Origin of the sequence: Veillonella sp. CHU594, assembly GCF_003992265.1 — a bacterium.
Taxonomy (GTDB): domain Bacteria; phylum Bacillota; class Negativicutes; order Veillonellales; family Veillonellaceae; genus F0422.
In genome coordinates this window covers 57,672-115,342 of sequence record NZ_RQVB01000007.1, presented here as the reverse complement: position 1 = coordinate 115,342, position 57,671 = coordinate 57,672, and the positions used below count along the sequence as shown (strand labels likewise).

General features: G+C 39.9%; 55 protein-coding genes and 1 tRNA gene (1 of these 56 only partly in view). 49 read left to right on the top strand and 7 right to left on the bottom strand.

Annotated features, from left to right (window positions below):
- The first annotated feature begins 249 nt into the window (after nt 1-249).
- From nikB to EO111_RS05895, 6 genes are all read left to right on the top strand, one after another.
- Nucleotides 250-1,182 (top strand): nickel ABC transporter permease, encoded by a 933-nt coding sequence (gene nikB / locus EO111_RS05920; RefSeq protein WP_127010991.1) that lies wholly within the window; start codon nt 250-252, stop codon nt 1,180-1,182.
- A 1-nt stretch (nt 1,183) separates the two neighbouring features.
- A complete protein-coding gene (gene nikC / locus EO111_RS05915; protein WP_127010990.1) occupies nt 1,184-2,011 on the top strand; it encodes a nickel transporter permease in 828 nt (275 codons plus the stop codon).
- A gap of 36 nt (nt 2,012-2,047) precedes the next feature.
- Nucleotides 2,048-3,631 carry an ABC transporter substrate-binding protein gene (locus EO111_RS05910; RefSeq protein WP_206168568.1) on the top strand — a complete coding sequence of 528 codons (1,584 nt, stop codon included), beginning with the start codon at nt 2,048-2,050 and terminating at the stop codon, nt 3,629-3,631.
- 105 nt (nt 3,632-3,736) lie between these two features.
- Nucleotides 3,737-4,528, top strand: coding sequence for an ABC transporter ATP-binding protein (locus EO111_RS05905; protein WP_127010989.1), 792 nt, complete (start codon nt 3,737-3,739; stop codon nt 4,526-4,528).
- Nucleotides 4,521-5,294 (top strand): ABC transporter ATP-binding protein, encoded by a 774-nt coding sequence (locus EO111_RS05900; protein WP_127010988.1) that lies wholly within the window; start codon nt 4,521-4,523, stop codon nt 5,292-5,294. The genes EO111_RS05905 and EO111_RS05900 overlap by 8 nt, the downstream gene beginning before the upstream one ends.
- 182 nt (nt 5,295-5,476) lie before the next feature.
- The gene (locus EO111_RS05895) at nt 5,477-6,799 is read left to right on the top strand and encodes an MATE family efflux transporter (protein ID WP_127010987.1); all 1,323 of its coding nucleotides are present in this window, start codon (nt 5,477-5,479) and stop codon (nt 6,797-6,799) included.
- Between the two features lie 203 nt (nt 6,800-7,002).
- Here EO111_RS05895 and EO111_RS05890 read toward each other — a convergent pair whose 3' ends face one another.
- Nucleotides 7,003-7,581, bottom strand: coding sequence for a TetR/AcrR family transcriptional regulator (locus tag EO111_RS05890; RefSeq protein ID WP_127010986.1), 579 nt, complete (start codon nt 7,579-7,581; stop codon nt 7,003-7,005).
- Between the two features lie 280 nt (nt 7,582-7,861).
- Between EO111_RS05890 and EO111_RS08320 the strand changes: the two genes are divergently transcribed.
- The 10 genes from EO111_RS08320 to EO111_RS05845 all read left to right on the top strand — a co-directional run bounded on the left by EO111_RS08320 (nt 7,862) and on the right by EO111_RS05845 (nt 20,331).
- Nucleotides 7,862-8,017, top strand: a complete 156-nt coding sequence (locus EO111_RS08320) for a hypothetical protein (RefSeq protein WP_164723951.1) — start codon at nt 7,862-7,864, stop codon at nt 8,015-8,017.
- A gap of 86 nt (nt 8,018-8,103) precedes the next feature.
- Entirely contained in the window at nt 8,104-8,382 is a 279-nt protein-coding gene (locus tag EO111_RS05885) for a hypothetical protein (RefSeq protein ID WP_009353288.1), read from the top strand.
- Between the two features lie 108 nt (nt 8,383-8,490).
- Nucleotides 8,491-9,111, top strand: coding sequence for a 3'-5' exonuclease (locus EO111_RS05880; RefSeq protein WP_126940502.1), 621 nt, complete (start codon nt 8,491-8,493; stop codon nt 9,109-9,111).
- Nucleotides 9,112-9,599: 488 nt separating this feature from the next.
- The gene (gene galT / locus EO111_RS05875; protein WP_009353392.1) at nt 9,600-10,586 is read left to right on the top strand and encodes a galactose-1-phosphate uridylyltransferase; all 987 of its coding nucleotides are present in this window, start codon (nt 9,600-9,602) and stop codon (nt 10,584-10,586) included.
- Nucleotides 10,579-11,733 (top strand): galactokinase, encoded by a 1,155-nt coding sequence (locus tag EO111_RS05870; protein ID WP_127010985.1) that lies wholly within the window; start codon nt 10,579-10,581, stop codon nt 11,731-11,733. The genes galT and EO111_RS05870 overlap by 8 nt, the downstream gene beginning before the upstream one ends.
- Before the next feature lie 13 nt (nt 11,734-11,746).
- Nucleotides 11,747-12,910 carry an ROK family transcriptional regulator gene (locus tag EO111_RS05865; protein WP_126940499.1) on the top strand — a complete coding sequence of 388 codons (1,164 nt, stop codon included), beginning with the start codon at nt 11,747-11,749 and terminating at the stop codon, nt 12,908-12,910.
- A 62-nt stretch (nt 12,911-12,972) separates the two neighbouring features.
- Nucleotides 12,973-14,007, top strand: a complete 1,035-nt coding sequence (locus tag EO111_RS05860) for a galactose ABC transporter substrate-binding protein (protein WP_009353273.1) — start codon at nt 12,973-12,975, stop codon at nt 14,005-14,007.
- A gap of 60 nt (nt 14,008-14,067) precedes the next feature.
- Nucleotides 14,068-15,579, top strand: coding sequence for a sugar ABC transporter ATP-binding protein (locus EO111_RS05855; protein ID WP_127010984.1), 1,512 nt, complete (start codon nt 14,068-14,070; stop codon nt 15,577-15,579).
- A gap of 10 nt (nt 15,580-15,589) precedes the next feature.
- Complete coding sequence (mglC, locus tag EO111_RS05850) at nt 15,590-16,597, top strand: galactose/methyl galactoside ABC transporter permease MglC (protein WP_009353422.1); 1,008 nt, start codon at nt 15,590-15,592, stop codon at nt 16,595-16,597.
- A 215-nt stretch (nt 16,598-16,812) separates the two neighbouring features.
- The gene (locus tag EO111_RS05845) at nt 16,813-20,331 is read left to right on the top strand and encodes a YadA-like family protein (RefSeq protein WP_127010983.1); all 3,519 of its coding nucleotides are present in this window, start codon (nt 16,813-16,815) and stop codon (nt 20,329-20,331) included.
- Between the two features lie 202 nt (nt 20,332-20,533).
- Here EO111_RS05845 and EO111_RS05840 read toward each other — a convergent pair whose 3' ends face one another.
- A complete protein-coding gene (locus EO111_RS05840) occupies nt 20,534-21,355 on the bottom strand; it encodes a MetQ/NlpA family ABC transporter substrate-binding protein (protein WP_009353368.1) in 822 nt (273 codons plus the stop codon).
- Nucleotides 21,356-21,531: 176 nt separating this feature from the next.
- Nucleotides 21,532-22,437, bottom strand: a complete 906-nt coding sequence (menA, locus tag EO111_RS05835) for a 1,4-dihydroxy-2-naphthoate octaprenyltransferase (protein WP_127010982.1) — start codon at nt 22,435-22,437, stop codon at nt 21,532-21,534.
- 316 nt (nt 22,438-22,753) lie between these two features.
- Here menA and EO111_RS05830 point away from each other — a divergent pair, with 316 nt between their 5' ends.
- Complete coding sequence (locus tag EO111_RS05830; protein WP_127010981.1) at nt 22,754-24,211, top strand: nicotinate phosphoribosyltransferase; 1,458 nt, start codon at nt 22,754-22,756, stop codon at nt 24,209-24,211.
- 38 nt (nt 24,212-24,249) lie between these two features.
- Here the strand turns inward: EO111_RS05830 and EO111_RS05825 are convergent, their stop codons facing one another.
- The gene (locus EO111_RS05825; RefSeq protein ID WP_126940440.1) at nt 24,250-24,753 is read right to left on the bottom strand and encodes a methylated-DNA--[protein]-cysteine S-methyltransferase; all 504 of its coding nucleotides are present in this window, start codon (nt 24,751-24,753) and stop codon (nt 24,250-24,252) included.
- Nucleotides 24,754-24,883: 130 nt separating this feature from the next.
- On the opposite strand from EO111_RS05825, the gene EO111_RS05820 reads away from it, so the two are divergent.
- From EO111_RS05820 to atpC, 15 genes are all read left to right on the top strand, one after another.
- Entirely contained in the window at nt 24,884-25,258 is a 375-nt protein-coding gene (locus EO111_RS05820; protein WP_009353332.1) for a RidA family protein, read from the top strand.
- Between the two features lie 126 nt (nt 25,259-25,384).
- A complete protein-coding gene (locus tag EO111_RS05815) occupies nt 25,385-26,377 on the top strand; it encodes a YitT family protein (protein WP_009353335.1) in 993 nt (330 codons plus the stop codon).
- Between the two features lies 1 nt (nt 26,378).
- Nucleotides 26,379-28,103, top strand: coding sequence for a phosphoglucomutase (locus EO111_RS05810; RefSeq protein WP_164727611.1), 1,725 nt, complete (start codon nt 26,379-26,381; stop codon nt 28,101-28,103).
- Nucleotides 28,104-28,295: 192 nt separating this feature from the next.
- On the top strand, nt 28,296-29,318 hold the full coding sequence (locus EO111_RS05805) for a glycosyltransferase family 4 protein (RefSeq protein WP_062401490.1): 1,023 nt from the start codon (nt 28,296-28,298) through the stop codon (nt 29,316-29,318).
- A gap of 601 nt (nt 29,319-29,919) precedes the next feature.
- Nucleotides 29,920-31,065 (top strand): non-hydrolyzing UDP-N-acetylglucosamine 2-epimerase, encoded by a 1,146-nt coding sequence (gene wecB / locus EO111_RS05800; RefSeq protein ID WP_127010980.1) that lies wholly within the window; start codon nt 29,920-29,922, stop codon nt 31,063-31,065.
- A 188-nt stretch (nt 31,066-31,253) separates the two neighbouring features.
- Nucleotides 31,254-31,457 (top strand): AtpZ/AtpI family protein, encoded by a 204-nt coding sequence (locus EO111_RS05795; protein WP_164723754.1) that lies wholly within the window; start codon nt 31,254-31,256, stop codon nt 31,455-31,457.
- Nucleotides 31,458-31,466: 9 nt separating this feature from the next.
- Nucleotides 31,467-31,853, top strand: coding sequence for an ATP synthase subunit I (locus EO111_RS05790; RefSeq protein ID WP_127010979.1), 387 nt, complete (start codon nt 31,467-31,469; stop codon nt 31,851-31,853).
- A gap of 14 nt (nt 31,854-31,867) precedes the next feature.
- Nucleotides 31,868-32,539, top strand: coding sequence for a F0F1 ATP synthase subunit A (gene atpB / locus EO111_RS05785; protein WP_009353413.1), 672 nt, complete (start codon nt 31,868-31,870; stop codon nt 32,537-32,539).
- Nucleotides 32,540-32,559: 20 nt separating this feature from the next.
- On the top strand, nt 32,560-32,832 hold the full coding sequence (atpE, locus tag EO111_RS05780; protein WP_009353316.1) for a F0F1 ATP synthase subunit C: 273 nt from the start codon (nt 32,560-32,562) through the stop codon (nt 32,830-32,832).
- Nucleotides 32,833-32,861: 29 nt separating this feature from the next.
- Nucleotides 32,862-33,356, top strand: a complete 495-nt coding sequence (gene atpF / locus EO111_RS05775) for a F0F1 ATP synthase subunit B (RefSeq protein ID WP_127010978.1) — start codon at nt 32,862-32,864, stop codon at nt 33,354-33,356.
- A 4-nt stretch (nt 33,357-33,360) separates the two neighbouring features.
- Entirely contained in the window at nt 33,361-33,927 is a 567-nt protein-coding gene (gene atpH, locus EO111_RS05770; protein ID WP_127010977.1) for an ATP synthase F1 subunit delta, read from the top strand.
- A 2-nt stretch (nt 33,928-33,929) separates the two neighbouring features.
- The gene (gene atpA / locus EO111_RS05765) at nt 33,930-35,465 is read left to right on the top strand and encodes a F0F1 ATP synthase subunit alpha (RefSeq protein WP_127010976.1); all 1,536 of its coding nucleotides are present in this window, start codon (nt 33,930-33,932) and stop codon (nt 35,463-35,465) included.
- A 3-nt stretch (nt 35,466-35,468) separates the two neighbouring features.
- Nucleotides 35,469-36,323 (top strand): ATP synthase F1 subunit gamma, encoded by an 855-nt coding sequence (gene atpG, locus EO111_RS05760; RefSeq protein ID WP_127010975.1) that lies wholly within the window; start codon nt 35,469-35,471, stop codon nt 36,321-36,323.
- 22 nt (nt 36,324-36,345) lie between these two features.
- Nucleotides 36,346-37,767, top strand: a complete 1,422-nt coding sequence (atpD, locus tag EO111_RS05755; protein WP_127010974.1) for a F0F1 ATP synthase subunit beta — start codon at nt 36,346-36,348, stop codon at nt 37,765-37,767.
- 3 nt (nt 37,768-37,770) lie between these two features.
- A complete protein-coding gene (gene atpC, locus EO111_RS05750) occupies nt 37,771-38,028 on the top strand; it encodes an ATP synthase F1 subunit epsilon (RefSeq protein WP_127010973.1) in 258 nt (85 codons plus the stop codon).
- Between the two features lie 71 nt (nt 38,029-38,099).
- On the opposite strand, the gene EO111_RS05745 is transcribed toward atpC, so the two are convergent.
- A complete protein-coding gene (locus tag EO111_RS05745) occupies nt 38,100-39,266 on the bottom strand; it encodes a pyridoxal phosphate-dependent aminotransferase (protein WP_127010972.1) in 1,167 nt (388 codons plus the stop codon).
- A gap of 381 nt (nt 39,267-39,647) precedes the next feature.
- On the opposite strand from EO111_RS05745, the gene EO111_RS05740 reads away from it, so the two are divergent.
- The 13 genes from EO111_RS05740 to EO111_RS05680 all read left to right on the top strand — a co-directional run bounded on the left by EO111_RS05740 (nt 39,648) and on the right by EO111_RS05680 (nt 52,430).
- Nucleotides 39,648-40,760: a RuBisCO large subunit C-terminal-like domain-containing protein gene (locus EO111_RS05740; RefSeq protein WP_127010971.1), complete on the top strand. Its 1,113-nt coding sequence runs from the start codon at nt 39,648-39,650 to the stop codon at nt 40,758-40,760.
- A 5-nt stretch (nt 40,761-40,765) separates the two neighbouring features.
- Nucleotides 40,766-41,578 carry an MBL fold metallo-hydrolase gene (locus EO111_RS05735; RefSeq protein ID WP_127010970.1) on the top strand — a complete coding sequence of 271 codons (813 nt, stop codon included), beginning with the start codon at nt 40,766-40,768 and terminating at the stop codon, nt 41,576-41,578.
- A gap of 47 nt (nt 41,579-41,625) precedes the next feature.
- Entirely contained in the window at nt 41,626-42,105 is a 480-nt protein-coding gene (rlmH, locus tag EO111_RS05730) for a 23S rRNA (pseudouridine(1915)-N(3))-methyltransferase RlmH (protein WP_127010969.1), read from the top strand.
- A 14-nt stretch (nt 42,106-42,119) separates the two neighbouring features.
- Complete coding sequence (locus tag EO111_RS05725) at nt 42,120-43,019, top strand: hypothetical protein (RefSeq protein WP_127010968.1); 900 nt, start codon at nt 42,120-42,122, stop codon at nt 43,017-43,019.
- A gap of 12 nt (nt 43,020-43,031) precedes the next feature.
- Entirely contained in the window at nt 43,032-43,493 is a 462-nt protein-coding gene (locus tag EO111_RS05720; RefSeq protein ID WP_009353341.1) for a CBS domain-containing protein, read from the top strand.
- 99 nt (nt 43,494-43,592) lie between these two features.
- Nucleotides 43,593-44,921, top strand: coding sequence for a trigger factor (gene tig / locus EO111_RS05715; protein ID WP_009353430.1), 1,329 nt, complete (start codon nt 43,593-43,595; stop codon nt 44,919-44,921).
- A 40-nt stretch (nt 44,922-44,961) separates the two neighbouring features.
- Nucleotides 44,962-45,555 carry an ATP-dependent Clp endopeptidase proteolytic subunit ClpP gene (gene clpP / locus EO111_RS05710; RefSeq protein ID WP_197413483.1) on the top strand — a complete coding sequence of 198 codons (594 nt, stop codon included), beginning with the start codon at nt 44,962-44,964 and terminating at the stop codon, nt 45,553-45,555.
- A 12-nt stretch (nt 45,556-45,567) separates the two neighbouring features.
- A complete protein-coding gene (gene clpX / locus EO111_RS05705; RefSeq protein WP_009353388.1) occupies nt 45,568-46,791 on the top strand; it encodes an ATP-dependent Clp protease ATP-binding subunit ClpX in 1,224 nt (407 codons plus the stop codon).
- Nucleotides 46,792-46,882: 91 nt separating this feature from the next.
- Nucleotides 46,883-49,192 (top strand): endopeptidase La, encoded by a 2,310-nt coding sequence (lon, locus tag EO111_RS05700; RefSeq protein ID WP_127010967.1) that lies wholly within the window; start codon nt 46,883-46,885, stop codon nt 49,190-49,192.
- Entirely contained in the window at nt 49,189-49,881 is a 693-nt protein-coding gene (gene yihA, locus EO111_RS05695; RefSeq protein WP_009353280.1) for a ribosome biogenesis GTP-binding protein YihA/YsxC, read from the top strand. The genes lon and yihA overlap by 4 nt, the downstream gene beginning before the upstream one ends.
- Nucleotides 49,878-50,849, top strand: a complete 972-nt coding sequence (locus tag EO111_RS05690; RefSeq protein WP_127010966.1) for a polyprenyl synthetase family protein — start codon at nt 49,878-49,880, stop codon at nt 50,847-50,849. Before yihA ends, EO111_RS05690 begins: the two co-directional genes overlap by 4 nt.
- A gap of 1 nt (nt 50,850) precedes the next feature.
- Nucleotides 50,851-51,705 (top strand): twin-arginine translocase subunit TatC, encoded by an 855-nt coding sequence (gene tatC, locus EO111_RS05685; RefSeq protein ID WP_062401520.1) that lies wholly within the window; start codon nt 50,851-50,853, stop codon nt 51,703-51,705.
- Between the two features lie 77 nt (nt 51,706-51,782).
- Nucleotides 51,783-52,430 carry a PepSY domain-containing protein gene (locus tag EO111_RS05680; protein ID WP_127010965.1) on the top strand — a complete coding sequence of 216 codons (648 nt, stop codon included), beginning with the start codon at nt 51,783-51,785 and terminating at the stop codon, nt 52,428-52,430.
- 45 nt (nt 52,431-52,475) lie between these two features.
- Here EO111_RS05680 and queC read toward each other — a convergent pair whose 3' ends face one another.
- A complete protein-coding gene (queC, locus tag EO111_RS05675; protein ID WP_127010964.1) occupies nt 52,476-53,159 on the bottom strand; it encodes a 7-cyano-7-deazaguanine synthase QueC in 684 nt (227 codons plus the stop codon).
- 102 nt (nt 53,160-53,261) lie between these two features.
- Here queC and trmB point away from each other — a divergent pair, with 102 nt between their 5' ends.
- The 3 genes from trmB to uraA are packed head-to-tail and all read left to right on the top strand — an operon-like array spanning nt 53,262 to nt 56,640.
- A complete protein-coding gene (gene trmB / locus EO111_RS05670) occupies nt 53,262-53,936 on the top strand; it encodes a tRNA (guanosine(46)-N7)-methyltransferase TrmB (protein ID WP_127010963.1) in 675 nt (224 codons plus the stop codon).
- Nucleotides 53,923-55,326, top strand: a complete 1,404-nt coding sequence (locus EO111_RS05665) for an FtsW/RodA/SpoVE family cell cycle protein (RefSeq protein ID WP_009353268.1) — start codon at nt 53,923-53,925, stop codon at nt 55,324-55,326. Before trmB ends, EO111_RS05665 begins: the two co-directional genes overlap by 14 nt.
- A gap of 36 nt (nt 55,327-55,362) precedes the next feature.
- Complete coding sequence (gene uraA / locus EO111_RS05660; protein WP_127010962.1) at nt 55,363-56,640, top strand: uracil permease; 1,278 nt, start codon at nt 55,363-55,365, stop codon at nt 56,638-56,640.
- Nucleotides 56,641-57,077: 437 nt separating this feature from the next.
- Here uraA and EO111_RS05655 read toward each other — a convergent pair.
- A tRNA-Ser gene (locus EO111_RS05655) sits at nt 57,078-57,166 on the bottom strand.
- Between the two features lie 289 nt (nt 57,167-57,455).
- Between EO111_RS05655 and EO111_RS05650 the strand changes: the two genes are divergently transcribed.
- Nucleotides 57,456-57,671: the 5' portion of an MFS transporter gene (locus EO111_RS05650; RefSeq protein ID WP_062401530.1), read on the top strand. 993 nt of this gene lie beyond the right edge of the window; 216 of the gene's 1,209 nt are visible here — the first part of the coding sequence; it begins with the start codon at nt 57,456-57,458; the stop codon falls past the right edge of the window.

The window sequence follows — 57,671 nt, the reverse complement described above, 5'->3', positions numbered from 1 at the left end:
ATTTATGTAATATCTATAATATAGGTGGGCGTAGATATTGACTATGAATACCTTAAATAAGGGAAGAATATTTTGGGGGAGATATTGCTAAAAGTTGTATAGGGTTATGGGCAAGATGGAGCAAGATTGTCTAAACTATAGCCCTTGATAACTTAATGTAGATCCACCCAAAGGGTGGCTTTTCTTTTTTTGGTATGTATTAATTACATCAATGTATGCTCACTAACATTAAGGGAAGGATGTGGATGATTGAAAACTATACTAAGTAAGGTGTCACAATTGCTAGTCACCTTAATAGGGGTTACATTTCTGACATTTTGCTTGACCTACATTGCTCCTGGGGATCCAGCTTTGATGGTGTTGGAAGCAGGGGACACTATTGTGTCGCAGGAAATGATTGATGCTACACGAAAAGAGATGGGCTTAGATCGGCCTTTTATGGAACAGTATGTACACTGGGTAGCAGGTGCCGCACAAGGTGACTTGGGAATTTCCTATTCAGGGAAAAAACCAGTGACCGACAAATTATTAGAAGGCTTGGGTGGTACGGCTTTATTAGCAGTGTCAGCCTTTGCACTAAATGTGCTCATTTCCATACCAATGGGGATTTATTCGGCTGTGAAAGCAAATAAACTACCAGATTTTATTATTCGATTTTTTGCCTTTGTGAATGTATCCATGCCAAGTTTCTGGTTAGGTATGATTCTGCTGTACATCTTCGGTTTGAAATTGCACTGGGTACCGATTGCCACATCAGTGATTAGTTTTAAAGCCTTGATTTTACCAGCTATTACATTGGCTTCTGTTATGTCTGCAAAGTTTACGCGCCAAGTACGGACTGTGATTATCGAGGAGTTGCATCAAGATTATGTGATGGGGGCTCGTGCTCGAGGCATGAGTGAATCGCAAATTTTGTGGAAACATGTATTGCCAAATGCTTTATTACCATTGATTACGATCATGGGTATGGGTATCGGTTGGCTCTTGGCAGGGGCTGCGGTTATCGAAATCGTATTCTCTTGGCCAGGTATGGGTAAAATGGCAGTCTATGCCATTGCCATGCGCGACTATCCATTCATTGAAGGCTTTGTATTGTGGGTGGCTCTTATTTATACAGCTATCAACTTCTTAGTAGACATATCCTACTCTATATTAGATCCACGATTGAAAGGGAGGGGATAAGATGAAAGAATTTATTTTGCAACACAAACGCTTTTCTTTCTACTCCCTCTTAGTGGCTATCGTAGTAGGAATTGCTATATTTGCTCCTTATATCACACCGCATGATGCGTTCAATGCAGATATGTCAAAAGCTTTCTTAAAGCCCTCTGCAGATCATCTGATGGGTACTGATAAATTGGGGCGTGACACGTTCTCCCGTATTATTTACGGCACACAAACTTCCTTATTTATGACAATTATTCTAGTGATTCTAACAGCCATTGTTGGTACAGTAGTGGGAATTTTGTCTGGATTCTTTGGAGGCAAAGTAGAACTTGTATTGATGCGCTTTACAGATATTATGTTATCCTTCCCAGGGGTGGTATTGGCCATTGCCATTGCCGGCATTATGGGGGGTAGCGCCATCAATGCGATCTTGGCTCTCGTGGTGGTGAGCTGGGCGAAATACGCACGAATGATCCGTTCTGCAGTGATTAAACTTCGCCATAACGATTTCATTGCGGCAGCTAGAGTGAATGGAACAAAACAAATGACCATTTTATGGCGCCATATTTTACCAAATGTTCTGCCTTTAATTGTTATCACAGGGGCCATGGATATCGGGACTATGATGATGGAAGTTGCGGGACTTTCCTTCTTGGGCTTTGGGGCACAGCCTCCGACGCCAGAATGGGGCTTAATGCTCAATGAGAACCGTCAATATATGTTATCGTCACCAGAATTGATGTTATATCCAGGGTTAGCCATTTTCATTGTGGTTACCATCTTCAATTTATGGGGCGATTCGCTGCGGGATATCTTGGATCCACGTAGTACAGATTCACATTAATGTGTTAGTAGTAAGTTTTATAGAAAGGAACTGAAGATGAAACAAAGTTGGAAAAAATGGCTTCGTAATGCTACATTTGGCGTTATGGCAGTAGCAGCATTAGGTGTGATTGCAGGTTGTGGTAGCGACAATGCGGCACCAGCCGACAAAAGTGTATTAAAAATTGGGGTTACAAACTTCGCAGACACATTGGAGCCAACACAAAACTACTTTGGTTGGGTTGTTATGCGTTACGGTATTGGCGAAACATTAGCTAAATTTGATGATAAAATGAATACACAACCTTGGTTGGCGGAAAGCTGGTCTGTATCTGACGATAAATTGACTTGGACTTTTAAAATCAACGACAAAGCTAAATTCTCCAATGGTAATAAAGTAACGGCAGAAGCGGTAAAAGAATCCATTGAGCGTGCTTTCGAGAAAAATAAACGTGCTGCTACATTCTTCAAATACACAGATATCAAAGCAGAAGGTCAAAACTTGATCATCACCACAGATAAAGCGTATCCAAATGTACCTGGTTTCTTGGCTGACCCATTATTTATCATCGTAGATGTGTCCGCTGAAAAAGCTGGCCGTGACTTCGCGAAAGAAGGTCCTATCGGTACTGGCCCGTACAAAGTGAAATCTTTCACTAAAGAAAAAGCAGTGGTAGAAGCTAACGAAAATTACTGGGATGGGGAAGTTCCTTTCAAAACAGTAGAAATTCCATCTATCGATGACCCTACAACTCGTGCATTAGCATTGCAAAATGGCGACGTAGATATGGCAGTTAATATCGGCGCTGGCGACATTGAAACTATGCGTAATGACAGCAAATTCAAAGTAGATGAAATCGCATCCTTGCGTACGGTATTAGCTCGTATTAACCAAAAAGGTGTATTAGGTGACGAAAAAGTTCGTGCTGCCTTCATCAGCGGTACTGACCGTAAATCCTACAACGAAGTATTGTTGAAAGGTACGTTCATTCCTGGTAAAGCACCAATTCCACCAAGCTTGGATTATGGTTTCGATGGTTTGAAAGACCCTAATGCATACAATCCTGAACGTTCTAAACAATTATTGGCAGAAGCAGGTTGGAAAGATACAAATGGTGATGGATTTGTAGATAAAGATGGTAAGAACTTAGAAGTGCGTTTCGTAGTATACAACAGTCGTCAAGAACTTCCAATCTATGCAGAAGCAGTTCAATCCGATATGAAAAAAATCGGTATTAAAGTAAACATCGAAACTGTGGACTATAACTTAATTGATAAAATGGGTATCGATGGCGACTATGACTTGTTGATCTCCAACATCGTAACAGCGAACACTGGTGACCCAGAAATCTTCTTAAAATGGTACTGGAAAACTAACGTGAATGGTGAAAACCCTCAAAATGGTTCTGGTTACAGCAACCCTAAATATGATGCCATCATGGATCAATTGGCAGTTGAATTCGACAAATCTAAACGTCAAAGCTTAATTATCGAAGCACAACAAATCTTATTGAATGATGGGGCAGCATTGTTCTTAGGTTACCCTAAAACAAATCTTGTCAATAACACTTGGTTAACAAATGTAGTGATGTATCCAACAGACTACTACTGGTTAACGAAAGATATTAAACCAGCAAAATAATCCTTTGTAGATGTCCGCAACAATCGGGAGGCACAGTGCCTCCCCTTGTTGCATGTAGCAGTAACTTTCAGTACCATACTCACGAAATAGTCAGAAAGGATCTATATGTTACTTAGTATTAAAAATTTAGCCGTTACCTACGGAAATAATCCAAATCCTACGATTGCAGGAGTTAACTTAGACCTAGCTGAAGGGGAGATAGTTTCCATTGTAGGGGAGTCCGGCAGTGGTAAGACTACGGTCATCCGTGCCCTATTAGGGGTATTGCCCAATACAGGTCGTGTGTCTGAAGGCAGCATTACCTTTGACGGTCAAGATTTACTATCTTTTTCCACAAAAGACTGGTTAGACTTACGGGGCAATCATATTGCTATGATTTTCCAAGATAGTGGCAATATGATGAATCCTATCCAAACTATCGGGAAGCAATTTGTAGAGTTTATTCAATTGCATAGTACGATGTCTAAACAAGAGGCAGAGGCAAAAGCTATCGAAATGTTGGCTCTTACCAATTTGCCACATCCTGAGGCCATCATGAAGGCCTATCCATTTGAGCTCAGTGGCGGTATGCGCCAACGTGTAGGGATTGCCATGGCCATCACATTCTCTCCTAAGTTATTATTGGGGGATGAACCTACATCGGCCCTAGATGTAACAACACAAGCGCAAATTGTAGAAGAATTATTGCGCATTAACCGTGAAAATAAAACGTCTATGATCATTGTAACTCATAATATTGGTGTAGCAGCTCATATGTCTGATAAAATCATGGTGATGAAACAAGGGGCTGTGGTGGAATATGGGCCAGCTGAGGAAATCATTCGCAACCCACAAGCGGAGTATACGAAGCAATTGCTCAGTGCAGTGCCAGAAATTGGAGGAAAACGCTATGTCTGATATTATTATGCAAATTCAAGATATTGTGAAAGAATTTCCTCTCGCTGACGGTTCTACGTTGCGTGCATGTAATGGCATTTCCATCGATGTAGAGCGAGGCGAAACCTTAGCTATCGTAGGGGAGTCTGGCTGTGGTAAGTCCACCTTGGTGAAAACGATCATGAACATGCATGAGCCTACCTCGGGGTCAGTGATGTTCCGAGGCAAGGATATTACGAAATTGAAAGGCGAAGAAAAACGCCAAAATTATCGTCATATTCAAATGGTATTCCAAGATCCAACAGCCGCTTTCAATCCGAAGATGAAAGTGCGTGATATCATTTGTGAACCATTGCGCAATTTTGGGTTAATTAACAAAGCTGATGTAGATGCAAAGGCTCGTGAACTGTTAAAAATGGTAGATCTACCAGAGGATTTTGCAGGGCGCTATCCAAACAATATGAGTGGCGGTCAACGTCAACGTGTGGCCATCGCTAGAGCCTTGGCATTGGAACCAGAAATCATCGTCTGCGATGAAGCTACGAGTGCTCTTGACGTGTCTGTACAAGATACCATCATCGAACTATTGGTACGCTTGCAAAAAGAAAAGGGTATTACCTACTTATTTATCTGTCATGATTTGGCATTAGTCCATTTATTCTGCCACAAAGTGGTGGTCATGTATAAAGGGGAAGTAGTGGAACGCCTCAGTGGAGATGCCTTAGCAGATGCGCAGCATCCGTACACAAAACAATTATTGAGCGCTGTCTATAATTTAGATCGCTAATCAGTTGGTGATGGCAATATTCAACAGCTGAATAGATTGTTTTGCAAAGTAGTACACAATCTATGAATAATAGATATTTGTTATATATGAACATCTTTTGATATAATAAATGTATTAAATGGTGTGTGAATAGAATGTTTCAAGAGGAACACCTAGGTGTTCCTCTTTTTTGTGAGGGTAAGATGGAAGAACGATTGACCTATAAAGATTATTTAAAAGTGACAATTCCATTTATGGTTTCTACGGTGACCCAACCTTTATTAGGGGCGGTGAATACTGGGATTATGGGGCATATGGATAATGCCATGTACATCGCAGCAGTGGCGCTAGGCGTAATCTTATTCAACAATATGTATTGGCTCTTTGGCTTTTTGCGAGTAGCCACCACGGTGTTTTCCGCACAGGCTTTGGGGGAACAATCGAGGGAAAGTACATCACTCAGTTTCTTCCGACCTCTCATTATTGCTTTACTGATTAGTGCAGCCTTTATCGTGGGATACCCTTGGATTTTTGATTACTATGCAAGCTTTATGCATCCCGATCCAGAGGTCATTGCGTTGATGGCAGATTACACAGATATTTTAATATGGGGAGCTCCCTTCGTATTGGTGAACTATGTTACCTTAGGCTGGCTTATGGGGCAGATGATGATTCGTGCTACGATGATTATGCAAATTTCAATGAATGTGCTAAATATTTTCTTGTCCTTTCTCTTTGTATTTGGTTTTGACTTTGGAGTAAAAGGGGTCGCTTGGGCCTCTTTGATTTCCCAAATTTATGCGTTCTTAGTAGGGCTTGGCGCCATGTACTTAGTTCGTGATCGCTTAGACCTAACTTCTCGTATGTGGAATACTTTGAAACAGGTGAAACCATTCCTATCCATTATGAAAGTCAACACAGATCTTATGCTACGTACCTTGTGCTTGCTAACCATTAATAATCTATTTGCCCAAGCAGGCAGTGCTATGGGTAGTGATGTCCTAGCTACGAATGCGGTGATCTTAGAGATTATTTTTATCTTGGCATACTTTACAGATGGACAGGCTAATGGGGTCAGCGTATTTACTGGAAAAGCATTTGGAAAACGTGACTTGGTGCTTTGGAAAGATACGTTGAAGATTTCCCTGCAATGCTTAGCGGTATTTGTGGTCATTGTAGAAATCGTGCTGGGATTATTTCGTAATGATGTCATTATGGTTATGACCTCAGTACCAGAGATTTACACGATGGCCTTGGAATATTCCCATTATCTATTGCTCTATCCTATCTGTGCAGCAGTAGGATTATTATTATATGGTATGTACAATGGCATTGGTCAGACTGCATCTATCCGGAATATGATGTTCATTGCAGTGGTCTTCTTTGTAGGCATGCAAGAATTGCTTATCCCTCCATTCGGTAATGACGGCATATGGATGACCTATGTGCTCACGTACCTATTAGAATCTATCATTTTAGTATTGTTCTTGCCGTTGGCAAAAAAACGGTTTTCCTTAGCGGTCTAATATGTTTCTAATGAAAATTGCTGTTTTACAAAATAGCGTAATCAATAGTAGATAGATGTTTTACATTCTAGTTGGCACAACAATATGCCATAAAGAATATCTTAATGATAATTAAAAACATATACAGTTGATATTACTATAAAAAGGCGCTACCGATGAGCGAATTTGCTTAAGGTAGCGCCTTTTTGCGTTTGTTTATGGTATTAATGCTGATGTTCCAAAATCAATGGTTCTGTAATATGGTAAAAGTATCGTGACATGTCCTCAATGGAATACTCTCGACCAGTTTCCAGCCACCAAAGAACCATTTCTACAAAAGATCCTGCAATGTGATTAGAGATAAAATCATGAGGGATATTGTTGTGTGGACAAGTTTGATTGTTTAAGAAATGACTTTGGATGAGTTCTTTCAGACTGCTCTTGAAATGACGTAGGAAGAGTTCGTTACTTTCACAGGAAAGAAGACCCAAAATATTATTATCGTTGTCCTTTAAATGCTGCAAGATGTGGAGGAAGATAGCTTCCTTGATGTGGCTGTTTTTATATAAGCCATGAGCATGGGAGAAGTCTGATGCAGTGTCGATAATATGAGAGAATAATTCGTGACAGAGCGCTTCTAATAGATCTTCTTTTGTTTCAAAGTGTGCGTAAAATGTACTACGGCCAATGAGGGCTTCATCGATAATGTCTTGCACGATGATAGCATTATAATTTTTATGTTCTAAAAGCCTAACAAAGGCGTCGAAAATAGCTTTTCTAGTTTTCATTTGTCGTTTATCCATAATTCCTCCTTACATATATGAATCAAACAAAATGAGATACTTGTTCAATATAGGATATTTTTCTATATATGTTTCGTAAATAACAAAATTAAAAAAGTGATTCTTGTCAAATCTTTTAATTTCACTATACTAATAGTATATCATAAGTGACAAAGTGTTTCATATCTTTGTTATTATGAAAGATAGTTTAGATTTTTAACTGAGAGCATCTACTACAAAGACTGGGTGTAGTGATGACTTTCAGCCATATAAAGTAAGAGATTAGAGAGGATGTGTTCTTATGTTAGAACGAATTGATGCGATTATGAGCAGTACTACTGCCACCGTAATTACAGGAGCCATGTTTTTAGCCGTTGCACTACAGACAAAGGTTGATGTGTCTAGTTGGATTCATACATCTTGGACTGCGATTTTGACATACCACGCTGGCTTATAGTTGTAACATGAATTTTCTTGTGGTATACTAATCTTATAATTGAATAAATTCGATATAATACATCGATTCGATGAAAGGAGTATACTATGAAAGAAATTTTAGGCTTCCATTTACATCATTGTCCATATTGCGCTAACGCATTCCGCGCTATCGAAGAATTGCAAGCAGAAAACCCTGCGTTCAAAGAAATCAAAATTAACTGGGTAGAAGATCAAGATGCTGTAGAATTGTTCAAAACACATCCATACGAATACTATCCAAATTTGTGGTTTGATTTGGACAAACAATATGAGGCACAACCTGGTGAAAGTTACGAACAAACAAAATCTTTAATCAAAGCAGTGTTTGAGAAAGCGATTCAATAATCGATTTTACTTTCATTAAAAATACTATATAATAAAAGCAGATGCTATGATGCATCTGCTTTTTCTTGATGTAATCGCAGATTTCAAAATCTTGCGTGAGGAGGATATATGTTAAATTTTGTGGCCTTAGATTTTGAAACGGCTAATGAAAGTAAGAATAGTGCTATTTCCTTAGCTGTGGTGACTGTGGAAGATGGACGGATCACAAAACGTGGCTATAGTTTAATCAAGCCCCCAGTGATGCAGTTCAACCAAGAGTTCATTGGTATCCATGGTATCCAACCGGAAGAAGTGTTGAATAAGCCTACCTTTGATCAGTTGTGGCCGGCGATTTATAATAACCATTTAAAAGGTAAACTGTTAGTAGCACACAATGCGAAGTTCGACATCGACGTGTTACGTGCCACCTTGGACCACTACAATATTGAATGGCCTGATTTAGAATATACTTGTACTGTCCGCATAACAAGAAAAGTATGGCCTGATTTGGTGAATCATAAATTAAATACATTGGGTGGATTTTTAGGTATCAAATTTAACCATCACAATGCCTTAGATGACTCGGAAGTATGTGCTAAAGTAGCCATTGCAGCAGCGAAAGAAAAAGGTGTAGATTCCATGCGAGGTTTACTACATGTCATTAACATGAAAACAGACTCCTTTATCACCGATGAACGACGGGCCCAAATGGAAGTCAAACAAAGCGGCACACAAGATACCTTCTTCTAGTGAGCCATAGTATCTACTAAGGTTTTTATAGGTAAGGTGGATTTTATGTAGCTATTAATAGATACCAGTGTTTAATAGACCTATACATGGACAAGAGCACTCCATATAGCTATTACATTTAGTCATACTAGCAGATACACTACATTAGCCCCCACTCTCCCTAATAAGGCTCCATATGATTTACTCATAATTTGTGCGTATTACAGGAGTTTCAATATATATTGATATTCCCAAATAAAGAAAAAACAATGCCATATTCCCCTGAACGAACATTCAGAATGCAGTGAGAGAAGGGGGATGTGGCATTGTTTTGTATCATAAGATATCAAAAAAGTGGAAAAACATGAAAAAAGATTAAATTATGAGTAAATCATATAACTTATTATTTAATTAAGTATTGAAAAAAATGTTAAAATATGAAAGAATAGGTATGTATAAAAATTATCTTTCATTTTTTAAAGCATATAACTATAGATTGGAGGTATTCCATGTCGGAATTACGATGGAATCCTTTATTGCGGACTTGGACAATGGTCGCTTCAAACCGTAAAGCACGCCCAACGATGCCAAAGGATTGGTGCCCATTCTGCCCAGGTATTAATAAAAAAGTCCCTGCAGATTATGATGTATTGAAATATGATAACGACTTTCCAGCCTTAACGCAAACGCCAGAGGCTCCTTATGAAGATGGTAATGACTTTTACAAAAGTCAAGAAAACTATGGGAAATGTGAAGTTATCTTATATTCTCCGGAGCATACTGCTAAATTTTACGAATTATCCGAAGATCATATTGTTAAATTACTAAACCTTATTAAAGAGCGTCATAGTGAATTAGCAAAAGATGAAAAAATTAAATATATTTATCCTTTTGAAAATAAAGGGGAAGCTGTAGGTGTGACAATGCCACATCCACATGGTCAATTATATGGCTATTCCTTTGTACCACAGAAGCTACAAGTGGAACTAGATAGTGCGAAAGATCATCATCATGAACATGGTGAATGCTTATTCTGTAAAATGAATCAAGTTGAGAAAGAAAAAGATGCTCGCATTGTGGGAGAAAATGACTCTTTCTTAGCCTATATTCCGTTCTTTACAGATTATCCATATGGTGTATTTGTTGTGCCAAAACGTCACATGAATTACATCACAGATTGTACTGAAAAAGAAACCAAAGATTTGGCGCATATGTTAAAAACATTAACGGAAGCCTTCGATCGTTTATTTAATATGCCATTCCCATACATGATGGTATATCATCAAAATCCTGTAAATAGCCCTGAATATGCAGGACATGAAGAATATTATCACTTTAATATTCAATTCTATCCTCCTTTCAGAGAAGCCAATAAAATTAAATACTATGCATCCTCTGAAATGGGAGCATGGGCAGCAGCGAATACAAGTGCCGTAGAAGAAACAGCACCGGAATTGCGCAAACTATATAGTGAGGTTGAACAAGCAAATGAATAAAGAAAAATTACAACAGCGTTTTCTGTCCTTTTTTGGCGAAGGTTCAGGAGAGGTGTATTGTTATTTTGCTCCAGGTCGCGTGAATGTTATTGGTGAGCACCAAGACTATAATGGTGGTCATGTATTCCCAGCGGCACTTAAAGTAGGTATTTATGGAGCCATCCGTTTACGTGAAGATAGCAAGGTACGTTTACACTCTGATAATATGGAAAAGACTGTAGTGGTTGATGTAAATGAACCTTTCCAATATAATATTGAACACGATTGGGCTAATTATCCATTAGGTGTGATTCAATTCTTAAAAGATAAGGGTCACAAGGTACCAGGTATGGACATTTATTTTAATGGTAATTTGCCAGCTGGTGCAGGTTTATCCTCTTCTGCATGTATGCTAGATTTAACTGGTTATATGTTGCTTTCAGAGTTGGGTCTAACTCCAATTGATCGTACGGAATTGGCAAAAATGGCTATGCATGTAGAATACCATTTCGTAGGTGTAAAAGTGGGCATTATGGATATGTATGCTATCGCACACGGTAAAGAAGGCCATGGTGTCTTGTTAGATTGCACGCATATGGAACGAAAACTAGTTCCTTTGAACTGGCATGGACATACTCTTGTCATCATGAATACAAATAAACAAAGAGGTCTTGTGGACTCCAAATTTAATGAGCGCAAAGGTGAGTGCGATGCAGCTCTTGAAATTATCCGCAAGCATAAAGATATCTCTGGCTTGGCATTGGCTACATTGGATGATTTAGAATCTATTTCTGATGATGTGTTGATGCGTAGAGCTCGTCACGTCATCACTGAAAATTTACGTGTATTAGATTTCATGAAAGCTTTGGAAGCTGCTGATTTAATAGGGATTGCACATTGCTTGAATGAATCTCATAGATCTTTACAAGTTGACTTTGAAGTGACAGGTAAAGAATTGGATACGATTGTTGACTTAGCACGATCTCAAGAAGGCTGTATTGCATCTCGCATGACAGGTGCAGGTTTCGGTGGTTGTGCCATTGCCCTTGTAAAAGATGAGCATATTGAGGCTTTTATGAGAGCTATTCCAGAAGAGTACGAGAAACAAATAGGTGTTACCCCTAGTCTATATATTGCTGAAATTGGTGATGGGGTGTATTCACTGTAAAGGAGATAGAATCATGATAAAGCCACAAATAAGCAATGATGAAATTATTTTGAATTACATCAGGCGTCATGGCCCCGTATCAAAGGCCTTGATTGCAAGACAGACCAAAATAACGCCTCCCACAGTGACTAATATTTGTACGAATTTAATTCGGAAAGGATTGGTCTATGAAGATCGTCAAGAGCGGTCTGCATTGGGACGCCCATCAATGTTGTTAGACTTTAATCATGATATTGAAACCTATTTGATTGTCCATATAAGAACACATACGATTGTCTTTTATGTGGCTACAGTAGGACGTCAAATTTTACAGCAATTAGAAACATCTATTATTGGTTGTAGTGCTGATGAAATCATGCAACATATGTATCGTGGCATACAGGATATTTTCAAAGAAGACTATAAAATTAAAAGTATAGGCCTCGTTTTGCGTGGACCTGTAGATTCAGGAAAAGGGATTTCTATTTACTCCCCTAATGGAAAATGGAATAATATTCCTTTCAAGTATATCTTAGAAGAGCGATTCCATGTGCCGGTATATGTAGAAAATGATGTTCGTTGTTTATCAACGGGTGAATATTACTATGGCAGTGGTAAAGAAATGGATAATCTCATTGTCCTTAAATTTAGTTATGGACTCGGTATATCCTTGATTTATCATGGTGAACTCTACCGCGGTTTTAACGATAGTGCTGGTGAAATTGGATATGGTGTGATTCGATTAGATGAAGAGGGCAATGAAGTGCGCTTGGAAGATATCGCATCGGAAACATCGATTCATTCCTATGTAGTGGAACAAATGGAAAAAGGCCGATATACGTCGGTACAAGATAACCCATTGGTTGTGAGCAAAGCATTTCGTGTAGAGCCTATTTATGAGGCCGCAGTAGAAGGTGATGAAGTGTGTTTAGAGGCTCTTTCAAGAGTAGGGCATTATTTAGGAATTGCTTTAGCCAATATAGCGAACTTATTTAATCCAGAGCGGATTATTTTGAGCAGTGCTATGGGTAATGCAGTAGGAGTAATGGATCCTATTTTGCGAGGTGTATTAGAACGCAATTCATACAAAGCACATACGATTAATCTAGAATATTCCGGCAATGGCTCTTATTATACATTGTTAGGTATGATTGATATTGTCAGTGCAAAACGAGCTGAAGAAGCTTGGTTACGGTAGGTACCACGACTAGATACACTAGTCTTATAGGTATATAGGATATCTAAAAGGAGGATATTATTATGAAACGATCTTGGAAAGCAGCGATGCTTGCATCTGCAGCAGTAGGTGCACTTGTGTTAGGTGGTTGCGGAAGCGATCAAGGAGCAAGCGGTGACAAACCTCAAATTGGGGTTGCTATTTACAAATTTGATGACACTTTCATGAGTGGCGTTCGTGCAGAAATTGATAAAGCTGCCAAAGACAAAGCTAAAGTGGATATCGTAGATAGCCAAAACTCTCAACCAACACAAAACGAAAAGATTGACTTATTCATCAATAAGAAGTACAAAGCAATCGGCGTTAACGTGGTAGACCGCACAGCAGCAGGCGTTATCATTGATAAAGCGAAAGCAGCTAACATTCCATTGGTATTCTTGAACCGTGAACCATTGAAAGAAGATATGGCTAAATGGGATAAAGTATACTATGTAGGTGCGAAAGCTGAACAAAGTGGTGAAATGCAAGGTAAAATCTTAGCAGATTACTTCAAAAAACATCCTGAAGCATACCATAGCAATGATGGTGTTATCCACTATGTTATGATTACTGGTGAACCAGGTCACCAAGACGCAGTACTTCGTACAGAACACTCCGTTAAAGCTCTTAAAGCAGAAGGTATGAAAGTAGAAGAGTTAGCTAGCGATACAGGTATGTGGGACCGCGTTAAAGGTCAAGAAAAAATGGCAGCGTTCTTGAGCCGTTACGGCGATAAAATTGATGCTGTTATCTGTAACAATGACGACATGGCATTAGGTGCTATTGAAGCGTTGAAAGCAGCAGGCTACTTCACAAATGGCAAATACATTCCAGTAGTAGGCGTTGACGCTACAACTCCAGCAGTACAAGCGTTGAAAGACGGCACATTATTGGGTACAGTATTAAACAATGCTAAAAAACAAGGTCAAGCTGTATTTAATCTTTCCTATGTGTTAGCTAAAGGCGAAACACCAAATAAAGACAATACAGGTTTTGATATTGTTGATGGTAAATATATTTGGGTACCTTACGAAATCGTAACAAAAGAAAATGCGGATAAGATTTTAGGTGACAAATAAGAAAATGCAGTAAGGGGGCATTTTGCCCCCTTTATTATCTGATTAGTAGGAGGAAAATGTATGGGCGAGTACATATTAGAAATGCGCCAAATTACGAAGGAATTTCCTGGCGTAAAGGCCTTGGATAATGTCACTTTCAAAGTCCGACCAGGCACCGTACATGCTCTAATGGGAGAGAATGGCGCGGGAAAGTCTACTCTTATGAAATGCCTGTTCGGTATTTATAAGCCTGATCAAGGGGACGTGGTCATTGACGGCGAAGTAGTAGAAATGACAGATTCCCGAAAAGCTCTTGGAATGGGAATTTCCATGATCCACCAAGAGTTATACCCTGTATTACAGCGTAATGTTATGGAAAATCTATGGTTAGGTCGATTCCCAACCAAAAAAATTGGTCCTTTTACATTTGTAGACCATAAAAAAATGAAAGAAGACACACTGGCCTTGTTTAATGAAATCGATGTAGATATCGACCCAGAACAATTAGCTGGTGATTTATCTGTTTCTAAGCTACAAAATATTGAGATTGCAAAAGCAGTTTCCCACCAATCTAGAATTATTGTTATGGATGAACCTACCTCTTCCCTAACGAGTGATGAAGTAGAGCATCTTTTCAAAATCATTAACTCCTTACGTAAAAAAGGAGTTGCAATTATATATATTTCTCATAAAATGGAAGAAATCCTACGCATATCTGATGAAGTAACGATCATGCGTGATGGTCAATATATAGGTACTTGGCATGCTGATGAATTAACGACAGATCTTATCATTCAACGAATGGTAGGTCGTGAAATGACTCAGTTATTCCCTGAAAAAACAAATACTCCAAGTGAAGAAGTATTACGTGTAGAAAAATTAACATCTATTCATCCACATTCTTTTAAAGATGTAAGCTTCTCTCTTCGTAAAGGAGAAGTTCTTGGTGTAGGTGGTCTAGTAGGGGCGCAGCGAACAGAGGTTATCGAAGCCTTATTTGGTCTTCGTGGTATTGAATCTGGAAAGATTTATTTGCACGATAAAGAAGTGCGCATTCGTCACCCTCGAGATGCGAAAAAACTGGGGATGGCATTGCTTACAGAAGAACGCCGTACCACAGGTATTTTTCCAATGCTCACCATTGTAGATAATACAACGATGGCAGCGCTACCGAAATATGAAAATAAGTTCAAACTATTGAATGATGAAAAACGACTAGACGATACAAAAGAAGGTGTGACTTCCTTGCGAGTGAAAACACCATCTACAGAAACGAAAATTCAAAGTCTTTCTGGTGGTAACCAACAAAAGGTACTCATTGCCCGTTGGTTAAATACGAATCCAGAAATCCTACTCTTGGATGAACCGACACGGGGCATCGATGTAGGAGCGAAATATGAAATTTATTCCATTATTAATGAACTAGCTAGTGCTGGTAAAAGTATCATTATGATTTCCTCAGAAATGCCTGAGTTATTGGGTATGAGTGATCGCATTATGGTTATGAGTAATGGATATATGAGTGGCATCTTGGATGCACATGAAGCGACAGAAGAAAAAATAATGGAACTAGCGACAGCTAGTTTAGTCTAGGAGGTATCGTATGAGCCAAGGTAAATTAGGAAAGTTTCTTTCCCAGAATATTATCTATTTGGTACTAGTAGTACTAGTAGCGGCTATTTCTATGTATAGCCCGAACTTTTTATCCGTCACAAGTTTTCGTGATATTTTAATTCAGTCTTCCCCACGTATTATCATTGCATTAGGTTCTGCTATGATCTTGATCACCGCAGGGTGTGACTTATCTGCAGGTCGTGTGGTTGGTTTGACGGCAGTGGTATCTGCATCCTTAACTCAGTTGCCAGATTATCCACGTCCGTTCTTTGAACATTTACCAGAGCTACCATTGATTCTACCAATCGTGATTGCTATCGTGGTGGGTGCTATCATCGGTTTAGTTTCTGGTGTGATCGTAGCGTATTTAAAAATCGTACCATTTATTTCCACACTAGGTACTATGGTTATTACTTACGGTATTTGTTCCTTGTATTTTGATATGGAACCAAATAACTCCCAACCAATCGGTGGTTTGCGTCCAGAGTTTACGCAAATTGGTACAGGTTCTTTAGACCTAGGATTTATGACGATTCCATACATTGTTATTATCGCTGCTGTGATTTCTTTAATCATGTATGTGGTATATAACAAAACAATTCTTGGTAAAAATATGTTTGCTATTGGTGGTAATCCACAAGCAGCTGTCGTATCTGGTATCAACGTAGCAGTAACACTAGTGATTATCTACGTTATTGCTGGCGCTTTGTATGGCGTAGGTGGTATTTTGGAAGCAGCTCGTACTGGTGGTGCTACTAACAACTATGGCAACATGTACGAGTTAGATGCTATCGCAGCATCTGTTGTGGGTGGTGTATCCATCACTGGTGGTATCGGTACTGTACCTGGTATTATCGCTGGTGTGTTGATCTTTACAGTTATTAACTATGGTTTAACATTCGTTGGAATGGGACCATACTGGCAGTTGATTATTAAAGGTTTGATCATTGTCGTAGCAGTTGCTTTCGACGTACGTAAATCTATGGCTCGTAAATAATTTACAGCAGTAAGGTATTAGCCTCTGGCTTTTGCATACTTGTAAAAGTCGGAGGCTTTTTATATGTCAAAAGTCATTGATAATGTTTAAAAAATTCGATTTGAATAGTATACAAAAGTGGTATATAATCAATATTAATAAGAAATGTTTCAACTTAATTCATAACAATTTGTTAGCATGAATTAAGGATTTTATCAAACTATAAGGGGTGTAGTATGAGAAAAAATAATGCCGCAGTATATGCAGCAAGTGTATTAATCTTGGGAGGCCATATAGCGGGCTATGCAGCTAGTACAGAGTATACAGTAACTGGTGGTCAGGTCGATGGCGCGAATGCCATTGCTGTAGGTGCTAGTTCTAATGTGAATGCAGTGGATGGATTAGCCATAGGATATGAGGCAACTACTAGTGCAGCAAGTGGTGTAGCATTAGGCAGTGGTTCTATTGCAGATCGTGTTGGTAAAAGTGATGCTTACATTGGATATAATCCAATGAGTAACACACATTATAAAGTAGGTGAAGCGGGAGCAGATAATCCAGCCCTAGAAGCTTTATATGAAAATATTCGTCAAGCGAACTATAAAGTTTTAATAGCAGAAGAAGAAATTGAACGAGCTGAGAGTAAAAAAGAAAAAAAAGAGAGTGATGCAGATGCTGCAATAGCAGCGGCGAATGCCCAAAAGGCAAAAGCAGATCAAGATTTGGTAGATGCAGAAAAGGCCTATGCAGATGCTATAAAAAAAGCGAATGAAGCTGGTAATGCATCCATTAGTAGCGCTTGGAATGCTACCGATGGAGCTGTATCTGTAGGTGGTACAACAGCTGGAGTACAACATACTCGTCAAATTACCAATGTAGCAGCAGGCTATGAAGATACAGATGCTGCCACAGTGGGACAATTAAAAGTACTTCGCAATCGTGTAGAACGTGAAAAGCCACGGTACATTTCTATAAAAAGTCGAGACCTTGGGGTAGATAGCAATGAGAAAAATAATGGAGCTACCAAAGAGGGGGCTATTGCCATTGGTCCAAGGGCACAATCTAAGAGTGAGAATGCCATTGCGATTGGACGTAATGTACAAATTGGTGAGAATTCAAAAAATACAGTAGCTATTGGTAAAGGAATTAGTGAAACTGGTAGTTATAGTGTCAATATTGGTGAAGGCACAAGAACAGCAGGAGTACATAGTACAGCGGTGGGTACTCGTGCGTGGGCTGCAAACTCCTCCTTGGCTATTGGTGCTTCATCAACGGCAAGTGCAGACAATACAGTCGCTGTAGGTCGTACAACGACTGCAAATGCAGTAGGTGCAACATCGCTAGGTGATTCCGCACATGCAGAGGGAAGTCAGTCTGTAAGCGTGGGATATAGTGCTTATGCAAATGATTTTGCAGCCATTGCAGTAGGTGGCAATACAAAGACCTATGGAAATGGGGCTATTGCTATTGGTCATGGTAGTGAGGTTGGAGAATCAGGAAAAAATAAGGAGGCCTATGCTGGTGTTAGCCTTGGCTTAAGTGCGAAGACATTTGTAAGCCATGGTGTTGCATTAGGTGGAGAGTCCTATGCGGATCGCGGGACGAATGATGCCTCTACTAATGGTTATGATGCAGCTTTACATGGTCCACATTTTTCCAGTGCTGCATTTGCGAGTGCAAATGATCCTACGTGGAAAGCAACTAATTCCGCTGTGTCTGTAGGTGATAGACGTCCAGGCTATCGTAAAACTCGCCAAATTATTAATGTAGCAGCCGGTGGAGAAGATACTGATGCTGTCAATGTAGCGCAATTAAAAGCCTTAGAAAAACGTAATACTATTTTGGCAGGTAATGATGTGCCATTCAATGCAGATGGAACTGTAGCTACTACAACACCTGATACACGTGTGTACACACCAGGTGATAAAGAGATTAAGATCCAAGGCAAGGCAAATACTGTGTATGGAGTTGCTCCACAAGCTGGTGCCAAAGCTCCAGATGGTAAAAGCGAGTATGCGGCACCAACGTTATATAGCTCTGATAATCTAATTACTTATAAAGACCCAACAGACTCTATCTTGCGTATTGGTATGTTGAAAACGCCAACTTTTACTGGAGTACATTTTGATAATCCTTTGATGAATATTTCCTTAGGTAGTAATGATAGAGGACATTTAACGTTAACTACAGGCGGTAAAGATGGTTCTCCATCTACTACAAGCCCTGTATTGACTGTAGATTCCTTGAAAGAAGTATTAAAACCAGGTAAAGGCATCTCTATTGCTACGAACGACGGTGGAGAATATGGTAAAACATATACTTTTAGCTTAGATAAAGATCAACTAAAAGGGGATCCTGATTTCAAAGGTGATAAAGGCGATCCAGGTGCTAAAGGTGACCAAGGTATTCAAGGTGACAAAGGCGAAACTGGAGCTAAAGGTGATACTGGGGCTGATGGAAAATCTGCTTTTGAAGTATGGAAAGAAATGCCAGGTAATGGAAGCAAGACAAAAGATGACTTTATCAAAGCTATTACTGGTCCGCAAGGTGAAGCCGGTGCAGTAGGTCCACAAGGTCCTCAAGGCCCACAAGGGCCACAAGGACCAGGTGGTACTGGTGGTGGTACTGGTGGAGTAGGTCCACAAGGGCCACAAGGTGTTCAAGGTCCTAAAGGTGATAAGGGTGATACAGGTGCAGTAGGGCCTAAAGGTGATCAAGGTATACAAGGTGAAGTAGGTCCTAAAGGAAAATCTGCTTTCGAAGTATGGAAAGACCTACCAGGTAATGGAAGCAAGACAGAAGATGATTTCATCAAAGCCATTACAGGTGCAAAAGGTGAAACTGGTGCAGCAGGCCCACAAGGTGAGAAAGGCGAAAAAGGTGACGCTGGAGTAGCTGGTGTAGCAGGACCTAAAGGTGATGCTGGTACAGCTGGTAAAGATGGAGCTGACGGAAAGTCTGCTTTCGAAGTGTGGAAAGGATTACCAGGTAACGAAAGCAAGACAAAAGACGACTTTATCAAGGCTATTACAGGTGAAAAAGGTAAAGATGGTGCAGTAGGACCTAAAGGCGATAAAGGTGAAACTGGCGTAGTAGGCCCTAAAGGTGACAAAGGTGATGCTGGGAAAGCCGGTAAAGATGGCGCTAAAGGCAAATCTGCTTATGAATACTGGAAAGAAATCAAAGGTAATGAAAATAAAACAGAAGATGATTTCCGTAAATCTTTAGAAGGCGGTTCTAAAGGAGATAATCATAACTATGAAAAATTAGAGCGCCAAATTGGTGAACTTGGTAGTGATTTACAAGAATTACGCAAGGAAAGTCGTAGAGGCGATGCCCTAGGTGCTGCATTATCTGCATTAAAACCAATTCAATATGATCCATTAGAACCAACACAAATTATGGCTGGCGTTGGACATTATAAAAATGTGAACGCCGTAGCATTAGGTGTGGCTCATTATACTAAAGAATCTACTATGTTTCATGCTGGTGTATCTATGGTACGTGGTGGCACTATGGTTAATGGCGGTGCAACTTTTAAATTTGGTAATAGTCCAGAGAAAAAAGCTATACCAGAACGTTATCGTAATGGCCCAATTTCTTCGGTGCTAGTATTGCATGATGAAATGGTAGCTATGAAAGAAGCCTATGGTCGTGAACTTACAGTTCTGACAGCAGAAAATGATAACTTACGTCAAGATATTGTGACATTGCAACAAGAAATGCAAGAATTACGAGCTATGGTTCGTAAATAATCAAAGGGGTCCTTCGGGACCCTTTTTTGTATGCTAGAAATGAGTTTGATGGTTTGTGAGCTTGTATAGAAGAACAAGGGTATATGCAAAAACAACAGAGGCAAGTTGAGCGAATCAACTTGCCTCTATTGTTGTATAGTTAAGTATGTATGATAGTTGTTAGTGTTTTTTTATTTGGAGGAGTCTATTCTAAGCGATTTCATTAGAATGCTGGAAGAATAGCACCTTTGTATTTGTCTTCGATGAATTTTTTGATTTCAGGGCTTTGTAAAGCTTTGATCAATTTTTGAATATCTTCACGTTTTTCATCGCCTTCACGAACGGATACGATGTTTACATATGGAGAATCTTTAGATTCTAAGAACAATGCATCTTTTGTTGGGTTCAAGTTAGCACCTAATGCAAAGTTTGTATTGATTACAGAAATTGTGGAATCATCTAATGTACGAGGTAATTGAGCCGCCTCTAATTCAACGAATTTTAAGTTTTTAGGGTTATCTTTGATATCTTGTACTGTAGCAGAAATGCTGTTAGGATCGTTCAAAGTGATTAAACCAGCTTTGGAAAGCAATAGTAATGCACGACCACCATTTGTCGCATCAGATGGGATTGCTACTTGAGCGCCATCTTGTACTTCTTTCAAATCTTTTACTTTTTTAGAGTAAATGCCCATTGGCTCGATGTGTACGGCACCTGCTGTTGCAATGTGAGTACCTTTTTCTTTGTTGAAGTTTTCTTGGTAAGGAATGTGAGCAAAGAAGTTCGCATCAATTTCTTTGTCATTCAAGGACACGTTTGGTTGTACATAGTCGCTGAACTCGATGATTTCTAATTTAATGCCTTCTTTAGCAAGGATTGGTTTTACTTGCTCTAGGATTTCAGCGTGAGGTACTGGGGAAGCACCAATTTTCAATGTTTTACCTGCATCGGAACCAGTGGAGCTAGTGCCAGTGGAACCACAGCCACCTAACAATAAGGCAGCGCCTAATACAGCCGTAGCGGCTAAACTAAATAATTTCTTCATATTTTATCTCCTTTTCTTTGTGTACTTACATAGTGAATTTCTACTTGCTTAGTATAACAAGAGTTTTGTTATAAGTAAAATATGTTATATATCTAAGGTGTTATAGTTATTGACTATGAATTAGATGGATACTACTGTGAAAGTAATAAAGACTCCCCTCATAAAGAATGCTAGTTTTATATGATTGTATTACATAGGAGTCCTATAGCCCACAAGAAGTGATACAGTGTACAAGATATAGAAGTAAACTTCATAGCTTCGTTTAATCGTATTGGATCTGCATAGGTGTTGAAGATATGGATGACTTTCATAGCAGGCAGTAAGGAAAGTAAAGCTACTAAGGAAGGCCATGGGATAACTCCGCAGATAGTCCATATTAGTATCCATAGAGAGCTAATGAGGAAGAGCCCTTGTAACAGTTGGAGGCCTCTTTCACGGCCAAGAAGAATGACTAAGGTACGACGACCGTGGTTCGCATCGTTTGTAAAGTCACGTAAATTGTTAGTCATCATAATAGCACCGATTAAGATGGTGGACGGTACGGCAGGAATTAGATAGGTCCAGTGCAAGGTGTGAGTCCAAGCAAAGAGGGTAATGCCCACGATGGCAAAACCCATGGCAAGACCAGAGGCGAGTTCACCAAAAGGGGTACGAGAAATGGGTTTAGGTCCACCAGAGTATAAGATGCTAGTCAGTATGCAAAGCGTGCCTACAGGAATATACCACCATGTGACAGCCTTAGCGAGGGCAATGCCTAAGATGAGTGGAAGTATAGTCGTCATATATCCCCAACGTTTGATAATCGCTGGAGAGATGCCATCACGGACAATAGAACCACTATTTCCAGCTGCTTGTGTGAGGTCAAGACCAGATTTAAAATCAAAATATTCATTCCAAATATTGGCTGAGATTTGCGCGCTTAACACACAAATTAGAATGCCTACGGTATACACCAAGGATAGCCAAATAGGTTGTACGGTTTCAAACTGCGTAGCCCCCATAGCAGCGCCTAGTACAACAGGACTGAAAGCTGCAGTCAAGGTGCGTGGACGTATTAATGCAAAGAATTGTGAAAGATTCATAGAGTGTCCTTTCTTTCAAAATGTTATGTGGATCTTTAACAGCTAATGTATGCTCATGTTAGCAAGATGTACTCGCTGTAAATAATATAATTATCATACCACAAGTATAGTGACAAACCAATATGCAGAGGCCTCGTTGCAATAAGGAGGAAATGATAAAGCACCTATGTTGATAAATAAAAAATATAGTGTATAATTTGAAATATAGGGTATAATAAAAAATAATAGAAACACTATAAGTATATAAGTGGTTAACTCGTAATGATCTGGTGATGCAAGAGATAACACTAGTTGCGAGTAGATATAGGAGTTGTTTATGATTACACATGCTCTATTAACAGATATGTATCAATTTACCATGATGCAAGGTTTATTTACGCAAAACAAACATCGTACTCGTTGTGTATTCGATCGCTTTTACCGGATGAATCCATTTCAAGGCGCCTATACTGTGGTCGCTGGATTGGAACAAGTTATCGAGTATGTGAAAGGCTTACGTTTCTCTGAGGATGATATTATCTATTTACGACAAACGGGTGTGTTTACAGAAGAATTCTTGACATATTTAAGCACATTCCGCTTTACTGGAACTATCTATGCGGCCCCAGAAGGATCTGTGGTATTCCCGGGGGAAGTGTTACTTCGAGTAGAATCTGCCAAGGATGAGGCCATTTTATTGGAAACAGCATTATCTATGTTTTTAAATCATGAGTCCTTGATTGCGACCAAAGCACGTCGTATCCGATCTGTCATTGGCAAGGATGGAGTAGCAGAGTTTGGTATGCGAAGAGCCCAAGGGGTGAGCGCAGCTGTACAAGGAGCTAGATCAGCTTTCATAGGAGGCTTTGATAGCACTAGTGATGTGTACAGTGCTGCTTTGTATGGCATGCGACCTGTAGGGACTATGGCACACAGTTGGGTGATGAGTTTTCCTACTGAAATTGATGCATTCCGTGCGTATGCAGACCAATACGAAAATAATTTGGTGTTTTTAGTGGACACCTATAATACACTACATAAAGGTGTGCCTGCGGCCATCCAAGTGTTCCAAGAGATTCGTGAACGCCGTGGGGGCACGATGCCGTCTATTTATGGTATTCGCTTGGATAGTGGAGATTTGGCATATTTATCTATCGAGGCTCGTAAGATGCTAGATGAGGCAGGATTTAAAGAGGCATTAATTTTTGCCACCAATGATCTAGATGAATATAAAATTGCAGACTTGAAACAGCAAGGAGCAGAGATCACAGCGTGGGGTGTAGGTACAAAACTGATTACTGCCGATGAAACACCAGCCTTAGGTGGGGTGTATAAACTAGCCGGTCAATGGGAAGGGGACACCTTTATGCCAGCCATGAAATTTTCAGATAATATTGAAAAGGTAACAAATCCTGGCAAGAAAAAAGTATTGCGCCTCATCAATGTACGAAATCATAAGCTCATTGGTGATTTAATTTGTTTAGACCACGAAACAGTGGACACCACACAGGACTATGTGTTTAAAAATCCATTGTATCCATGGAAACACACTGTGTTGAAGGCAAATAGCTTTAAAATACAAGAACTATTGGTGCCTATTTTTGTAGATGGAGAATTGGTGTACAGTGTACCTTCCTTGGCACAGGTGAAAGCCTATGGAGAAGAGCAAATTCAATTACTATGGCCAGAATTTTTACGACTTCGCCGAGCACCAGAGGTGAAAGTCAACATCAGCGAAGAATTGCATCAATTAAAATCTAAATTATTGCTGGGAAAAGTAGGAAATCCTAGTTAAGTCAAAATGTTATATCAATCACAATATATGAAGTAATCTTACTTGTCTACGAAAGATATATTTTCGATGGATAGTAAGGCTCGCTTAATGGATAGCCCTCCTGTGTAACCAGTGAGGGCGTTTCCTTTGCCTAACACACGATGACAAGGGATGATGAGAGAAATAGGGTTAGCACCAACCGCAGATCCGATGGCTTGGGCTCCTTTAGGAATAGGGGAGTTAAATACACGTTGGCTTAGCTCTCCATAAGTAAGGGATGTGCCGTAGGGAATATGCTGTAACTGAGACCATACTTTTTGTTGGAACGTTGTGCCTTGAGGTGCTAAGGGAATCATCATCGTTGGGACTTGTCCAACGAAGTATTGATCTAGCCATTGGATAGTTTGTTGCAAAATGGGGGAAGAAATAGTCTTGTCTATGACCACTGGTTCTTGAAAATTTACAGATTGAGTTGGAAATGTAAGCCCTACTAAGGCGGAGGCTGTGGCATATAGTGTAAGAGTGCCCAAAGGGCTTTCATAAGTAGTATAAATAATAGACATATAGGTACTCCTTATAGAGGTATGCAAATAAAGTACAATAGAAGTATGAAAAATAGCTACACTTCGATACCATTACATGCTATACTAGTGATATATTATAAATGTCTTATGGTAATGAAAGGGGACAACTATGAAACAAGTGTATACAGAGCAAGCACCAGCAGCATTAGGACCATATTCTCAAGCTTACAAAGCGAATGGTTTTGTGTTCATTTCTGGTCAAGGCGGTATTGATCCAGCACAAGGCGCTCTAGTAGAAGGTGGCGTGGAAGCACAAACATTGCAAGCGATGAAAAACATCGAAGCTATCTTAAAAGAAGCAGGCACTGATTTTTCTAAAGTTGTAAAAACAACATGCTTTTTAGCAGATATGGGTGACTTTGCCAAATTTAATGCTATTTATGCTGAGTATTTTACATCTAAACCAGCTCGTAGTTGTGTGGCAGTCAAAACATTACCAGCTAACTTCTTAGTAGAAGTAGAAGTGATTGCCCTAGCAGAATAGTATATTGTATTATACCATAAGCGGTTTAATAAGTACTAAAAAGCTGTTACATTATGATTGACTCTTAATGTGGCAGCTTTTTGCTTATGGTCAGATGATGGAAGTAGTGATAGAATAGGTGAAATTATGTTAAGTAAACCAAAATATTTAAGTACGGTGAAAGCCATAATACATATTATTATTGGATCGACGGTGTTTGCAGTAGGGGTACAAGGATTTATTGTACCGCATAAACTTTTAAGTGGTGGAATTAGTGGTCTAAGCTTGATTATTTATTATGTGACACAAGGTATATTAAGTTTAGGTTCTATTAACTTTCTTTTGAATATACCTGTGCTGTACGCGGCATGGAGATGGTTAGGACGTTGGCACCTAGGGATTACCATCTTAGGCACTATCATTATGTCTATTTTGATCAACCTATTGTCTCCATTAGAAGCCTTGGAATTAACAAAGAATCCAATTATTGGAGGTATCTTAGGGGGTCTATTCTCTGGATTGGGTCTTGGTATCGTCTACCGTGGTGGCGGTAATACGGGTGGTATGGATCCCATTGCTATGATTATTCGGAATCGTTTTGGATTACAAATAGGCAGTATCTTATTTGGTATTAATATGATGATTCTCATCGTTGGTGCTATTGTTATCAATATTGAGGCGGCGGCTACCACTTTGATTAGTACCTATTTAGCAGCGATGGTAACCAATAAGGTAATTACTGGTTTTAACCAACGCAAGGCAATGTTTATCATTTCCTATAAACCAGTGACGATTTGTAATTTAATCATTGATAAAATCGGTCGTGGTGCTACGATTTTGAATGGAGAAGGCGCCTATACACATCAGCCTAAACAGGTTATTATGGTAGTAGTAAGTTTGTTGCAAGTGGCTCGCTTGAAAGCTGCCGTAGAAGCGGAAGATCCAACAGCATTTATGGTTATCACGGATGCAGCAGAGGTTATCGGCACAGGTTTCTCGGCAAGGTCTACGAATGGTGCTGTAGAACGGGTATTGCAAACCTGTGATCCAGTGAAAGCGGCTGAAGCAGAGCAAATGATTCATGAAGTGCAAATGGCAAGAAATGAAATCCCTTCCCAAGAGCATAAGGAGGAACACTAATATGGTACATCCATTGGCAGGACAACCTGTAAAAAAAGAAGATTTGATTCATGTAGATACAGTTGTGAAAGACTTTTTTCGCATTGTTCCTAATCATGAGACTTTAGAAGAACGAGTAAGCTTTGGTACGTCTGGACATCGAGGGATTGCATCCAAAGGGACCTTTAATGAACTCCATGTGGCAGCCATTGTACAAGCAATTTGTGATGTGCGTCAAGAATTTGGTGCTACAGGACCTTGCTATATTGGACAAGATACACATGCCTTATCACAACCAGCTTTGCAAGTGGCCATTGAAGTCTTGTTGGGAAATCGTGTGAAAACACGTGTGGATGCACATCGTGAATTTGTGCCTACTCCAAGTGTGTCTCGGGCTATTTTGCGACACAATGCAGATACAACGGCAGAGAATGTAGCAGATGGTATTATTATTACGCCTTCTCATAATCCGCCAGAACATGGTGGTATTAAATATAATCCACCTCATGGGGGCCCTGCAGATACAGCAGTGACAAAGCGGATTGAAGCCTTAGCTAATGAATATTTGCAAAAAGGGTTAGATAGCATTCAACGATTTTCCTTTCATCATCTAGTGGGTGCTCATGAAAGCGCTCATTGTGGTTGCTGTCATCATGAAGAAGAGCAACGGGTAACTCCAGCTGCGATTTCTATAGACGAAGCGGGACAATATTTAGAACCATATGACTTTAAAATGGCCTATGTAAAAGAATTGCCTCAGATTATCAATATGAAAGCAATCCAAGAAGCCAATCCAAAGGTGTTAATTAATGCGTTAGGCGGCAGTGGAGGGGCCTATTGGCATGCCATTGCTGAGGAGTATAATCTAAACTTTACTATCATTAATAGTGACTATGATCCAACATTTAGCTTCATGTCCTATGACCATGATGGTGCTATTCGTATGGACTGTTCTTCCCCATATGCTATGGCAGAGGTAGCAAAAAATTTAGGTGCTCATGAACTAGCTATTGGCAATGACCCAGACTATGATCGTCATGGCATAGTCACAGAAGAAGGTTTGTTAGCACCCAATCAATATTTAGTAGTAGCTGCTAAGTATTTGAATGAAACTCGCCCTTGGGAAGGAAAAGGTGTTGGAAAAACAGCTGTTGTCACAAGCTTGATGGATGCCTATTGCAAAGATTCCAATCATCCAGTCTATGAAGTGCCAGTAGGTTTTAAATATTTTGCTCCATTATTATTTGATGGACGCATTGGTCTAGGGGCAGAGGAGAGTGCAGGAGCGTCCTTCTTGCAACAGGATGGAACCGTATGGACTACTGATAAAGATGGCATCATTTTAGGGCTTTTAGCGGTGGAAATGGTAGCCACTACAGGGAAAACTCCGGCACAACACTATGTAGATATGACGGAACAATGGGGAACACCGGTGTTCCAACGTGTGGATATGCCTTGCACAGCGGAAATAAAAAGTGCTTTAAAAGGTATGAAACCTAGTGATGTGACTATGACAAAATTAGGAGGCAGTCCGATTCTAGATATTCGTACGACCTCTTTGTTTGAAGAACAACCTATCGATGGTGTTAAAATTGTGACAGATACAGGTTGGTTTGTAGCACGACCATCAGGTACAGAAAACTTATATAAAATGTATGCAGAGTCCTATTTAGGCGAAGAAGGGCTGGCGCAGCTGATGGAAGATGGTAAATACATTATTGAAGGGTTAGTAACAAAATCTGTTTAGTTGGTAACCGTCTTTAACATGTCCATGAAGAGAAGGGAGTCCATGTACTTACTGAGTCTGTTCTTGTATGTCCTGTGTTTAACTGATATAATTAATAAATATGGTCTATATACAATGAACTAAGTATTCGAATAACAGACTATTGACAATCATTTGTTATAATCATGAAATACCACGTATGGAGGTGGTGGAATGACAGTATATTTATGGGCCTTTGTCATTGCTCTCGTAGTAACGTATATTTGCACACCTTTGGTGAAACAATTTGCTGTTAAGGTAGGTGCTATTGATAAACCAGATGCACGTAAGGTGCATCAAGTGTCAATTCCACGATTAGGTGGATTGGCCATCTATATTGGCTATATGGTATCTTTGCTATATAGTGTGAAAGATGTGTCTTCTGTCAAAGGATTGATTGTAGGTTCAATTATCCTAGTAGCAGTAGGGATTTGGGACGATATTAAACAAATTGGTCCAAAAACAAAATTGATGGGACAAATTTTGGCGGCTCTTATGTTGCCACTGTTTGGCAATGCGGTGCATTTTATTAGCATTGGTGACCATCTATTGTATTTAGAATATTTTGCCATACCGTTGACGGTATTTTGGATTGTAGGGTTTACGAATATTGTGAATCTCATTGATGGATTAGATGGATTGGCAGCAGGGATTTCTCTCATTGCGTGTATTACGATTTGTATCGTGACTTTGCAAATGGGGCAAATCGAATTGGCTTGCATTACTTTGGCATTAGCTGGGGCGGCTTGCGGATTCTTGCGCTACAACTTTAATCCTGCCAAAATATTTATGGGTGATACAGGCAGTATGCTATTGGGTTATACCATGGCAGCTATCTCTGTCATGGGCAGTGTAAAAACGGCAGCGACTGTGGCATTGGTGGTACCTGTGATTGTGTTAGGATTACCAATTTTAGATACTTTATTTGCCATTGTACGTCGACGTATTAATGGACGCCCTGTATTCCAACCAGATAAAGGACATTTGCATCATCGTCTACTGGCGATGGGGCTCACACAAAAACAAGCTGTGTTGCTCATGTATGCCATCACCGCACTTTTAGGCTGTGTGTCTATCGTGGCGGCAAAAGCAAACTTTGTCATAGGAGTCTTGCTAGTGCTTGTTATACTTTGTGCATGCGTGTGGACAGCAACAAAAATTGGGATTATATCCAAAGACAACGACGTTCGTAAATAGCTATGCAAAACGCCAGGAGCTCAGGCTTCATGGCGTTTTTTATTTTTAGGCAAAGGGAAAGCGTGGCACATTCCTTCACAAACGGTATTTCATAATGTTTGTTCAGGAACATGCCACGCTTTCTAGTGTTTGTAGAATTAAGTATATTACGCCATGTTGCTTACGCTTATGGTGTTTTGCCTAGTGTTTGCTCACTTTGTAGGGGAGGAGTGGGAACATACCGCGGTCTTTTTGCATTTTCTTAAGGCAAGTAATGAAATGCCATATGCCTTAGATAATCTACTTTGCGGTTGAAGGCGTTTTGTCTAGTGCTTACTCACTCTGTAGGGGAGGAGGTGCCACGCTTTCTGGCGTTTGCAAAATTAGGCATATTACGCCATGTTGCTTACGCTTATGGCGTTTTGTCTAGTGTTTGCTCACTCTGTGAGGGGAGGGTTGTGACCTTTTATTTTGATGTACTTCTTTACAGTTTCTACTAGTATGGAAGGCTTGTACATGATACAATAGAGATAATTGAAAAAGCTTAATAAAGTGATTTAGGAAAGTTTGTATATGACGGCTTTCATGGTAAAGGAAGTAAACGAAATATGTGGGAGGTACTATGTTAAAAGTCATGACCATATTTGGGACACGTCCTGAGGCAATAAAGATGGCACCAGTTGTTAAGGCTTTGGAAGCAGCGCCTGATATGGAGTCCATCGTTACGGTAACGGCACAGCATAGAGAAATGTTAGATCAGGTGTTGCATTTGTTTTCCATAACACCTAATTATGATTTAAATATTATGAGTCAAGGGCAGACCTTGTATGATGTAACTTGCCGTGCCTTAATGGGACTGCAAGAGGTATTGAAAGAAGCAAAACCTGATGTGGTGCTTGTTCATGGCGATACGACCACTACTTTTGTGGGGGCGCTAGCGGCATTTTATGAAGGGATTCCTGTTGGGCATGTGGAGGCAGGTCTTCGGACGGGTAATATTTACTCTCCATTTCCTGAGGAGATGAATCGTAAGTTGACCGGTGCTATTGGGACGTACCATTTTGCACCCACCACTACATCGGAAGCGAATTTATTGAAAGAAAATATAAATCCAGATCACTTGTATGTAACAGGGAATACGGTTATCGATGCGCTGCAAACTACAGTAAAGGAAGACTACACATTTACTGAAGAGTTGCTGAACAAAATTGATTACGTGAACCAAAAGGTTATTTTGGTGACCACTCATCGTCGTGAGAATTTAGGCAATCCAATGCGTAATGTATATGAGGCAATTCGTGATATTATTGGAGAACATGAAGAGGTTGAAGTTATATTCCCTATGCACCGAAATCCAAAGGTACGCAGTATTGTACAAGAGGTACTAGGTGATATGCCACGTGTACATTTGATTGAGCCATTAGAATATGAACCATTTGCAAACTTAATGGATCGGACCTATCTTATTATGACAGACTCTGGTGGTATTCAAGAGGAAGCGCCATCTTTGGGTAAACCTGTACTAGTTCTTCGTGATACGACAGAGCGACCTGAAGCAGTCCAAGCAGGTACAGTAAAATTAGTGGGCACTGATAAAGCAACTGTATACTCCACAGCTAAAGAGTTAATTACGAATGCAGAAATGTATACTGCTATGTCAAATGCAGTGAACCCTTATGGGGATGGATTAGCATCAGAACGAATTGTACAAGCCTTACGGCATGAATTTTTTGAGCATCAAGAAAAACCATCGTCCTTTGGAAAATAATAGTCGATGTATGCATTCTAGTTATAATTAAGTTGATAGCTACTTTCATTGACTGTGTAATTGAGGAATGTACACGGTTTTGAATCAAATCGTCTGAAAAGTTTTGATAGATATAAAATTTATATATTGTTAAAATTGTTCTCATTGGTGGTATAATCTACGATGTTAGAGGTATAGGAGGTATGTCTATGGGGAAAGAAAAATCAGATCTATGGATGGCTATCTCCAAAGCATCAACTACGGGATTTACTATACTTTGTTCTATCGGTATCTGTATGGGTCTTGGTTATGCCATTGATCACTATGTGGGAACGCACCCTTGGGGCGTACTCCTAGGTGGATTAATCGGTGGATTTCTAGGCCTCTACGGTGTCATACGTCAGTGTATGTAAGGAGACTGTATGAAAGAATATATAACCTATATCAAAAGTCATTGCCGATGGATACTGTCAGTGGCTATACTAGGTGTAGTCGTGTTATGGATACTGGACTGGACTCAGCACATCACGGGTTGGCTATGGGGCATGATGACATATGTTGTATATTTCTTGTATTTAGCCTTTCAAACCTACAAGATGAAAGACGCCACCTTAGACGATGTGAAACGTCGAGTTTGGATTGGTGTTATGAGTCGGTTTAGCTTAATCGTATTGTTAGTAGGCATAAGCACGCAGATCCCTTCTATTTCCATGAAAGGTGTACTAGGCGGAATCTGTGTGTTTGTTCCTATGCAATATGTTGAGTATAGTATGTATGTACGTCAACGTAATAGGGAATCATCTATGTGAAAGGGGGTGGGAATATGGAGTTACATGCAGGGCATCATCATGTTGTTCAATGGATGGGCATATCCTTTAATATGGATACGCTATACATGACGTGGTTAGTGATGGCAATCATTATTGTGGTCACACTATTAGCTACACGGTCACGGGCCATGGTACCACAGGGGATTCAAAATGTGATGGAAGGCGTGCTAGAAGGATTGACTGGTCAGTTTAAAACGAACCTAGGCAATCAGTGGAAGTTTTTAAGCTCCATCCTATTTACGTATTTTCTGTTTATTTTGGTGAGTAATGAATTGGGCTTGATTCCAAGTCCGCATATCTTGGCATCGCCAACAAATGACATTAACACCACCTTGGGATTAGCCATTTCAAGCTCAATTCTTGTATGGATTGTAGGCTTGAAAGTAAAAGGAATTGGCTATTTTAAGCATTTTGTGCAGCCATTTAAATTATTTATCATCATCAACTTAATGGAAGAAATAGCGAAACCTGTCACATTAGCCTTCCGTTTGTTTGGTAACATACTAGCGGGAGAAATTCTTTTAGAATTATTATATGCCTTGGTACCCTATGTACTTCCTATCGTATGGTTAGCCTTTAGTCTAGCAATCGGTATTATTCAAGCGTTTATTTTTGCCATGCTCGTTACCTCGTATTTGGGGATGACAATTGGAGATGGACATTAATAGTTTAGGAGGAAATCATAATGGAATTATTATTAGCAAAAGCGTATGTATTGGTTGGTTCTGCCATTGGCGCTGGTTTAGCAATTGGTTTAGCTGCGATTGGTGCAGGTATTGGTGACGGTCTTGTATCTGGTAAAGCTTTAGAAGGTATGACTCGTCAACCAGAACAATCTGGTAAATTATTTACAAATATGTTAATTTCTGTAGGCTTAATCGAAGCGGTGCCTATTATCGCAGCAGTTATCGCGATTGTATTAGTGTTCGCAAACCCATTGGTAGACTTACTTAAATAATAGACATTAGCTAAGAGGAGGTATGACCGTTGGTAGATTTAAACGGCACACTCGTACTTCAGATTTTAAACTTTATCGTGCTAGTGTTGATTTTAGCAAAGTATGCGTATAAACCGTTATTGCAAACTATGGAAGAACGGAAACGTCGCATTGAGAATGATCTTACCAGTGCAGAACAAGCTAGAGAAGAAGCGGCTGCGTTGAAAGCTGAATATACAGCGCAATTGCAAGAAGCTCGTAAAGAAGCACAAGGGATTATCGAGACCGCAAAACAACAAGCAGAAGCAGAAGCACAAGCACAAATCAAAGAATTACGAGCTCAACTAGTGAAAGAAAAAGAAATCGCCCGCCAAGAAATTGAACGGGAACGGGAAAAAGCAATGCAACAAATCCGCGCAGAAGTTGTGAATTTGTCTGTACAAGTGGCTGGTAAGTTAATTGGAAAAGACTTTTCCAGTGCTGATAATGTAGCCCTTGTAGAGGATACCATTGCAAAACTTGATAGTACAACTATAAGGTCGTGATACGATGAGTGTAGAAAGAATTGCAGAAACATATAGCTCCGCTATATTTGAATTAGGACAGGAATCAGGTTTGTTACCACAATTTGATACAGATCTTTCCTATGTGCAAGATTTATTTTCCACCCATGAGGAATTACGCCAAATTTTAATCAATCCTATGTTAGAAGTAGTGGGAAAAAAGAAAATTCTAGAGCAAATCTTTGGTAGCGAAGTGCATCCATTGATTATGAATTTTCTCTATGTTATGGTGGATCGCCGTCGCAGTCCATATATCATGGAAACAGCCCGTGCTTACATAAAACGCTCCCGTGAAAGTCGCGGTATTTTGGAAGCAAAAGTGACGGTTATTGAACCACTTTCAGAGGCAATGCGGGAAAAAGTATTACGTAAGTTACAAGAGATCACTGGCAAAGAATGTGTCATCGAAGAACAGGTGGATCCATCCATCTTAGGTGGTATGATCATTCAAGTGGGAGACACTCGGATTGATGGAAGTATGGCTAGACGATTGGAAGAATTAAAAAAATCATTGCTTAATGCAAGTACCAATAAGATTGGGGTGAATGGTTAATTATGAAAATGACGCCTGAAGAAATTACTGCCATTATTAAACAGCAGATTCAGGACTATAATGTTGAATTAAACGTAGATGATGTAGGAACTGTTCTGGAAGTAGGGGACGGTATTGCGCATATCTACGGTCTTGAAAAAGCCATGGCTGGCGAATTGTTAGAGTTACCTCATGGCGTATATGGCATGGTACTCAATTTAGAACAAGATAATGTAGGCGCCGTTCTCCTAGGTAATGACTTCTTGATTAAAGAAGGTGATGAAGTGTGCCGTACAGGCCGCATCATGCAGGTTCCTGTAGGAGATGGCTTAATTGGTCGTGTTGTGAACGCCCTTGGTCAACCTATCGATGGTAAAGGGGAGATTGTGGCAGAAACATATCGTCCTGTAGAATACCCAGCACCTGGTATTGCAGATCGTAAATCTGTATTTGAACCAATGCAAACTGGTTTGAAAGCCATTGATGCGATGGTACCAATTGGTCGTGGTCAACGGGAGTTGATCATCGGTGACCGTGGTACTGGTAAAACAGCGATTGCTATCGATACGATCTTGAACCAAAAAGGACAAGATGTTATCTGTATCTATGTAGCAATTGGTCAAAAAGAATCTACTGTAGCTCGTGTAGTACAAAAATTAGAAGAAGCAGGAGCTATGGAATATACTATCGTCGTATCTGCTGGTGCTTCTGAAGGGGCTCCTATGCAGTACTTAGCACCATATTCTGGGGTAGCTATGGGCGAACATTTCATGTACCAAGGTAAACATGTACTTTGCGTATATGATGATTTAACAAAACAAGCTGCTGCCTATCGTGCGATGAGTTTGTTGTTACGCCGTCCTCCAGGACGTGAAGCGTACCCTGGTGACGTGTTCTACTTACACTCTCGTTTATTGGAACGTTCTGCGAAAGTATCCGATGAATTGGGTGGCGGTTCTATTACGGCTTTACCGATCATCGAAACACAAGCAGGTGACGTATCTGCCTATATCCCAACGAACGTAATCTCCATCACGGATGGACAAATTTTCTTGGGTACAGATATGTTCTACTCTGGCGTTCGTCCAGCAGTTGACGTAGGCTTATCCGTATCTCGTGTAGGTGGTAGTGCGCAAATTAAAGCGATGAAACAAGTAGCTGGTAAATTGCGCTTGGAATTGGCACAGTATCGTGAATTAGCGGCTTTTGCGCAGTTCGGTTCCGATTTGGATGCCTCCACAAAAGCACAATTAGATCGTGGTGAACGCTTAACTGAAATGTTGAAACAACCACAATACTCTCCGTTAAAAGTAGAAGAACAAGTGGTATGTTTATATGCAGGTATTAATGGCTATTTCAAACGATTAGCTGTGCATGATGTACCAGCATTCCAAGATGCCTTATTACACTATGTACATGGTAATTATGCCAATGTATTAGCATCAATTAGAGATACTAAGAAATTAGAAGAAGATACAGAAAAAACATTGCAACAAGCGATTTTAGAATGTATTGATGTCTTTGGTGCTACTCACGAATTATTACCAGAGGAGGCGTAATCTATGAGTAGTGCACAAGACTTACGCAAGCGTATAAAAAGTGTCACTAATACGCAGCAAATTACAAAAGCTATGAAGATGGTAGCATCTGCTCGTCTACGTCGTGCACAACAAAAAGCGAAAGGTACTGAACCTTATACAGAACGTCTCCGCCACATGCTGCATCAAAGCATGTCCTCTCTAGATGGGGGCGCAGATTTACCGCTACTCACAGTTCGTCCTGTGAATAAGGTAGCCTATGTGGTGGTAGGTGCTGATAAAGGGTTGGCTGGTGCTTATACTAGTAATATCATTAAATACGTGCAAGCTTTATTGCAAGATACGCCAGCTGAAGCTTACGGTCTATTCACAGTGGGCCGTAAGCCAACGGAATATTTCACAGGTCATGGCTATTCTGTAGTATCTGATTTGCAAGGATTTTCTGATAAACCAGGCTTTCATCATGCTCAAGACATTGTAGAACAAGTGAAAACGATGTTCTTGTCTGGTGAGGTAGATGAAGTGGTATTGGTATACACTAAGTTTGTGAACTCCTTATTGCAAGAAGTGACTCATGAGCGCTTATTACCTCTTTCATTAGAGTCCGATGCAGCAGAGGCCGGTGAAAGTTTATTCTATCCAGACCAAGGGTCTGTATTGGAACAATTGTTGCCAGCCTATGTGGAAAGCACTGTATATAATGCATTGCTACATGGGGCGGCTAGTGAATTAGGTGCCCGTATGACGGCCATGACATCCGCTACTGATAATGCAGGCGAATTGATTGGTACCTTGCACTTAGAATACAATAAGTTGCGCCAAGCAGGTATTACTAACGAAATTTCTGAAATCGTAGGCGGTGCAAACGCATTGCAATAATAGATAAAGGAGTATCTCGTATATGAGTACAAATATAGGTAAAGTAGTTCAGGTTATTGGACCGGTGGTAGACGTAGTCTTCCCAAAAGGTGAATTGCCTGCTATTTACAATGCAATTACTATTACAAAAGGCGACGAACAAGAAACGTCTAAAATTGTTGTAGAGGTTATGCAACATTTAGGTGATGACACAGTTCGTTGTGTTGCTATGAGTTCCACTGATGGATTGACTCGTGGTATGGAAGCAGTGGACACAGGTGCCGCTATTTCCGTTCCTGTTGGTGATGGTGTACTAGGCCGTATTTTCAACGTATTAGGCGAAACAGTAGACCATGATCCAGCGGAAGTGAAAGTGAATGAACACTGGCCAATTCACCGTGCCGCTCCAAAATTTGATGAATTAGCACCAGAAACTAATATTTTAGAAACTGGTATTAAAGTCGTAGACTTAATTGCGCCATATGTAAAAGGTGGTAAAATCGGTCTATTTGGCGGTGCCGGTGTAGGTAAAACAGTTCTAATCATGGAATTGATTCATAACATCGCTACAGAACACGGTGGTTACTCCGTATTTGCAGGGGTTGGTGAACGTACCCGTGAAGGGAATGACCTTTGGAACGAAATGAAAGAGTCTGGCGTATTGTCTAAAACAGCGCTTGTTTATGGACAAATGAATGAGCCTCCTGGAGCTCGTATGCGTGTAGCTTTAACAGGTTTGACGATGGCGGAATATTTCCGTGATGTACAACAACAAGACGTGTTGTTATTCGTAGATAACATTTTCCGTTTCATCCAAGCTGGTTCTGAAGTATCTGCCTTGCTAGGTCGTATGCCATCTGCCGTTGGTTACCAACCAACATTGGCCAATGACGTAGGGGCATTACAAGAACGTATTACATCCACAAAAGAAGGTTCCATTACGTCTGTACAAGCCGTCTATGTACCTGCCGATGACTTGACTGACCCAGCGCCAGCAGCGACATTTGCTCACTTGGATGCTACTACAGTATTGTCTCGTTCCATTGCAGAACTTGGTATTTATCCAGCCGTGGATCCATTGGATTCCACTAGCCGTATCTTGGATCCATTAGTATTAGGGGAAGAACATTACTCCGTAGCTCGTGGCGTGCAAGAAGTACTTCAAAAATACAAAGATTTACAAGATATCATTGCTATCTTAGGTATGGAAGAATTGTCTGAAGCGGATAAATTGACCGTAGCTCGTGCTCGTAAAATTCAACGTTTCTTGAGTCAACCATTCTTCGTAGCCGAAGTATTTACAGGCAGTCCTGGTAAATATGTGCCATTGAAGGAAACATTGCGTGGTTTCCGTGAAATCCTAGAAGGTAAACATGATGACTTACCGGAAAGTGCTTTCTACATGGTGGGAACTATCGATGAAGCTGTTGCCAAAGGAAGGGACATGTTAGGGAAAGGAGAATAATCTATGAGTACCATGCATGTAACAATTATTACTCCTGATGAAACAGTGTTTTCTGGAGACGCAACGATGGTGGTAGGAAAAGCTCTCGATGGAGAGTTTGGTATCCAACCACTTCATATGCCTTTAGTGAGCGCTTTGGCGCCTGGGGCGATTCGCATTGACCATGATGGCAAGCGTGAAGAATTTATACTACCTGGGGGATTCCTAGAAGTGGAAAATAATTCTGTGTATATCACGACGGCCTCTTGTGAACGTGCTTAATTACATATCGAAGAGATAGAAAAAGGGTTGTACCGAACTGCTGTAGTAGTGTTGGTACAACCCTTTTATGGTTACTTCTGTAATGTTGTTAAGAAAATTTGTATTCTTCGTAATGCCTCTTGGATGGTTTCCTTAGAGGAAGCGTAGGAACAACGGATACGATTAGCACCGCAGGTACCGAAGGCAGATCCTGGTACAACGGCTACATGCTGTTGCTCTAGCAATTGTTCACAGAAATCTTCGTCGGACAGACCAGTTTGAGAGATGTCAGGGAACACATAGAAAGCTCCTTCTGGAACGGCAATCGGTAAGCCCATATCTTGGAATCCTTTTACGATCATGTCACGGCGTTCTAGGTAATCTTGACGCATAGCGATAACGGAGTCATCGCATTTGTTTAGAGCTACGATGGCAGCGTGTTGCACTGGTGTAGCAGGTGCAACGATGCTGTACTGGTGCAATTTAATGCAAGCTGTAATAAACTCAGAAGGTGCACAAAGGAAGCCGATGCGAAGACCTGTCATAGCATAGGACTTGGAGAAACCGTTTAAGATGATAGTGCGCTCTTTCATGTCCGGTAAGGACGCCATAGATACATGGTCCTTGTGGTAGGTGAGTTCCGAGTAAATTTCGTCAGAGATAACGATCAGGTCATGGGCTTTCGCGAACTCTGCAATAGGCAATAAATCTTCGTAGTCCATGATGGCTCCTGTAGGATTGCTTGGGTAACACATTAAAATAGCTTTTGTTTTTTCTGTTACAAGCTTTTCCAATTCTTCTACACGAAGTTTAAAGCCATCTTCTAAATGTGTGGGTACAGGAACTGCTTTGCCACCACACATGTGAACTTCTGCTTGGTGAGCTACGTAGGATGGATTTGGGATTAACACCTCGTCTCCTTCGTTCAAGAGGGCACGTAAAGACAAATCGATGGCTTCACTAGCACCGATGGTGAGCATCATTTCATCTGTGCCGTAGTGTACGTGGTAACGGCGGTTGTACCAATTGCTAATGGCTTCGCGTAATGGCAAGATGCCTGCATTGGGGGAGTAATTCGTTTCCCCTCGTTCCACGCTAGCTACCAGTGCATCTAGTACAGGTTGGGGAGGTATGTAATCGGGTTCCCCAACGCAAAGAGAAATCACATCGTCCATAGCCATGGCTTTTTCCCAAAATTTACGAATCCCAGAAGGGGGCAATGTTTGTGTCATAGTTGAAAGATAATTGTTCCAGTTCATAGATTGTCCTTTCTGATACATGATCCATGTATCTCTATGTCAAATGTCAGGATGTTGTGCCGACTGATATGGATAGTTGCTCTTAAGAGTGTATACAGGCGGTCACAACACCTAGTAGAATGATAGAATAAATAATAGTAACAGTGTACCACATTCTTAGAAAAGAACCTAGTGGATTAGAGGTTCTTTTTTATTGCATATAGTGTATAATTGTAGGTATGACATAGCATTTCATAAGAACTTATGTCATACTATAAAGATAGAGAAATCAGATAACGGATTCTCAAACACTGTTGCCGTGGTAGTATAGTAACAGACTTTTAGATTGATTATAAAAAGATAAAAATAGAGTATATTGTAATGATGGGAAAGGAGTTACCGATGGAAACATTTTCCGTTACCTATGCATTGCATGTTCCAACCTATGAAGAGGCGAAGCAAGTGGCTTGGTCCATACAGGTGGAGCAAACCATTGAATTTCCTTATGAATTATTAGGGGAAAGCGACCCACGTCGTCAAATGGTGGGACAATTGCTTTCCTTGGAAGAAAAAGAAGATTGTTTTTTGGCAAAGATTGCCTACCCGGTGGAGACATCAGGATTGGAAGTGACACAGTTTTTAAATGTAGTCTTTGGCAACTCTTCCCTACAACCACACATTTGGGTAGTGGATATTGAGTTTAGTCCTAGTTTGCTAGATGTGTTTACAGGGCCTAAGTTCGGCTTAGCTGGCATTCGAGAATTATGCCAGACCCCAACTCGCCCCATGATTCAAGCCGTAATTAAACCTATGGGGACACCCAATGAAGAGTTGGCTCGCATGTGTCATGCCTATACTATGGGCGGTGCCGATGTGATTAAGGATGACCATGGATTGACGAATCAATCGTTTTCTCCCTTCAAAGATCGTGTGTCACGATGTGCCCATGCAGTACAGGAGGCGAATGCTAAAAGTGGTCATCACACCCTCTATGCAGCCAATGTATCTGGGGATGGAACAGACGTGCTAGAGCGGGCCCATTATGCGAAAGAAGCAGGTGCTACAGCTCTGATGGTAGCCCCTTCCTTAATCGGATTTGGCTGGCTACATCGATTGGCTACCGATGATTCTTTGAACTTGCCGCTCATCGTGCATCCTGCTATGATGGGTGGATTCACATTACCCGGTACATCAGGGATTGCCGCCACGATTTGGATGGGCTTATTGCCACGTATTTTCGGCGGGGATATGAATATTTTCGTGTCTTATGGTGGACGATTTACATTTAAACCAGACTTGTGTCGTCAAATTTGTGATAGTAATCGTGGACCATTGGCGTCGATTAAATCGTCTTGTCCATCTCCAGGTGGTGGCGTGACCGAGGCACGTTTGCCAGAGTTGGTGAGCATTTACGGTACAGATACGATGTTCCTTGTAGGGGGCGATATGTTCCGCCGAGGGCCAGATTTGACGGATAATATGAAAGCTTTCATAGATGTATTAGAAAGAAGCTAGGAACAATGACGATAAAAAATAAAGAGTTAGAAGTTCATGTCGTAGCTAGCGGTAGTAAAGGGAATTGCACCATTATTCGCAGTTCTCACAGTGCAGTGATTGTTGATGCAGGTATTAGTTGCCGAAGGATTACTAATGCTTTGCAGGATTTAGAGATACCCAAACATATGGTAGAAGGGATTGTTATTACCCATGAACATTCTGACCATATTGCAGGGGTACCACAAATGATTAAGCAAATGGGTTTACCTATTATCACAAGACCTAATACAGCACGGCGTCTTATGGATAAATTTAGCGTATCTGCAGAGTGCTTTCAAACGTTAGGGACGAAAGAAGTAACCATAGGAGATATGGTGTTGCAACCATTTTCTACGAGTCATGATGCGGTAGATCCCATTGGTATCACTTGTTATAAAGGGCAGACAAAAGCAGCTTTATTAACGGATACAGGCATGGTATCAAAGGAGATGCTAGAGCATCTACATGATACAGATTTGTTGGTATTGGAAGCCAACTATGATGAGCATATGTTGTTATATGGACCATACTCACCAGATTTAAAACGTCGAGTGAAGAGTCATGCAGGTCATCTATGTAATATGACGGCTATGAAAGTATTATCAGCCTTGAGACGACCTAAGAATATGGAAGTTATTTTTGCCCATCGTTCAGAGCAGAATAATTCTCTCCACTTAGTAGAACAATTATCAGAGCGTTTGTTAAAGTGGTGTAAAACACAAGGGCAAATGGGATTTACTGCATATCATGGGGATCCCAAAGAGTATACTTCGATTGGTATATCTAATCATACATAAAACGCCTTAGTTTGAAATATAGTAAACATCTTAGGAGATATGATAGTATGAAATTTTCTATCTATTGTATAGGAAAGTTAAAAGAACCTTATTTGCGGGAAGGGGTGGCGGAATTTGTTAAACGATTGCAACCCTATGGGGGTGTGACGATTACAGAACTGCCGGAAAGTAAATTAGGAGATAAACCTAGCCCATCAGATAAGCAAAAAGCACTCTATGATGAAGGGCAACGGTTATTGAAATATTGCAATCCCCAAGCCTTTGTTGTGTTGCTAGATGTGTACGGCAAACAAATGAGCTCAGAGGAATTGGCAAAACGAATTAGTGAATTAGAAGTGCAAGGACATAGCGAGATGGTATTCTGTATTGGTGGAGCCTTTGGTGTGTCTGAAGAATTACGACAGCGGGCACAGTGGAAATTATCCATTAGTCCCATGACTTTCACCCATCAAATGGTGCGTCTCGTACTGGTGGAACAATTATATAGAGCTTGTAAAATTAATCGAAATGAACCATATCATTGGTAAGAAAGGAGATATGCATGGCAAGTGCAATTGAAAAAGGAATTACTTATGTGTCAGCGGATATACAGGAACTACCCTTGGAGGATCCTGAATTTATTGGGCATTATAAAACAGAATTAACCGAAGGGAAGGAAGATATTCTTGCCATTGAAGGTGAAATCCAAAATTTGGTACAAGGATATGAGGCGCTCTTTGTCGAATTAAAAGAAATAGGGCAATCTGAGACATTAGACGAACATCATAGTATGGTTAGGGATAATATACGTGAGTATAAAAATGTGACAGCTACGATTTGTACCGTTTTAGATACCTATATAGATATGGCTAATATGATTCATCAAATGGAAACTTCTGGTGGTAATCCTGCCTATTTATTGCATCGTAAACAAGAATTATTAGAACAGAATGTAGAATTGAATAAAATTTTTGATCGTGTAGATTATTATATTTCTACAGTGGTGGATATGCTTGCAAAGGAAACAGATGTGGTAAAAGCTATGCTAGAGAGCAAGCACACTGTATCTGAAGAGGAGACTGTGCATATTTTATTCCTACATCAGACAGCATTGAGTACTTGTGTAGATATCAATAAATTGTTAGTGGAACGATTACAATTAATGGTACCTCGCCTCGAAGGGTTACGAGAAGATGTGATGAAAGTACAGGTTCATTCTGTAACAAATGATGTAGAAGAACGTAGAAAGCGATTGCAAGAATTACGTCAACAAGCGAAAATAGAAGATGTAACAGATTACGTGGATTTAGAAGGGCAATATCGTCATGCTTATGATGAGGAAGGAAACCACATCGGAACTCAAGAAGGGGGCGATGGTGGTAACCGTAAAAGTTTGACTGCCATTTTGGTTGTAACAGCGATAGTGATTGCTATCTTTGCTGCATATGTATATATGAAATAGGAGGATTTAACCATGACATTACAAGAGATTATGAACAAATATCCAATTACTGTTGGTAAAGATGAACAAATTACAAATGTAGCTAAATTGATGGTAAAACACAATTTAACAGCCATTGCTGTCGTAGATGAAGAGAATAAATTAATCGGTATTGTGTCGGAAGGGGATTTGTTGTATAAAAAAGTTCGTCCTCATGCGCCACATTATATCAATATCTTAGGTGCTAATATTTATTATGGTGGCATCGGTGAATACGATGGACAATTTAAAAAATTAATGGCTACTCATGTTGAAGAAATCATGACTACAGAAGTGATTACTGCCTATGCAGATGCAGAAGTAGAAGTGACTGTAGGAGCTATGGTAGAAAAGCATTTAAAAAACTTACCAGTTGTTGATGATGCATATCATCTAGTTGGTATGGTAAGCCGTCATGATATTATGAAACTTATTGCTGAAGAACAAGGTAAATAGGGAAATAATTGCACTATTGACAACTTTATGATAATATTAAGAATGCAATATTAAAACTTATAATTTGGGTGTACTATACCCTAAGGAGGAAATAGTTTCATGAAAGCAACTGTAACTGCTGTTGATCAGCACAAGGTATCTATTACAATCGAAATTCCAGCGGAAGATGTGAAAAAAGGCTTTGCACAAGCTGTAAAACGCATCGCTGGTCAAGTTAATATTCCAGGCTTCCGTAAAGGTAAAGCACCTCGTAAAATTTTGGAAATGAACTATGGTAAAGAAGCTATCGCTGAAGAAGCGTTTGAATTATTAGCAGGTCGTGCTTATACAGAAGCACTTCGTGAAAATGAAATTATTCCTGTTAGTGAGCCAGAAATCGATCGTGAACAATTCGAAGAAGGTAAAGATTTGATTTTCAAGGCTACAGTAGTTAAACAACCAGAAGTTACATTAGGCGACTACAAAGGCTTAGAAGTAGAAAAACAAGATGCTACTGTTACTGACGAACAAGTAGAAGAACAATTAAATAATATCCGTAGCCAACAAGCTAAAATGGTAGCAGCCCCAGCAGATGCAACTGTACAAAAGGATGATTTTGCAACAATCGATTTTAAAGGTTTCATCGATGGTGAAGCATTTGATGGTGGTGAAGGTAAATCCTACCCATTACAAATCGGATCTGGCAGCTTCATCCCTGGCTTTGAAGATCAATTAATCGGTCACAAAGCTGGTGAGGATGTGACTGTCACTGTTTCTTTCCCAGAAGACTATTTCGTAGCAGAATTAGCTGGTAAAGAAGCAAAATTTGAATGTCATATCCATGATATTAAACGTAAAGAATTGCCTGAAATCACTGATGAATTCGTACGTTCCGTATCTGTAGGTCAAGGTAAAACTGAACCAGCATACAATACAGCAGAAGAATTCAAAGCAGATCTTCGCAAACGTATGGAAGATGATGCTGCACGTCGCGCTATTGACGCATACAATGCAGGTTTAGTGGAACTAGCTGTTAAAAATGCAACAGTAGATATTCCTGAAATCATGATTGAAGACCGTGCTGAGCAAATGGTTCAAGAATTAGCAATGAATCTTGAAGGCCGTGGTTTGAAATTGGAAGACTACTTAAAATTCTCTAACAAAACTATCGAAGCATTACGTGAAGAAAATAAAGCCGCAGCAGCTGAAAACGTTCGCGCTGACTTAGTATTAGATGAAATTGCAAAAGCAGAAAACGTTCAAGTTACTCCAGAAGATATGAACTATGAAATCTTTGCTATGTCCCAACAATTTGGTGCTGACCCTAAAGAAGTATACGATATCATTGTAAAAGAAGGTCGTGTATCTATGTTAGCAAGTTCTGTAGCACGTAAAAAAGCAGCTCGTTTCATCATAGAGAATGCTAAAGGTGCTGAAAAAGCTGAATAATTGCTAATGCAGGTACATGTATAAGAGGTGTTAGATGTCTATGTATGTGCCAATCGTAGTAGAGCAAACTGGTCGTGGTGAGCGATCCTACGATATTTATTCTCGTCTATTGAAAGATCGAATTATTCTATTAAGTGGCCCCATTGATGATACGGTAGCAAATAGTATCGTAGCGCAATTGCTGTTCTTAGAATCTGAAGATCCAGATAAAGATATTCATTTATACATCAATAGCCCAGGTGGTGTGGTAACAGCAGGTATGGCGATTTACGATACTATGCAGTACATTAAACCTGATGTGTCTACAATCTGTGTAGGCTCAGCGGCTAGTATGGGTTCATTGTTGCTCACAGCGGGAGCACCTGGTAAACGCTATGCATTGCCTCACTCTCGTATTATGATTCACCAACCATTGGGCGGTGTCCAAGGGCAAGCTTCTGAAATTGAAATTCATGCTCGTGAGATATTGCGTTTGCGAGAAGAATTGAATGGCGTGTTAGCACATCATACAGGTCAGCCTATTGAGGTGATTGCACAAGATACAGATCGTGATAATTTCATGTCTGCAGAAGATGCAAAACGATATGGCTTAATTGATGAAGTGTTAACTCGTCCATCTTCAACAGAAAAATAAGGAGACAGGGGTTTGAATAAAGACGATAAAGAAAGACGTTGTAATTTTTGTGGTAGAGCAGAAACAGAAGTCGAACGATTAATAGCGGGCCCTAATGTATTCATTTGTAATGAATGCATTGATGTATGCCAACATATTATTGAGGAAGACAAAATTGAAGAACTACCGGAGACGTTTGATTTAAACGATATCCCGACTCCAAAAGAGATTAAAGCTCATCTTGATCAATACGTAATTGGTCAAGATGACGCTAAAGTTTCCTTGGCTGTAGCCGTATATAATCATTACAAACGTTTGCAACATGATAATGTCATCGATGATGTGGAACTACAAAAGTCCAATGTATTATTTATTGGACCTACTGGTAGTGGTAAAACATTATTGGCTCAAACATTAGCAAAAATGTTACAAGTACCATTTGCTATGGCAGATGCTACTAGTTTGACAGAGGCAGGCTATGTAGGGGAAGATGTAGAGAATATTCTTCTTAAACTGATCCAAGCTGCCGACCATGATATAGAGCTAGCTGAACGCGGTATCATCTACATTGATGAAATCGATAAAATTGCTCGCAAATCAGAAAATCCGTCCATTACTCGTGATGTATCTGGTGAAGGGGTACAACAAGCATTACTGAAAATCCTAGAAGGAACAGTAGCCTCTGTGCCACCACAAGGGGGACGGAAACATCCAAATCAAGAGATGTTACACTTAGATACAACAAATATCTTGTTTATTTGCGGTGGTGCTTTCGATGGCATGGAAAAAGTGATCACGAAACGAACTGCGAAAAAAACATTAGGTTTTGGTGCAGACATTCAAAAGAAAGAGGAACAAGATGTAGCCTCTATTTTAAAAGAAGTCGTACCAGAAGATTTACAAAAATTCGGATTAATTCCTGAATTTATCGGACGATTGCCAGTGATGGTTACGCTCAGCCCACTTGATGAAGAGGCATTAATTAAAATTTTGACAGAGCCTAAAAATGCATTGACTAAGCAATACGAAAAAATGCTGTCTTTAGATGATGTAAAATTAGTCTTTGAATCAGATGCACTCCGTGAGATTGCGAAAGAAGCCTTAGAACGCAATACGGGAGCACGCGGATTACGGGCCATTATCGAAAAAGTTATGAAACGTGTGATGTATGAAGTACCATCTATGAAAGATGTAAAAGAATGCATCGTAACAGATAAAGCGGTTCGTGGCGAAGAAGAGCCAATACTCAATAAATGAGTCCACGCTGAAGAAATCAGATAGTAAAGGCAAAGAAACTCATTTCATAGGCGGAATGGGTTTCTTTTTATCATATAGTACTGGGGGTTCAATGGAAACTAAACCTATGACATTACCGATGGTTCCCTTACGTGGAATGGTCGTATTTCCCAAAGTAGTAACACAATTAGATATTGGTCGTACTACATCTGTACAAGCTGTAAAGGCAGCTATGGATAAAGATCAATATTTAGTGGTATCTACTCAAAAAGATGAAAGTATCGAAAGTCCTACATTAGAAGAGTTAGGTCGTGTAGGGACAATTGTTAAAATAAATCAAATGCTTCGTTTGCCAGGTGGTGTAGTTCGTATTTTAGTAGAAGGTGTGACACGTGTTAACATTGATACTATTCTAAGTACTGAACCTTTTTACGAAGCCGTTGTAACACCATTAGAGGTTATTCATGAAGACCCAATGGAAGAAGAAGCATATCGTCGCATTTTGCAATCTAAATTTGCTCAATGGGTAGAGGTTATTAAACCAACAACAGATGAAGGATTGGACCAAGTATTAGGCAGTGCTGATGCTAGTGAATGGGCAGATCAGGTAGCCTTTCTTGTACCTATCCAAACAAAGGTGCGTCAAAGCATTTTAGAAGAGTTATCTGTTAGCCGTAGATTGAATATGGTAGTTGGTGTATTAAATACAGAACTGCAAATCAATGATATGGAAAACTCTATCAATAACCAAGTTCGTCAATCTATGGAAAAAGCACAAAAAGAATATTTCTTGCGTGAAAAGATTCGTATTATCCATGATGAATTAGGTGATAAAATGGATCCTGATCAAGAGGCAGAAGAGTTACGAGAAGAGCTGGCGAAATTAGAGTTGCCAGAAGATATCCATAGTCGTATCGACAAAGAGATTACGCGCTATAGTCGTATGCCACAAATGATGCCAGAATCCAATATTTTGCGTAATTATATTGATTGGTTATTGCAGCTCCCTTGGAATACCCTGTCTGAGGATCGCTTGGAATTGAAAGAAGCCAGCGAGGTGCTTGATGGTGACCATTATGGTTTAGAAAAAATCAAGAAACGGATTCTAGAATTTTTGGCAGTGCGCAAGTTATCTGGCAAACAAGGCGGTTCTATTTTGTGTTTAGTAGGGCCTCCAGGGGTGGGTAAAACATCCTTGGCAAGTTCTATTGCAAAAGCAATGAATCGTAAGTTTATCCGTGCTTCCTTAGGTGGTGTTCGAGATGAAGCTGAAATTCGTGGGCATCGTCGTACCTATGTAGGAGCCTTGCCAGGTCGTATGATTCAAGGACTAAAGAATGCTGGTACTCGAAACCCTGTATTCTTGCTTGATGAAATTGATAAGTTAGCATCTGATTATAAAGGGGATCCATCTTCTGCCTTATTAGAGGTGTTGGACCCTGAACAAAACAGTACATTCAGTGACCATTACATTGAAATTCCATTTGACTTCTCTGATGTATTTTGGATTACCACTGCTAATGTAGCAGGGAATATTCCTAGACCATTATTGGATCGTATGGAAATCATCGAGCTCAGCAGCTATACAGAGGAAGAAAAACTAGAAATTGCTAAACGCTACTTAGTGCCAAAACAAATTGAAAAACATGGTTTACAAGAGCAAGGAGTGAAACTATCCGATGCCGTGTTAAAACGTGTGATTTCAGAATACACTCGTGAAGCTGGTGTACGTACCCTAGAAAAAACAATTGCTAAAATTTGCCGTAAATTGGCATTTGCTGTGGTTACAGAAGGTGAAAAAGCACCAAAAGTAACGATAAAGAATTTGGAAGATTATTTAGGTACCCCTAAATTTGTAGAAGAGTCTCGTGAAAAACAAGCTCAAGCAGGTCTTGTATATGGTCTTGCTTGGACCTCTGTAGGTGGCGTGGTATTGCCATGTGAAGCGACAACTATGCAAGGCACAGGGAAATTAAATTTAACCGGTAGTTTAGGCAAAGTGATGCAAGAATCTGGTCAAGCGGCTATGTCCTACATTCGTCATCGTCAAAAAGAATTGAAATTGCCAGAAAAATTCCATAAGGAACTGGATATTCATGTGCACTTACCAGAAGGGGCTACGCCTAAAGATGGCCCATCTGCAGGGATTACGATGACCTTGGCTATTGTATCTGCGTTAACCGGTAGAAAAGTACGATCTGATATTGCCATGACAGGTGAAATTACTTTACGTGGTAGAGTCTTGCCAATCGGTGGTTTAAAAGAAAAATTATTAGCTGCACTTCGCTATGGAGTGAAAGAAGTGCTTATTCCTGAAGGTAATAAAAAGGATATTCAAGACTTACCAGATATCGTAAAAGAAGGATTGCTTATTACTCCTGTAAAAACGATGGAACAAGTATTAGAAAAGGCATTACTATGAAGAAAAAACCAGCAGTAAAACGCCATCCAAAACCAGTGTATACTAGAAAAGAGATAACAGGTCCACGCATCATCGCAGCAAAATATATAGCGTCTGCGGTGAAGGCGGATCAATACCCAGAAGGTGATACCATTGAAATCGCCTTCTTGGGACGATCCAATGTGGGAAAATCTTCTTTGATTAACTCTTTATGTAATTATAGAGGATTAGCACTGGTCAGTGGTACGCCGGGTAAAACGAAAACGATCAACTTTTTTAGTATAGAATCAAAAGAAGATTTACCAGATGATATGGAACGTCGTTTTGATTGGTTCTTAGTGGATTTGCCAGGGTATGGATATGCTAAAACAGGTGGCTCCAATACGAATATTTGGTCTTCTTTTATTGCTAATTACATTTTACAAAGCGAACGGATGATGCTACTTTGTTTACTCATTGATGGGCGTCATCCAGAGTTGCCCATTGACCAGGAGGCCTTTGATTGGTTGCAATCACACGGAGTACCTTTACAAATTGTGGTAACAAAAGCGGATAAGTTAAAAATGAATGAGCGACAAAAACAGTTAAAAACTATTGAAGAGCGATACCCAACAGGGTATCCACCAATTTTGTACAGCTCTTTAAAGCATACAGGTCGTGATCGTTTATTAGCACGTATTAATGCAGTCTTATTGGGGGAAGAGGAATGAGTATTCTTACAGATGCACAAATGAAACTGCGCGTATCTAAAGATTTAGAGCGTGTAGAAACATATTTGCAACAATCTCTACAAACTGGTGCAGAAGATTTTAATGCACTCATTCGTCCTCTTTCCGCAGGGGGCGGCAAGCGATTACGGGCGCAATTGTGTTTGTTGATTGCTTTGAGTGGAGATTCTAATCAAGAAGATAGAGTGCGTATGGCGGCAGCTATTGAGATGCTGCACTTGGCTACACTCATTCATGATGATGTGTTAGACCAAGCAGAAGTACGCCGAGGAGTTACGTCTATTCATTGCACAAAAGGCAATAAAGTGGCGATTCTTAGTGGAGACTATTTATTTGCTAAAGCATTTGGTATTGTAGCTGAAATCGGGTCCATTCCATGTTTAACCATTTTTTCTGAAATTATTTCTGCCTTGGTAGAAGGCGAATTTATGCAAATGGAAGATGTGTACCGATTAGATCAAGGTACAGAAAGATACCTACTAAAAACACAAAAGAAAACAGCAGATTTCATTGAAGGTTGCTTAGCATTAGGTGGCATTCTTGGTGGATGGTCAGAGGAGCATATTTCATTATTGCGCACCTATGGTCATGGTTTAGGCATGGCTTTCCAAATTACTGATGACGTAATGGACTATCGTGAGCAAACAGTCACTACAGGTAAGCCAGTCGGTAAAGATGTAAAAGAAGGTATTTTGACCTATCCTTTATTGTCTGTCGTAACTCCTGACAATACAACGCATGTAACGAATATGATTGAAGACATTCGCAATGGAAAAGATACAAAGGAATTGATGGAGTATGTGACGGCTAAAGGTGGTATCGATCAAGCCTTAGCTCTTGAGGCAACATATCGTAAACAAGCGGAGACAGCCCTACAACAACTACCATCTTTCAAAGGAAAAGATATTTTGCAAACTGTTCTTGAGAAATTGTCGAACCGTAAGGTGTAGTATGAAAGAATTTCAAGTAAAAAACTTTGAAATGAGTGCCAAACGTCCATCCTTGAATAGTGTCATAGAACAAAGAAAGCGTCTTGCTCAACAACAGGTAGAGCAAGACGCCTTGTTGCAACAGGATACCTATACAGAAACAGAAGCGAAACTTATGCAAGAGGCGTCCTCCATGTCTGTGGTGGATCACTTAAGTGAACTTCGCACACGTTTAGTAATCGCTATAGTGGCAATTATTATAGGTACCTTGGGGGCGTACTATTATGTGGAAGATATTCTGCAAATTTTAGTGGCACCAGCAGGAAAATTATATTATACAAAACCAACAGAAGCCTTTTTTACATATATGAAGATTTCCTTAGTAGCAGGTTGTATTGTATCTAGTCCTGTATGGTTTTATCAGATTTGGGCTTTCATTGTACCGGCCTTGTCGAAAGGCGAGAAGAAGGTCACTTTTATGGTGGTGCCTACAGCGGTGGTCTTATTTGTGGTAGGTGTACTATTTTCATATTACTTAGTATTGCCTATGGCTATTCAGTTTTTTATTGGCTTTGGTACAGATGAATTACAACCATTATTTTCTATAGGGCAATATATCGATTTTGTGATTGCCTTTATTTTACCCTTCGGAATTACGTTTGAACTGCCGCTTATTTTGATTGCTTTGGGTGTACTGGGTATTCTTTCATCTGATCGATTACGGGAATATAGGAAAATGTTTATTCTCTTGGCTTTTATTATCGGTGCAGCTATTTCTCCGACCCCAGATATGTTATCACAAACTATGATTGCGGGACCTATGATTTTACTCTATGAAATTAGTTATGGTGTATTACGATATATTGTAAAAGTATGAGCATTTGGTTCATATTATGTTCATAATTATAGTGTATACTGATTCAGAGACTAATTAGTGTATATAAAGGATGTAATATGAGACGAAAAATAATCATAGGTATCCTGAGTATTTGTGCTATTATATCTGCTGCAGTAGGCACATGGTATTGGTATAATGCCAAGCAAAATAGTATATCTATGGAGTCCACATCGATGGATGCGGACACTGTTAAGCTAAAAAAGGTGGCTTTACCAGAAACAAAAGTTGTGCCCACAACAGATAAGGTAGAAGCTAATGATGGACCTGACCCTATTATGGTAGATGCCAAAGGGGCAGTTAATCTGTATAAAAAACAATATCCAACGGCGCAAATTAAAGGGATAACCTTTGCAGAACAAGATGGACGCAAAAGCTACGAAGTAGCAGGTGTTTCTTCGGAGGCTGGTCATAGTGTGATGATTGATGCAACCACTGGCCAAGTTCTAAGTGCAGAAGTAGATACAGCACCAGAAAATTTAAAAGAATCTACAGCTATCGACTTAGGAAATGTAATTAATCCTGATGAGGCAAAGCAAGTGGCTATTACTATTTTAGGTAGTAGTGCTCGTCTAATACGATGGGAACTTGAAACAAAAGAATATGTGGCTAGATACCATATGGTATTAGATGTGAACGGTGACATTATGCATGTTGTTATTGATGCTAATTCCAGTCAGGTAATCGAAGTGACTAAAGAAGGATAAAAGCTATTCAATCCAAAAAGGTTGAATAGCTTTTTTGTGTTATTTCTATTGTAATAATGGATCTACCATACCATTATCAGTGAAAGCTTGTTCTCTATCACGGCATGTGCCACATGTATGGCATGGGGTAGAGCCGCCTTCATAACAAGACCAGGTAAGGTGGTAAGGAACCTGTAAACGCAATCCTTCTTGTATGACTTGGGATTTGTTCATATCATTGAGAGGAGCATAGAGGCGCACTTTGTTATAAGAACCGATGTAAATGGCTTCATTCATATGATGGTTGAAGTCAGGTCGACAGTCTGGGTACGCATTGCCTGCAGCATCATCAGCATGGGCGCCGATATAGATGGTCACTTCTTCCTCTGGATATAGACTGAGAGCTAGACTAGCCGCCATGGATAAGATTAAGCCATTTCGGAACGGCACATAGGTGGATACTGAGCCGGTTTGGGCAATTTGTTCACCATAGGTACGGTGATCGATGCTTTCAGTAGAAGAAGATAAGAGGGACGAGTTGGAATAGGACATTACCTGAGTCAGGTCCAGTTCATAATGAGGAATACCATAATAGTTGGCAATGGCTTTGGCGGAATCTAATTCTTTTTTATGCTTTTGCCCATACCAAATGGACAAGGCGCTCACATTGTCTGAGCCAAGGGCGTCGATGGCCATAGCTAAGCAAGTGGTGGAATCTACCCCGCCACTGGATAATACTAATGCTTTCATAGGAAACCTTTCATGGAAATAAAAAAATTATAAGTGAGTACTGACATAGAACAGATGATGTACTATAATAGTAAGGATAAGATTGTTATAAAAGGAGATAGTATGCGTTTACGTAGAAAACCATGGATTGATGAAGCAATCCTAGAATATAATACATATACTGTACTAGAGAATCACGAAGTTTTCAAGGGAAAATGGCGTGAAAGTTTTGCAGATCCATCTAAACCTTTATATATGGAATTAGGGACGGGAAAAGGCAAGTTCATTGCTGGTATGTGTGAAGCCCATCCAGAAGCAAATTTTGTGGGCTTTGAAGTGCAAATTGGAGTGCTATACTATGCCGCTCAAAAGTTATTTGAACAACAAGCTGAGAATGGTAAAGTGAGCTTATTTGATATTGCGGGGATTGAAGAAGTAGTAGCACCAGGAGAGGTAGACCGGTTCTATATTAACTTCTGTGATCCATGGCCAAAAGCTAAGCATGCGAAACGTAGATTGACCTATCACACCTTCTTAGATCGATATGCACGATTATTGAAGGAAAATGGAGAAATCCACTTTAAAACAGATAATGAAGGCTTGTTTATGTTCTCTTTGGAGGAGTTTGAAAACTCTGGTTGGACATTAAAAAATGTAAGTTATGACTTACATAGTACGGATATGCCTAATGTGCGCACAGAATATGAGGAAAAATTTAGTGCCAAAGGGCAGCCAATTTTCCGCTTAGAGGCTATTAAGCCAGCTAAAGGAAGTGATACGACAGATGCAGGAAAATAGTCATACTTCATCTAAGCCATCATCTAGTGTATGGCAAAATATTCGATCTTTTTATCGTAGTATTATTAAGCATGATGGACAAGGTATATTAGTGCCTCTTTTTGGGATTATTTTAATAGGATTTTTTAATGGTTACAGTGCTACCTATACTACGACCCTACAAGGGGGAGATAATTGGAAACCATTTTGGTTCTTATTAGGTAAACAACTAGTCTTTCTAGGGGCTGGTATTCTTGTAGCCTGGAGATTCTATTTGTTTGATTACCGTAAATGGGCAGACTCAAAGGTACAACTAAAGATGTTTTTGTTTTTACTTTTTTTGTTGCTCATTGTATTTTTACCCTTCTTAGGGCATGGCGCTAATGGTGCGCGACGTTGGATTGGATTGCCTTATGGAATGACATTACAGCCATCTGAATTTGCTAAACTAGCAGCTATTATTTGGGCGGCCTATAGTATTGATAGACATGTGAAAAAGCATGGGAGAATGTACTTGTATGAATATTATGATTGGGGTGGGAATACACGGTTACATGGACTTTGGAGTTGGTGGAATCGTGTCATAGGAAAACTAAATGCCCTGTGGAAGGCCCTGCGAGGTACACCGGGGATATTTCACCCTAACTTATTAGTGCCAGCTGTATTTACAGTTCCTTTTGTGTATGCTTTCATTACTATGTTTCAACCAGATATGGGAACAGCTGTATTAATTTTCAGTTTTCCCGTGATCATGACCTTTTGCGTAGGCTATTATAAAGGGCATAGGAAATATCTAGGTATAGCATTTGGTGTTGTACTAGCTATTGCGTATCCCTTAATTGCTTTTGTGTCCTATCGACTGGATCGGGTTCGTGCCTATTATGATCCATGGTCAGATACTACAGCTAATGGATATCAAGTGACACAGAGCATACTGAGTGTGTCGATTGGTGGATTTTGGGGCGAAGGCTTTACAAAGGGAATTTCCAAATATAATTATTTGCCAGAGGCTCATACAGACTTTGCTTTTTCTATTTTCTCACAAGAATTTGGCTTATTAGGTGTGTGCTTGGTTATCTTTTTATTTCTTTGGTTTACAAAATATGGACTTTCCATTGCTCGTCAATCTAGAGATTTATTAGGTCAAGTATTAGCGGTAGGTCTTACATTTTTTATTACAATTCAAGCATTTTTTAATATTGCTATGGTGGTGGGAATGCTACCAGTAACTGGGGTACCTTTACCATTTATCAGTTATGGGGGATCCTCTTTGGTGACAAATTTTGCTGTCATAGGAATATTATTAAATATTGCGCGCCGTAATGAATATGCACGCAAACAAATAGGAACGACACGTCATTTGCCGTCCATTGGCGAAGAAACGCGCCATCGTTTTCAACCTAAGTCTTAATGTTTTAAGTGTGATTCACACAGAAAGAGATGCACCATGAAAGATTTTATTGATGTTCACGAACGCCCGTCTTTCGCTAAGTTATTGCCACTTAGTTTTCAGCATTTATTTGCTATGTTTGGGGCTACTGTATTAGTACCATTCTTATTGAAAGTTGACCCAGCGACGTCCCTGTTCATGAACGGTATTGGAACTATTTTATACGTATTAATTTGTCAAGGAAAGATTCCTTCCTATTTAGGTTCTAGCTTTGCTTTCATTGGACCAGTAGGTGCTGTGGTAGCCTCTGGCATGACCTATGGAGCAGCACAAGGTGGTTTTATTGCCTTTGGTGTGTCTTTTATGCTATTGGCTTTGTTAGTTAAATTCATTGGTATTAAATGGATTGATGTATTATTCCCTCCTGCCGCAATGGGCGCGATTGTTGCGGTTATCGGTTTAGAAGTTGCCCCTGTAGCTATGGGTATGGCAGGTATCATTGGAGATCAATGGCAAAGCTTTGGCATGACTCATGAGCAAGCGTTATTTTTATCCTTATTTTCCTTATCTGTGACAATCTTGGGCACCGTATTATTCCGTGGATTCTTTGCAGTGATTCCAGTATTAATTGGTGTGGTATCTGGCTATGTAGCTGCTGCAATCATGGGAGTAGTAGATTTCGCAAGCGTAGCCAATGCTCCTTGGTTTGCATTCCCTCAATTCTATGAGCCAGAATTTAATATCAATGCTATCCTAATGGTTATGCCAGCTTTATTCGTAGTATTTGCAGAACATGTGGGTCATATTGTAGTAACAAGTAATATCATTGGTCGTGATTTAATGAAAGATCCAGGATTGAGCCGTTCTTTATTTGCAGATGGTTTATCTAATGTGTTATCCGGTTTATTTGGTGCTACACCGAATACAACATATGGAGAAAATATCGGTGTTATGGCGATTACACGTGTATTCAGTACCTTCGTTATTGCTGGTGCAGCAGTACTTGCTATCTTGTTCTCCTTCGTTGGTAAAGTTGCAGCTTTAATTCATGCCATTCCAGTTCCAGTTATGGGTGGTGTAAGTATTTTACTATTCGGTATCATCGCTGCTTCTGGTTTACGTATGTTGGTAGAACGCAAAGTGGATTATACAAAATCTTCTAATCTAATTTTAACCTCTGTAGTACTAGTTATCGGCTTGAGCGGTGCTAAATTAGCGATCGGCCCAGTGGTATTGCAAGGTATGGGATTGGCAACAGTAACTGCCATCTTATTGAGCGTTATCTTTGCTATCTTCCGTAAAACAGGACTTGGAAATGCGGAACTCAAAGACTAATCTTGCTCCCCTATGTAGCCTGTGGCGTTATTAATTGAATATGATAAAAAGGAAGAGCACGGTATACTCCTCACAAACGGTATTTCATAATGTTTGTTCGGAGCACACCGTGCTCTTCTTGTGTTTGTGTCATGTAGATAGTAAGGGTCGCCACGAGGCTACTACGCATAACTGCGATTCTACGGGGGAAAGAGCACGGCACATTCTTTCAGAAACGGTATTTCATAATGTTTCTTCAGGAACATGCCGTGCTCTTTTAGGGCATATGTAATTATGATATAAATGAACGTGACATTATCATAGTTTGTTTACAGCACACCGTGCTCTTCTTGAGTTTATGTAATGTAGATAGTAAGGAGCGCCACAGGGCTACTACGCAGAACTGCGATTCTACGGGGAAATAAAAAAGCTGTTATCATGTTGATAACAGCTTATTGTGGCGGAGAGGGTGGGATTCGAACCCACGGCCCCTTGCGGAGTCACTGGTTTTCAAGACCAGCTCCTTAAACCACTCGGACACCTCTCCAAATATAAAAACTAGATATAGTCTATCATTGAACTAGACCTTTTGTCAATCAGAATATGATGTATATTTGTAGTGCTTATTTTAGAAGAGTTTTTTCAAATATTCTGAAGAATAGGTGTTATGAGATACGCATGAATTATTGTAGTATGCTGTCATGCTAGCTTTACACCATAGAATCAGTCAAAGTATAATTAAAGAATAAAGATGTGAATTTAAGGTGCATATGTTATAATTTTATGCAGATTAGATCTGTATAAATAGGTTTGTGGTATTCCATAGGAGGTATTACATGAAAAAAGGGTTTACTCTTACACAAACAGGTATACTGCTGACTTTGTGGTTAACTTTTTTGTTAAGTTTTGTGATGCGCTTATCATGGTCATCGTTGATGCCAATTGTAAATGAGGCCTTACATTTTACAGCGCAACAAGGAACGTCGTATTTGACGGCTTTTTATTTTGGTTATGCATTGACTGTATTACCAGGAGGTCTGTTAGCGGATCGA

Bases quoted from the DNA above. Each gene is read 5' to 3' on its own strand.
- nikC (WP_127010990.1), top strand. From the start codon at position 1,184: ATGAAAGAATTTATTTTGCAACACAAACGCTTTTCTTTCTACTCCCTC.
- EO111_RS05910 (WP_206168568.1), top strand. From the start codon at position 2,048: ATGAAACAAAGTTGGAAAAAATGGCTTCGTAATGCTACATTTGGCGTT.
- EO111_RS05905 (WP_127010989.1), top strand. From the start codon at position 3,737: ATGTTACTTAGTATTAAAAATTTAGCCGTTACCTACGGAAATAATCCA.
- EO111_RS05900 (WP_127010988.1), top strand. From the start codon at position 4,521: ATGTCTGATATTATTATGCAAATTCAAGATATTGTGAAAGAATTTCCT.
- EO111_RS05895 (WP_127010987.1), top strand. From the start codon at position 5,477: ATGGAAGAACGATTGACCTATAAAGATTATTTAAAAGTGACAATTCCA.
- EO111_RS05890 (WP_127010986.1), bottom strand. From the start codon at position 7,581: ATGGATAAACGACAAATGAAAACTAGAAAAGCTATTTTCGACGCCTTT.
- EO111_RS08320 (WP_164723951.1), top strand. From the start codon at position 7,862: ATGTTAGAACGAATTGATGCGATTATGAGCAGTACTACTGCCACCGTA.
- EO111_RS05885 (WP_009353288.1), top strand. From the start codon at position 8,104: ATGAAAGAAATTTTAGGCTTCCATTTACATCATTGTCCATATTGCGCT.
- EO111_RS05880 (WP_126940502.1), top strand. From the start codon at position 8,491: ATGTTAAATTTTGTGGCCTTAGATTTTGAAACGGCTAATGAAAGTAAG.
- galT (WP_009353392.1), top strand. From the start codon at position 9,600: ATGTCGGAATTACGATGGAATCCTTTATTGCGGACTTGGACAATGGTC.
- EO111_RS05870 (WP_127010985.1), top strand. From the start codon at position 10,579: ATGAATAAAGAAAAATTACAACAGCGTTTTCTGTCCTTTTTTGGCGAA.
- EO111_RS05865 (WP_126940499.1), top strand. From the start codon at position 11,747: ATGATAAAGCCACAAATAAGCAATGATGAAATTATTTTGAATTACATC.
- EO111_RS05860 (WP_009353273.1), top strand. From the start codon at position 12,973: ATGAAACGATCTTGGAAAGCAGCGATGCTTGCATCTGCAGCAGTAGGT.
- EO111_RS05855 (WP_127010984.1), top strand. From the start codon at position 14,068: ATGGGCGAGTACATATTAGAAATGCGCCAAATTACGAAGGAATTTCCT.
- mglC (WP_009353422.1), top strand. From the start codon at position 15,590: ATGAGCCAAGGTAAATTAGGAAAGTTTCTTTCCCAGAATATTATCTAT.
- EO111_RS05845 (WP_127010983.1), top strand. From the start codon at position 16,813: ATGAGAAAAAATAATGCCGCAGTATATGCAGCAAGTGTATTAATCTTG.
- EO111_RS05840 (WP_009353368.1), bottom strand. From the start codon at position 21,355: ATGAAGAAATTATTTAGTTTAGCCGCTACGGCTGTATTAGGCGCTGCC.
- menA (WP_127010982.1), bottom strand. From the start codon at position 22,437: ATGAATCTTTCACAATTCTTTGCATTAATACGTCCACGCACCTTGACT.
- EO111_RS05830 (WP_127010981.1), top strand. From the start codon at position 22,754: ATGATTACACATGCTCTATTAACAGATATGTATCAATTTACCATGATG.
- EO111_RS05825 (WP_126940440.1), bottom strand. From the start codon at position 24,753: ATGTCTATTATTTATACTACTTATGAAAGCCCTTTGGGCACTCTTACA.
- EO111_RS05820 (WP_009353332.1), top strand. From the start codon at position 24,884: ATGAAACAAGTGTATACAGAGCAAGCACCAGCAGCATTAGGACCATAT.
- EO111_RS05815 (WP_009353335.1), top strand. From the start codon at position 25,385: ATGTTAAGTAAACCAAAATATTTAAGTACGGTGAAAGCCATAATACAT.
- EO111_RS05810 (WP_164727611.1), top strand. From the start codon at position 26,379: ATGGTACATCCATTGGCAGGACAACCTGTAAAAAAAGAAGATTTGATT.
- EO111_RS05805 (WP_062401490.1), top strand. From the start codon at position 28,296: ATGACAGTATATTTATGGGCCTTTGTCATTGCTCTCGTAGTAACGTAT.
- wecB (WP_127010980.1), top strand. From the start codon at position 29,920: ATGTTAAAAGTCATGACCATATTTGGGACACGTCCTGAGGCAATAAAG.
- EO111_RS05795 (WP_164723754.1), top strand. From the start codon at position 31,254: ATGGGGAAAGAAAAATCAGATCTATGGATGGCTATCTCCAAAGCATCA.
- EO111_RS05790 (WP_127010979.1), top strand. From the start codon at position 31,467: ATGAAAGAATATATAACCTATATCAAAAGTCATTGCCGATGGATACTG.
- atpB (WP_009353413.1), top strand. From the start codon at position 31,868: ATGGAGTTACATGCAGGGCATCATCATGTTGTTCAATGGATGGGCATA.
- atpE (WP_009353316.1), top strand. From the start codon at position 32,560: ATGGAATTATTATTAGCAAAAGCGTATGTATTGGTTGGTTCTGCCATT.
- atpH (WP_127010977.1), top strand. From the start codon at position 33,361: ATGAGTGTAGAAAGAATTGCAGAAACATATAGCTCCGCTATATTTGAA.
- atpA (WP_127010976.1), top strand. From the start codon at position 33,930: ATGAAAATGACGCCTGAAGAAATTACTGCCATTATTAAACAGCAGATT.
- atpG (WP_127010975.1), top strand. From the start codon at position 35,469: ATGAGTAGTGCACAAGACTTACGCAAGCGTATAAAAAGTGTCACTAAT.
- atpD (WP_127010974.1), top strand. From the start codon at position 36,346: ATGAGTACAAATATAGGTAAAGTAGTTCAGGTTATTGGACCGGTGGTA.
- atpC (WP_127010973.1), top strand. From the start codon at position 37,771: ATGAGTACCATGCATGTAACAATTATTACTCCTGATGAAACAGTGTTT.
- EO111_RS05745 (WP_127010972.1), bottom strand. From the start codon at position 39,266: ATGAACTGGAACAATTATCTTTCAACTATGACACAAACATTGCCCCCT.
- EO111_RS05740 (WP_127010971.1), top strand. From the start codon at position 39,648: ATGGAAACATTTTCCGTTACCTATGCATTGCATGTTCCAACCTATGAA.
- EO111_RS05735 (WP_127010970.1), top strand. From the start codon at position 40,766: ATGACGATAAAAAATAAAGAGTTAGAAGTTCATGTCGTAGCTAGCGGT.
- rlmH (WP_127010969.1), top strand. From the start codon at position 41,626: ATGAAATTTTCTATCTATTGTATAGGAAAGTTAAAAGAACCTTATTTG.
- EO111_RS05725 (WP_127010968.1), top strand. From the start codon at position 42,120: ATGGCAAGTGCAATTGAAAAAGGAATTACTTATGTGTCAGCGGATATA.
- EO111_RS05720 (WP_009353341.1), top strand. From the start codon at position 43,032: ATGACATTACAAGAGATTATGAACAAATATCCAATTACTGTTGGTAAA.
- tig (WP_009353430.1), top strand. From the start codon at position 43,593: ATGAAAGCAACTGTAACTGCTGTTGATCAGCACAAGGTATCTATTACA.
- clpP (WP_197413483.1), top strand. From the start codon at position 44,962: ATGTATGTGCCAATCGTAGTAGAGCAAACTGGTCGTGGTGAGCGATCC.
- lon (WP_127010967.1), top strand. From the start codon at position 46,883: ATGGAAACTAAACCTATGACATTACCGATGGTTCCCTTACGTGGAATG.
- yihA (WP_009353280.1), top strand. From the start codon at position 49,189: ATGAAGAAAAAACCAGCAGTAAAACGCCATCCAAAACCAGTGTATACT.
- EO111_RS05690 (WP_127010966.1), top strand. From the start codon at position 49,878: ATGAGTATTCTTACAGATGCACAAATGAAACTGCGCGTATCTAAAGAT.
- tatC (WP_062401520.1), top strand. From the start codon at position 50,851: ATGAAAGAATTTCAAGTAAAAAACTTTGAAATGAGTGCCAAACGTCCA.
- EO111_RS05680 (WP_127010965.1), top strand. From the start codon at position 51,783: ATGAGACGAAAAATAATCATAGGTATCCTGAGTATTTGTGCTATTATA.
- queC (WP_127010964.1), bottom strand. From the start codon at position 53,159: ATGAAAGCATTAGTATTATCCAGTGGCGGGGTAGATTCCACCACTTGC.
- trmB (WP_127010963.1), top strand. From the start codon at position 53,262: ATGCGTTTACGTAGAAAACCATGGATTGATGAAGCAATCCTAGAATAT.
- EO111_RS05665 (WP_009353268.1), top strand. From the start codon at position 53,923: ATGCAGGAAAATAGTCATACTTCATCTAAGCCATCATCTAGTGTATGG.
- uraA (WP_127010962.1), top strand. From the start codon at position 55,363: ATGAAAGATTTTATTGATGTTCACGAACGCCCGTCTTTCGCTAAGTTA.